The sequence below is a fragment of the Sphingomonas sp. TF3 genome (assembly GCF_003985085.1).
Taxonomy (GTDB): Bacteria; Pseudomonadota; Alphaproteobacteria; order Sphingomonadales; family Sphingomonadaceae; genus Sphingomonas.
The window spans coordinates 114014-171684 of record NZ_RWKS01000010.1; the positions used below are offsets into that span (position 1 = coordinate 114014).

The following is a 57671-nucleotide window of genomic DNA, read 5'->3' on the forward strand; positions in this document are numbered from 1 at the left end:
GCGGCGGTCATCAGAAGAGCCCCGCGCCGTCGGTCACACCGAGCGGCATCGCGACGCGCACCTTGGTGCCCTTCGGCCCGGTCTCGATAGTGATCTCCCCGCCGCCGCGCCGGACCAGCTCGGCCACGATGTGGCGACCCATGCCGGTCCCAGCGGTCGGGGCGTCCGGCCGCATGCCGGGCCCGTCGTCCAGGACCGCGAGCCTGACCTCTTGCGCGTCGCCGCGGAGGACGACGGCGAGCAATCCGGAACGGTGCTCGAGCGCGTGCCGGATGCCGTTGTGGATCAACTCGCTGGCGACCATCATCATTCGGCGACCCGTCTCTCCGTCCACCACCATCTCGACGAGGTCGAGGCTGAGCGTGCTCCAGCCCGCACTCTCCCGTGACGCGCGCAGGCCGTCGCACAGCTCTTCGATGCCGCGCCGCAGGTCGAACGGCGCGGTCGGCACGATAGCGAGCGCGCGGACGACCCCGGCGAAGCCCTCGAGCCGCTCGATCGCCCGATCGACCATCTCCGGGCGGCGGACGCCTCCGCGCCCGGACTTAACGAGCCGCATCGCGGCGATCGCCGCCGACACCTCGTTGGCGACCCGGTGCGAGGATTCGACGAGCAGGAGCCCCTCGTCCGAGAGCGCCGGGACCACCCGGTCCCATCCTGCCTCAACTGCGCGTCGCGATACCATCCAGATCCCTTTCGCTGTGACGAAGTCCAGATATGCAACTTTGACTTATAAGTCAAGTCACGCCATTTGCCGCAGTGATCGGCGGCATCGACAGCCGTCCGCTGCCGCCGGGGATCATCTCAATGAAGTGAAGGTGCCCTCGAAAGGCGAGGGAAAAACGCACCGCGACCACGCGGGCTTGGAGTTCCTTGAAATGCAGCGATACGACTTCGACCAGATCGACCTGTTCCTCTCCGCCGTCCTGCGCCTGATCGATCCGCACCGAGCGCTCCTCGCGGCGGCAAGGCCTTATGTCAGGACCGGCGGCTCGTCGCCCGACATGCTCCAGCCGGTCGCAGGCGGAAAGCGCGCTAACGAGGTGCACGCCGATCTGATCCACCTCGTGTTCGAGGCGGGCCGGGAAGCCGAGGGTCCCGTCAACGTCATGGTCGCCATGGAACGCGACCGGGTAATCGGCATCCGGACCGAATGCCGCTTCTGGCTGAACGAGCGCGGCGAGCCGTTCCTCATCGCCCGGTGCGGCGGCAAGTTCGCGACGATGAGCTTCGATCCGGAGGGCATGGACTCGCAGCCCGGCGTTCCGGTGGGCGACCTTGAGCCTGGATCTAGCGAAAATCCGCATCGACCGCATACCCTCGATCGACCAGCGTCGCGGCGATCACCGCGAACTCGTTGTGGCAATTCTGCCATGCATGGAACCGAGACGAGACAGCGATGTCCCAATATCGAGTAAGCGTGTCCCGGCTGCCCATGTATGGGTACAGCACACGCAACGCTAGGCGGACGTCTGTCGTTGCCATCGCCTCGCTGTTGGGTCGGTACGCCGCGTCCTTCAGCACGCGCAGCGCCAGATTCATCAGGATCGTTTCGGCACGCTTATGGCGAAGCGCGACCTCGTCCTGACTGAACGGCAACGCTTCGACATGCGTGTTCCTGCTCAAGCATCCTGAGCGCCAGCACCACAATCCGGCTCGCACATCTTCCCAGTCGAGGCTCGACCGGTGGAACGAGCAGTGCTTGATCAGCACCTCGCGGTCGATCATCCGCACGTGCCCGCACTTCTTGCACGTAACGCGCACCGCAGCCTCGATCCGCCGCAGATCCGTCAGGGATTTGATGGCGCCGACCATGGCGCGCTTGAAGCACGCCCGCCCCTGATTCGGCCAGAACATTGTGAGAACAAACGGTCCGCTATATGTGTCAGGCGGCACGAGTCGCTCAAGGAAATGATCATGCCTGACCTTTCACGCTACCAGCCACAGTCCGAGCCGTTCGGACGTTGGCTCATCGCTCAGCGGGAACGCGGAGATTGGATCGATGGCCTAGCCGCGGCCGCTCGCGCGGATCGATCCTTCCCGAAAGACGGTGATCCAGAAAAGGTTCGGGCGCATCTTCGCGCGCAGCAGGCGGATGGGGATGTGTTCCAGGCCGTTGATGACGCCGAGCTTGATTGGCTGTCCTACTGATGGCGGCGACGGCCCGTGTCGGCTGTGCTCAGCGAATGACCTTGATGCGCTCACCGAAGAACTGGCGGAGGAGTTGTGGGATAGCCGACGGCATGCCACGCTCGACGACTGGGAGTGGAAGGACGCGAGTCCGATATGGAAGACGACGTTTCGTGACTTGGCAGAGACGGCGATCGTTGCACTAGGCGCGCGGCATCAAGAGCGCCTGTGACTATTCCGAAGCCGAAGGAGTTGCGTGACATGCTCGCGCAGATTCTTGAAGGCGCGGCCGGAGCCACCGCCGCTGACTGGTCGCGCGCTATCGGCGACGTCCATAAGCTGCCGACCTGGCTAACGTGCGGTCGACCTGGACAACGCAATCGACAGGTAACATCTATGTGACCAACCTGCAGCGTCCCGATGGTCAGACCGCGTCCCCGGCCGCCTTGGGCCTGCGCTTGATGAACACTCGGAGGTTGTCGCGCCTCTCCACTTCAAACGCCTGCGACCTTTCGACGAGCGACACGAGTTTCGCGCAACCGTAGGTTCTAGGGTCGAAGTCGGGTTTCAGCGCAAGAAGCCGACTTCCCGCCGCAGCCAAAGGATACCATCCGTCGAAGTCCTCCAGCTGCCCGAGGGCGGCCTCGATCAACGGAACCGCAGCCGACGCAGATTGCTTGGTCGCACTCACCGGCTTCACTGGCGAAGTGTCGGCGGAGCTTCCCTCGGATGGGAGCGCAGCCGGACCGAGGTTCTCGGTATAGATGAACCGCTTGCAGGCCTGGCGGAAGCTCTCGGGGGTCTTTTGCTCGCCGAAGCCATAGACGTCGACACCCTGCTCGCGGATCCGAGCGGCAAGCCGCGTGAAGTCGCTATCCGACGACACTAGGCAGAAGCCGTCGAACCGGCCTGCGTGCAGCAGGTCCATCGCGTCTATGACTAGAGCGATGTCGGAGGCGTTCTTGCCGACGGTGTTGGCAAAGTTCTGATGTGGCATGATGGCGTGGGTCGAGAGCACGTCGGACCAGCTCTTCAACCGGGTCCCGGAGAAATCACCGTAGATCCGACGCACGCTGGCCTCGCCTATGGTCGCAATCTCCTCGAACAGGCCAGCGGCTATGCGTGGAGAGGCGTTGTCCGCGTCGATGAGGACGGCCAGCTTCAGGGGACGTTCGTGTTCTGTTGCCATCGACGGACTATGACCGATGCCGTTCCTTTGTCACCTGCCCGGTGGATCGGAAACGCAAAGCGTAGGCCCGAGCATCGACGTGCTGCCTGAGCTCGCCTTCAGCTGAGTTCCGGCAATGGGTCACGATCTCAATGGCAAAGACGCGACGGCGCAGGACGGTGGCGCGACGCGTGCCGAGGTGTCGGCGCAGATCGCCGCGTTGCCGCCTCACAGGAGGCCACCCATCCACGAACTCGGGAGGCGGTCGCAGGCGGCCGAGCTTTGGTTCCGCGCCATGCGGCCCGACGAGGGTGGACGTAACGGAGCTTCTCGGCGCCCGCGGGGCGGCAAACCGCCGCGGTCCCGCTGATCCTCGAGACCACCGATGGCCGCACGCAGATCATAGCGGCGTCGTCCCCGCTGGCGATGTCCCTCGGTCTCCTGAGCATGATAGCCGGCTCCAAAAACTAGGACAGCGCCCGCGAACCCGCGGCGCATGCATCGTCCGAACGCCGCTTGAGCCGCAAGCACCGCCGCGGCGGAGGCTCGCGCTCCCGGTGCCCCAGGCACCCTTCTCGGATTCCCTGTCGGTGTGACCAACAGGAGACTGGAAAATGAACTCTTCGAATCTCGACTTCTGCTCGCGCGGCATCCGCGCAGCGCACCATCCGCCGCGCCGGTCGGCGATCGACCTTCGGGCCGCCGCAATCTGAGCGTGCACCATGCCGTGCGCGTCGACACGCAATCCACCGGCGCCTCCGAACTCCTACCAGCCGCGACCGCCATCGGCGCGCATAGGCACTGCGGTGTCGTCCGAGGTGCGAAGCAGGGTGAACGGGAAAATCGAATCCGCGAACGGCGCCCAGCGCTTCGCTGCACCAACCAGGGAATCATGAGATGAAGAACGAAACGGAAGAAATGCTCAAGGCGCGACATGCTCTGCAGGAACTGTCGGCGTCGGATCCCGCCGTCAGCAGCAACATGCTTCGATACGTGGCCGCCTACAGGATCATGCTGACCGGACGTCGCCGCGGCGAGCAACGCCAGCACGACCCCAGGATCAGCGGCGGCTTCGTTCTGACGCATGGCGAGGAAGCTCTCTGCGCCGCAGCCGACCGCCTCAACGGCACCGACTCTATCTACATCGCATTCGACGTTGATGATGGTGCAGCACCACCCGTCGCCGCAGGGATCTTCCGTAGGGAAGGAGAGCAGATGATGGTTTACGGCGACTGTCGGCTCTGGTCTCCCGCCGACGACGGCCGTTCGCTGCTCGTTCCGGTCGGCGGCAAGTACGTCGGCTACTTCGCACATCGCCCCGGCAAGCCGCTCAAGTTCGTCGATGCCGCCCTGCCCGGCGACTTCTCGGCGGGCTGCCGCCGTGCCAACGCGCGGATGCAGCGCCTGCTCGCTTCCGACGAACTGCGCGAACGGAACGGCGGGGGCTACCTAAACATCGTCCGCAACGATGGTCCGGGCATCTCCGTGAAGGTGACCCGCGTGGCGGCCTGACGACCAGGGTGGCCGCCTCGGCGGCCACCAACACTCCTGAAGTGGAGGAACGCCTGCGCCGAGGGAGTTCACCGCCCGTCGGGCACCCTGAGGAGCCGTGGTCGGGGGAGGCCGAAACGCCGGATCCGGCGAAATTCACCTTTCCTGCGCGCACGCACGCGCGATTCAACAGAGGTTATAAAGTAGTGGAATTTGCTAGAGGGGAAAATAGATTGAATCGCTCTTACGCCCCAGCGGAGCTTACAAGCTCGAGTCCTAAGATTCTCTTAACGCGATGCCTGCAGGCATCGCTTTTCCCCTCCTCCCTGATCTTCGAATCCATTCATTCTCATCGGGCTCTGTCTTGATACGCCGCGCGCGCGCGCGCGCGACCGCCCTGAGCGGCTTGCGGCTTCAGCAGGTGGCAGACGCCACAGCCGAGATTAGGAGTCTTCATCCGAAGCCGATCAATGCTGGCCTCGTCCGGTTGACCACCATCAGGGGACGCGGATTTAAAGTGATCCGCGTCCCCCTAGATGAGCGCCTGATGGCGCAGCCCGCCCGGCCGGTCGAGGTCGGGCAGGATCAGGTGCGCGTCGGATCGCGGCACCGCGCACGGCGCACGCGGGCCCGCGGCCTCGCAAGTCCGATTTTCCGAAGGCCGCTCTCGCTGCGGCCCACGAGCTGACGAATGATCCGTTGCGGCGCTGACGTGAACATCATGATTCCTTTTCCCCATTCCATGGGCACTCATCCCGTTTTCCGATCACATCGCGATCTCGAGACAGCCGTTGCGGCGGCGATCGGCACCCGTGGGCGGGTTGCCAGAGGTCGGCCCCGCAGGGCCTGACCCACAACTCGGTCGGACGCGGTTCACACCGCGCCGGCCCCCTCAGGAAAGCGCCGGAGATCCGGCTCCGTTAGTCGTCGGCGCCACAACCGCCGCGCGGCTCCACGCGCATGGACCAGAAGAGACAGGTTCGAACATCCCAACTGCGATTCCCGCAGAATGTGGAAAAATCAGAAGGAAGAACAATGCAAAGAAAGATGACAGGTTCGGACATCGTAGCAAGTCTCGCGAAAGGCCGTCCCTGGTGGCAATTGCGGGCAAGCGACGTGCAGCCTTGGGTCCAGTCGCTGCACCATTCGGCTGTCCAGGAGCTAACCAGTCGAACCGAATGGATCGGCGAAGCCTGGGACGGCAAATCGGACATCCAGGTAGGCAGCTCAGCTGTCCTCGGGTCCGAAGTCGCCTCTCTGTTGCGCAAGCTGCGTCGCGGCATCAAGGCGGCTCGGCTGGACGTTGTGGGACAGCCGGATAGCACCAGCATCCGTCAATGTTACGGGGCTACGCGTTCCGCCCTGATGCTCGTCGTCGATATCGACCTCGGAGACGTCGTCCTACCTCTTGGCATCTGGGAATGGCAGCTCAGAGATTCCGAAAGGCCGTCGATCTCCAAGATCGCGGACAACATGCTGTCGATCATCGGACATGCCCTCTCGATGCGCGACCGGCTCATCCAGCGGGAATTTCGCCTGAGGAAGGCGTTGCAAGAGACAGTTGCCAAGATCGGCACAGGGGTTGCTCCGCTCTGGCTGCGGATGAACCCCTTCCCTATCAACGAGAACCCAAAATATCTGATCGCCTCGCCATATTTGATGTGCATCATATCATTAAACGATTGCCTAGAATGGACGCCAACCGGTGACGAACAGATCACCACGGTGAGAGACATCCGCAAGCAATACCGTTGGCTTGCCCGGTATCATCGACCACGGGCCCAAACACTTGATCGACTGGTCGCCACCGGCTCCCAGGGATCAATCGACGAGTTGTCGCTTGCGATCATCGCTGCGCAAGGGCTGAACCCGGGCGATGTGTTTCGCCTGGCACACCAGGAGGCGCTCACCGACCGCCGCGGAAGTGTTCAGTTTCATCGTCCTGATCGACCGCAGGATGCTTCGCACAGAGATCAGTTGTACTACAGGGACGGCAGGCTCAAGATCATCATTGGTTTCGACGGCGGAGTCTACACCTCCGACGTTCTTTCGGTTTGGGGCGACTTTCCAGAAACCGTTGCTCACGCCGCCAGAGGCAAGCGGCTCGACCAGTTCGTTGACCACGCCGCCTTCCGGGAAACAGGGATCGTTGTGAAAGTGGCGGAGACTCGCCAGGGCGCTCTGGATCTAAACCATCGGCTCCGTTCCATCTCGATCGAGGAGGCCGAACGCCGCTGGATGCTGGCCGCAAAATGACCATCGGGTTCGCATTCGTGGCCTGAGCCGTTCCCGAGCCGGGCGGATCAGAACGGATCAGCCCGGCCGGCGTTAACCGAACAACGAAACCCATTGGTATGTCCGCTTGAATACGGTGTCCTGAGCAATCAGAGGGCCGGCTTTGCAAGACATCGATAAGGCACGCGCCGTTCGCGATATCATCCTCGCTGAAGAGGATAGGGTCGAAAGGACCAGCGTTGACATCGATGGCGCGGAATATCCGTGTTGGGAGATTCGGGGCGAGGGCTGGCGCGCGCTCGTCAGCAACCTCTGGGACCTCCACACGGCCGCCTGCCGCGCCCGCGGCGAGAGCCAGAACGAGCGCCAGAACGTGATCGGCCATGAACTGCTCGAAGTCTACCAGGGCGACTCGCTGGTTGTGAACTTCGCGTACGAGATCGGCGGCAGCGATGAGCATCTCTTCGAGTTCGTGGGCGGAGCTTGGGAAAGCGCATTCGACCTGTCCGGCCATTGTTCAACCACTCGGCTGAGCGCAGCCGCCTAAGATCGACGTGCGCCACCGGCGTCGAGCATAGGTTCGACGCGCTGGATGGTTCAGAAGCGCCCCGCAGAGTCTCGAGTGGGAAGGAGTACCTTCTCCGGTTGGAGAAGGCGCCGCTCGCAGACGGCCGTCACTGAACTAGCAAGTACATACAAGGGACGACACCGACCGGTTCGAACGATTCGTTCGGCTGCCGAAACGGCCATTCTTTCCCATTTCCTTTGTTCGGAGACGGACTTCCAGGCTTCTTCGTCGGCGGTTCGAACGAAGGAAATTGGGGCGCCTTTCGACGGTTCGCTTCACAACGTTCCGAGGCAGCCTCTGTCAGGAGCATGTGTTCGCGGTGACGGCTCTGAACAGAATGCCCTGGCCGATATCTGCCGCGGCGGTCACGCCCCGTTTCCGGTCGTTCACAGCATCTCTTCGTATCCCAGCTTAGGCCGTCCGTTCTCGCGATGGCACTGGTGCCGCTGATCTCTAAGCCGATGACGCTGTTTGGGACGAAGCCGTCGTTCGCAAGCCTGATGGCCGAAGTCGGCTTACCGTAGGAACGGACATTCGCGGAGTTGATGGCATCCTACTCCCGAACGAGTAGGTCTGAGCGGTAGCGCTCCGACCGCTGTGGCAGCTAATCGCCCGACGCGGTCAGTTCCGAGACTTTGGTCAAACACGCTCAAGATACTACGTGCGCGAAGTCAACTCGTGCCTGCCGCCGATTATTTATAGCCGCTCGCACCCTATCTTCTGACCTGAGAATAATTCGAACGAGGTTCCACACGGCGCCCCCAATTTCGCAACACTATTTCGATTCGGCGATAGCAACACGAAGGCGGGCCAGAGCGTAAACCGTCTTCAGCGTAGGAGCTTTCACGCCGGTCAGTCTGGTAATCGACAGCAGCGAGCTATGCAGCAGCTCCAGTTCATTCGGCCGGCCACGCTCGAAATCCTGGAGCATCGACATCTTGTGATGCGTGCCGCGCAGCGTGCGATTGAGCCGGTCGCGTGGCGAAACCGTGATCTCGACCCCCAACGCCCGGCCTATCGCGTCGGACTCCTCGAGCATGGCGTGAACGACTTCGCCCGCGCCGTCGCTCGATCCGATCTCTCCCAACCGCGCCATCGTCAGGATCGCGACAGGGTTCCAACACATCGAATTGGCGAACTTCACCCAGACGTCGCCGTGGATGTTGTCGCTGATCGGCGCCTCGATCCCGGCCGCTTCCAGGATCGCGCTGAGCTTTTCGACCCGGTCGCTGCGCTGCCCGGTCAGTTCGCCGAGTGGCATCATCGCCTGTTTGCCGTCGCGTCTGGTCACGCCGGGAGCGTGCGCGTGCACCCCGATCCAATACGGGCAGCCAAGCACCTGTTCGGGCGGCATCACCGCCCGTTGCCGTCCGGTCGGATCGATCCGCGGCAGGCGTTGATCGCGGAAGGGTCCCGTCAAACCGCTCAAGAAATAGTAAGGCAGCGCCGCGATCGGCGGGATGATCGCGGTGTCCGGGCCGATCAGATGGCGGATCTGGTCGAGCACCTCATCGACGTGGTGCATCTTGAGAGTGATGATCACCACGTCCTGCACGCCCAGTTCCGCCGGATCGGCGACGGCGCGGACCGGTACGGTGAATTCCTCCTCGTCGGTGATCACGCGCAGCCCGTTGGCCTGGATCGCCGCGAGCGTGCCGCCGCGCGCGACGACGCTGACCTCGGATTGCGCGCCGCGCACCAGATGCGCGGCGATATAGCTGCCCATCGCGCCACTGCCATAGATGCAAATCTTCATCGGGCTGTTCCTGATTCTCGGACGGAGTCGGCCAGTTCCGCGAGCACCTCATCGAGATGCTCACCGAGCTCCGGCGGCGGAAGACGGATCTCGGGGCGCACGCCGTCGAAGCGGATTGGCGTCCTGAGCAGATGGACGGTCTCGCCAGCGGCATTGGGGATCGTGGCCACCATTGTGTCGCGGACCAGCGGATCGGCGAAGACCTCTGGGAAAGTGCGAACCGGCCCTGCGGACACGCCGCCGGCGTCGATCAGCGGCGTCCAATGCGCGAGCGGATGCGCGGCAAAGGCCGCAGCGATGCGCGCGTCGACTTCCTCGCGGTGCTGAAGCCTGAGCGCGTTGGTTGCGAAGCGCGGGTCGTTAAGCAGCATCTCGTCGCCAAGCATTTCGGCCAGGCTGCGCCAGAACTTGTTGCTGTGGATGAAGACGTACACTTCGCGTCCGTCCGCGGTAGCATAGCTGTTGGCCGGCACCATCTGGCTGTGCGCGTTGCCGCGACGAACTGGCTCGCGGCCTTCGGCGAAGAACGCGCCCTCGCGCGGGATCATCGAGAATACCATCGTCTCGAGCATCGCCACATCGACCCGTTTGCCCAATCCAGTCGTCTTGCGCTCGAGCAAGGCAGCCAGCACGCCGATCGTCGCAAACAGCGGGCTGACATAGTCACCGAGCGGAAAGCCGGTTTTTAGCGGGCCGCTCTCTTCGGTGCCCGTCAACTGCATGATCCCGGAGAGCGCCTGGATCACCGGGTCTACGGCGGGCCGGTCCGCGGCCGGGCTACCGGGGCCGTAACCGCTGACCGAACAATAGACGAGCCCGGGATTGGTCCGCTTCAACGTCTCATAACCAATTCCCAGCCGCTCCATCGTTCCGGCGCGGAAATTTTCTACGACGAGATCGGCGCTGTCGATTAGCAAACGCAGCGTTGCAATGTCCTGCGACGATTTCAGATCGAGCACGATGCTGCGCTTGTTGCGGTTGAAAGCGAGGAAATAATCGGTCGCGTCGCCGACGATGCGGTCACCGAGGTGCCGCGCGGTTTCTCCCTCGGCGGGCTCGATCTTGATCACGTCCGCACCGAGATCGGCAAGCAGCATCGTACTGAGCGGGCCCGCGATCATGTGGGTAAAATCGATGACTTTGATACCGTCTAGCGAAGCCATGTCCGTGAATCCTGTCCTGAAGCGGCCACATAGGCGCACTCGCATGCTGGCCGACCATATGTTTTTCATATTGGCGTTTTAATCCCCGTCGGCGCGACTAGCGGCAAAGGCGCCGCTTGACGCGCCCGAGGAGCGGTGATGAAGATTGCGAGTTACGACGGCGGCCGGATCGGTGCGATCGTCGGCGAAGACATCGTAGATCTCGCCGCGGGCGATTCGGGTGGCGTTTGGCCCCCGACTGCGATGCTGCGCTTCATCGCCAACTTTGATCGCGCCACCGTTGAAGCGCGCATTGCCAGCGGCCCGTGCCGGCCGCTGGCCGAGGTGCGGCTCGACACCCCCGTCGCCTGGCCCAACAAGGTGATCGCCTATCCGGCCAATTATCACGCGCATATCGAGGAGATGAAGGATGGGCTGGTCTCGACCTTCAAGACCGGCGGCCAGGGATTCTTCCTAAAGGCGAATTCCAGCTTGTCCGGCCCGGCAGATCCGATCGTGCTGCCCGCGGTCGTCGGCCGCGAGGTCCACCACGAGTGCGAACTCGCGATCGTCATCGGCAAGGGTGGGCGCGACATCGGCCGCGCTGACGCGCTCGACCATATCTTCGGCTATGCGTGCCTCGTCGACGTGGTAATCCGCGGCCGCGAGGAACGCGTGATGCGCAAGTCGTTCGACAGCTTCTGCCCGGTCGGCCCATGGATCACCACCGCCGACGAGATTGCCGATCCCGCAAACATCGCGCTCGAACTGCACATCAACGGCGCGCTCCGCCAAAGCGCCAACACCCGCGATCTCATCGTCGACATCCCCGAGATGATCGCGATGGCGTCCAGCGTGATGACCCTCTTCCCTGGCGACATCATCGCCACCGGCACGCCCGCGGGCGTGGCGCCGATCACCGATGGCGACGTGCTCGACATCGCCATCGCCGGTGTCGGCGCGATGAGGCTGGCCATTGTGCGGGGTACCGCGGGCGCCCATCCGGTGTGGGACAAACCGGCGAGCTGAACGCCGCGGCAAAATGGAGAGAGAGACATGACCGATCTGACCAAAACACTTGCCGATTTCGCGACGCGCACGCGCTATGAGGACCTGCCCGCGCCGGTGGTGCGCGAATCCAAGCGGCTGCTGCTCGACACGATCGGCTGTGCGATCGGGGCGATCGGCACAGAAAGCGGCGTCATCACCCTCAAATATATCGAAGCGCTTGGCGGGAACCCTCGCGCCACCGTGATCGGCAGCGCGCAGCGCAGTTCGGTGACCTCGGCCGCGTACGCTAATGGCCGGCTCGCCAACGTGCTCGACGCCGACGACACCTTTCCCACCTCGACCCATTTCGGCAATGCCACGGTCTTCTCGGCGCTCGCGCTGACCGAAGACCTTGATCGCAGCGGCGCCGAATTGCTCACCGCGATCGCGGTCGGCTTCGATGTCGGCGCACGGATCGGCAGCTGGATGGGGCCGCCGATGCAGATCGAGAATGGCGAGGTGATCGGCTGGAACGAACTCGGCGGCCCGGCCGCGACTATGACCTGGGCCGCGGTCGGCGCGGCGGCGAGCGCTGCCGGCCTCACCGCGATCCAGGCCAACCACGCCTTCGGTATCGCCGGCGCGAACTCGCCGCAGCCGACTTTGCGAAAATGGGCCGAATCGCCGCGCCAACCGATGTACAAATATGCCGATGCCGGCTGGTGCGCCGAGATCGGCACTTCCGCCGCGATGCTCGCCCGGCTCGGTAGCACTGGTTTCCTCGACGTGCTCGACGGCGAGAACGCCTTCTGGCGCTGGTACGGGTCGCCCGGCCATGACGACGTCGCCTTGCTCGGCAAGCTCGGCGAGGACTGGCAGATCCTTAACACGACTTACAAGCCGTGGCCGTGCTGCCGTTGGATCCACCATCCGCTGACCGCCTTTGCCGGGATCCGCGCCGAGTATGACCTGAAGCCCGACGAGATCGAGCGCATCGTGGTGCGCGCCAATCCGTTCGCGCTGACCCCGATCTTCCGTGACCAGCAGCCCGACGACATGCTCTCGGCCGAGTTCAGCCACGCCCATGCGATGGCGGTGCTGGCGCACGACGTGCCGGCGGGGCCCCGCTGGTATGACGCGGCGACGATGCGCGACCCGGCGATTGCCGCCTTCCGTAGCCGCGTCGAGGTCGCGCCCGAGCCGACTTCGGCCAATATCGGTACGTGGATCACCGGCGGCCAGTGGCGCGGCGTTCCGGGTGGCGTCGATGTCCACGCCCGCGGCCAAGTGTTCAGCGCGACCGCCGACATGTCGCTCGGCGATCCCTGGTCCGAGCCGACGCTCTATTCGGATGCCGCGATCCTCGACAAGTTCCACGCGATGATCGGGCTCGAAATGGCGTCCGCGCAGCATCTGCCCGCGCTGCGCGAGGCCGCCGACCGCTTGGTCGCGGCAGTCGCGGACCTCGAACGACAGTCGAGTGCTGGCGATCTGGCGCGGGCGCTGGCCGATGTATCGGCGCTCGCCAACCGCCACGGATGAATAATATTCTGATACGACGCGCTTCTTCTTGAGAGAGCGCGATCGTATCAGATCATCTGCAAACGGTCTTTCCCTGCAACTCCGATCGCCTCTAGCCCGGTCCTACCATCACCGACGACGTATTCCGGCGCGCCGCCGCACCCGTCGATCGCAGCGTGAGACGAGGGGACGATGACAGAACATACGCCAGTATTGATCGTGGGCGCTGGGCCGATCGGCCTCGCGCTGGCAGGCGATCTCGCCACGCGCGGCACCGCGAGCCTGCTGATCGAGCGCGGCGACGGCGGCATCACACAGCCCAAGATGGACATGGTCGGCGTGCGCACGATGGAATTCGCGCGCCGCTGGGGCATTGCCGACTGGGTGCGCGGCACGCCCTATCCGCGCGACTATCCGCAGGACAATGTCTATCTGGAATCGATGACCGGGTTTGAATTCGGCCGCGAGCCGATCCCGGGCAAGGACCTCGAACCCAAGCCGCCGCAGAGCCCGGAGAAGCGCGAACGCTGCCCGCAGGACATGTTCGATCCGGTCATGCAGCGCTTCGTGCGGCAATATCCGCACACTACCCTGTCCTACGGCACCGAGCTCACTGGCTTCGTCGAGGAAGACGATCGCGTGGTGGCGATACTGCGCGACGTCGAGTCGGGCGACAGCCGAACGGTCACCTGCGACTATCTGGTCGGCACCGATGGCGGCGCGAGTTTCGTGCGCCACCAGGCCGGAATCGAGATGAGCGGCACGCCGGTGCTGACTCACACCGTCAATGTCATCTTCCGCACCGCCGACCTGCCAGCGCTGCATGACAAGGGCCGCGCCTATCGCTTCATCTTCATCGGGCCCGAGGGCACCTGGCTGACGATCGTCGCGATCAACGGGGCCGATCGCTGGCGGATGTCGATCGTCGGCACCGAGGACAAAAAGGAATTTTCCGAGGACGAGATCCGCGCGTTGATCATTCGCGCGGTGGGACGCGAGTTCGACTTCGAGATCGAATCGGTGATGCCGTGGGTGCGCCGTGAGCTGTTGGCCAACAGATACGGAACGAAACGCGTATATATAGCCGGCGATGCCGCGCATCTGATGTCGCCGACCGGCGGATTCGGGATGAACACCGGTATGGGCGACGCGGTCGACCTGTCGTGGAAGCTCGACGGCACGCTGAAGGGCTGGGGCGGCCCGGGGCTGCTCGCCTCCTATGAGATCGAGCGCAAGCCCGTCGCGGCGCACAATATCGCGGAATCCAGCGCCAACCTGAAGCTGATGCTCGCCCCGCGGAGGACGCCGCCGCCAGCCGAGATCTTCACGCCGGGCGCCGAGCATGACGCCGCCCGCGCCGCCTACGGTACCTGGTATAACGATCTGATGAAGCGTGAATGGTACACGATCGGCGTGCACCTGGGCTATACATATGCCGGCTCGCCGGTGGTGGTGTCCGACGGCACCCCCGTGCCGGATCAGCAGACCGCGGTATACGACCAGACCACCATCCCCGGCGCGCGCGCGCCGCATGTGTGGCTAAAGGACGGGCGCTCCACGCTCGACCTGTTCGGTGACGGCTTCGTGCTGGTGCGGCTCGGCAGCGATGCGCCCTCTGGCGCCACGTTGGTCGAGGCGGCGCGGACGGCGGGTGTTCCGCTCAGCGTCGTCACACTCGACGAACCCGAGGCCATCGCCGCGTACCAGCGCAAGCTCGTGCTGGTGCGGCCCGACGGCCATAGCTGCTGGCGCGGTGATGCCGAGCCGGCCAACGCGATGGCGGTGATCGACACGATCCGCGGCGCCGCCTGACCCCAACCGACCGGAGACCTTCCATGGCCACCACGATCGATACTCCCGCCCCCGCCGGCTTCTTCGAGGCGCTGGAGGAGCACGCTTTCTCCCCCGGCTGGGCCAAGCGCGAGCCGCAGATGTGGGGCAAACCCAGGCCGAAATACCGGCCGATGGTGTGGCGCTATGCGGACGCGCTCGCCGCGCTGAGCAAATCGGTGGACTTTGTGTCGACCGAATTCGCCGAGCGGCGCAACCTGATCCTGGTCAATCCGGTGCCGGGCAACATCTACCCGACCTGCCGGCATCTGGTCGCCGCCTACCAGCTGGTCATGCCCGGCGAGACCGCGCGCTCGCACCGCCATTCGCCCAATGCGTTGCGGCTGGTGATGGACGCAAGCCCCGGCATCTACACGTTGGTCGACGGCGTGCGGGTGGACATGGCGCCCGGCGACGTGGTGCTGACGCCGCAATGGATGTGGCACGGCCACGCCAATTACAGCGACCAGCCGGCGTTCTGGATCGACTTCCTCGACGTGCCCTTGGTTCAGAACCTCGAGAACATGTACTTCGAGCATCACGAGGACACGTTGCAGGCGGTGGAGAGCAGCGATCCGGAATCGCCACTGCGCTTTCATGGCGCCGCCCTGGCCGAGAATGTCCGCGCGCAGGGCGATGTCGCCTTCGGACAGGCGCAGATGCCGACCATCGGCCTGCACGCGATCTGCCTCGCTGCAGGCGAGCGGCAGGATCCTGTCGCCCGGATCGACAACAACATCTATGCGGTGACCGCCGGCGAGATCACGGTCGAGGTGGCGCCGCTCGGCACCGTTACGATGACCCGCGGCGACGTGGTCGTCGTGCCGAGCTGGCATCCGTTCAGCCTCGCCGGCGGTGCGGGCGGCGGACAGGTGTTGCGCGTGACCGACGAACCGGTCTTCACCAAGCTCGGCTTTCGCGATGTAGGGCTCGAACGCTAGCCCGCTTTGTCCGGCAGTGCCGCCCGGATCCGGTCGAGCAGCCAGCTCACGGCCGGCCGTGCCCCATATTCCTGATGGTACAGCATCTGGATGTTGAGCGCGGTCGCGGCGTACGGCGGTTCGAACAGCACCAGGTCGAAATTCCGCTCGAACATGCGGGCGATGCTGACCGGCACGAGACACGCGGCATCGGTGCGCGCGACGATCGCCAGCGCCGCGATCGAATCGGGCGCGTGATAGCGCACCTCGCGGCGCAGGCCGGCGTCTCCGAACGCCTCCTCGGTCGCGGCCATGCTGTTCTGGATCACGAGGCGCTCCAACCCCTGCCGCACGTCATAGCTGTCGATGGGATTGACCACCGCGCCGTCGATCAGCAGGTCGACGTGCGGCACCGTGCTCAGCATCTCCAGCGTCGGCTTGCGCCCCGCGGCGGGGTTGCCGACGCGCATTACCCAGACATAGTCGTCGCGCAACAGTTCCTCCGTGATCAGCCGCGGCGGAATCCGACGAAAATTGCCAAGCGCGACGTCGAGCCGGCCGCTGTCGAGATCGTCCACCACGCTGCTGTAGAGCAGCCGAATGTCGAGATTGGCGTGCGGCGCGGAGACGGCGAGGTCCGCCGCAAGCCTCGGAACCAGCATAGTCGAGAGATAGGGCACGCAGGCGATCGCGAACACGCGCTCGCTCAGTTCGGGATCGAAATCCGACGGATTGATCACGTCGGCAAGCTGCGGCAGCAGTACGTGCAACCGCCGCGCCACCTCATGCGCACGCGGCGTCGGCATCATACCGCGGGGGCCCCGGGTGAACAGCTCGTCGTTCATCAGTAGCCGCAGCCGGCGCAGCGAATGGCTGACCGCCGAGGGCGTGATGAACAGCCGCTCGGCCGCGCGCGAGACGCTGCGCTCCTCGTACAGCGCCTCGAGCAGGCGGAACAGGTTGAGATCGAACTTCTGCAAAACACTCATTTCCGTGACTCGACTCCGTGTGAATTTTATTCAGCCAGCCAAGCTCCTATAATCACTCGACGTCAGGTTGGTCGAGCGGTCATGAAGGACCGCGCCATCCGTCGTCAGCGTCGGATGGTCCCAATTAACAGGGCGCAACGCGGGCTATTCCGCGCCAGCGTACCGGCCTGGAGAGGCGTCGCGGCACCCATCGTGGCGGGCAGCTCCTCGCGCCCACAGTGACGAGGTGACTGACATGACCCAATCCGTAGCGATCGTGACCGGCTCGAACGGCAAGACTGGCCAGGCAATCCTCAAGAAGCTCGCCGCTGCGGGCTATCTGCCCGTCGGCCTCGACGTCGCCGCCGAAGGGCTGGGCGGCTTTGCCTATCAGCGCTGCGATGTCACCGATTACGACCAGATCGTCGCCGCGGTCGCCGCGATCGATGCAGCCCACGGCACGATCCGGCTGCTGGTCAACAATGCCGGAGTGTGGTCCGGCAAGACCTTTTTCGAGATCGGGCCCAAGGACTACGACCTCACCTATGGCGTCAACACCCGCGGTCCGTTTTTCCTGACCCAGGAAGTCGCCAAGCGGCTGATCGCGGCGGACAAGACCGGCGTGATCGTCAACCTCGCCTCGATCGTGGCGGGCGCTGGCAGCGGCGTGACCGATTACGGCGGGTCGAAGGCGGCGATCGTCAACTTCACCAAGAGCGTCGCCAAGCCGCTCGGTCCCAAGGGCATCCGCGTCGTCGGCGTGTCGCCGGGCACGATCAACACCGCGATGGGCGAGGCCGTGCCGCCCGAGATCCGCAACAAGCTGATCGCATCGAGCGCGCTGCAGCGCGCCGCCGAGCCGGAGGAGATCGCTGCCGCCATCCTTTGGCTGGCCAGCGACGACGCAGGCTATGTCACCGGCGCCACGCTCGACGTCAACGGCGGACTTTGAGGAGGATATCATGGCCACTGCATCCTTCGACGCACCCCAGTACCCGATGGCCCGCGCCAGCGGTTGCCCGTTCGATCCGCCCCCGGCCTTCACCACCTTCCGCGAAGCGGGCGGCCCGCAGAAAGTGACGCTGTTCAACGGCAAGCCGTGCTGGCTGTTCACCAGCTTCGCCGATGTCCGTGCGGTGCTGGGCGACAACCGCTTCAGCACCATGCCGAGCACGCCGGGTTTCCCGATGCTGTCGGCGGCGCGCGACGCGGTGCTGCAGGAGGCGCCGACCTTCATCCGTATGGACCCACCCGAGCATGGCAAGCTGCGGCGTATGTTCACCAAGGAGTTCATGGTCAAGCGCATCGACGCGATGCGCCCGCGCATCCAGGCGCTGATCGAGAGCCTGTACGACGCGATGGAGACCAAAGGGTCTCCGGTCGAGATGGTCAACGACTTCGCGTTGCCGCTAACCTCGACAGTGATTTCCGAATTCCTCGGCGTCCCCGCCGAGGACCGCGAGTTCTTCCAGGAGCAGAGCCGCCTCAAGGTGCTGATGGACGTCGATCCGGAAATCCCGCGCGTCGCCTCGGCCAAGCTGATCGGTTATTTCGATGGCTTGCTGAAGGCCAAGGAGCGCGACCCGCACGCCAATGACGATCTACTCAGCCGGCTCGTCCTCGATCAGGTCGAGCCGGGCCATTTGAGCCACGACGATGCCGTGCGCCATGCCGATCTGCTGGTAATGGCAGGGCATGAGACGACCGCGAACCAGATCGCGCTCGGCACGCTCAATTTCCTTCAGAATCCGGACCAGAAGGCGCTGCTGCTCGGCAATCCCGATCTGCTGCGCGGCGCGGTCGACGAGATGCTGCGCTACAACAGCATCGTCCAGTTCAACGGCGCGCGGATCGCGCTGGAGGACGTCGAAGTGAACGGACATTTGGTGCGCAAGGGCGAAGGCGTGTTTGCCCTGATCAACGCCGCCAACCGCGACCCGGCGGCGTTTGCCCGCCCGGACGTTTTCGACATCGAGCGGGCGCCCGACAATCATCTGGCATTCAGTTACGGCGTCCACCAGTGCCTCGGCCAGCCGCTCGCGCGGGCTGAACTGCAGAGCGTGTTCGGGTCGCTGTTTCAGCGTTTCCCGACGCTGCGCCTCGCGGTGCCGCTGGAGGCGCTCGAGTTCAAGGGCGGCCACTTCGTTTATGGCGTCGAGACGCTCCCCCTCGCCTGGTGACCTCCCCCATTTCACGAAAGGAACCGCGATGCTGCGCGTTCGGATAAATCAGGATCTCTGCGTCGGCGCCGGCCTATGCGTCGTCTCCAGCGGCGCGGTGTTCGACCAGCGCGACGAGGACGGCGTGGTCGTGCTGTTGCAGGAATTTCCGCCCGAGGGGCTCCATGACGCCGTGCGCGGTGCGGCGCGCAAATGTCCGTCGCTGGCGATCACCGTCGAGGACGTCGCGGACGCGACGTCCGCAGCATGAGCGGCGTCGTCGTGCTGGGTGCGGGCCAGGCGGGCCTGCAACTCGCCTCCTCGCTGCGCGAGCTCGGCTATGACGACGATGTCACGCTGGTTGGCGACGAGCCGTTCGCGCCCTATCAGCGTCCGCCACTCTCCAAGGCCTATCTCGCCGGCAGCGTGCCCGAGGCGATGCTGTTCATGCAGGAACCCGCCTATTTCGAGCAGCATCGCATCGCCTTCCGAGCGAGCAACGCGGCTGTGGCGGTGGATCGCGCGCTGCATCAGGTCGATCTCGCTTCGGGCGCCTTCCTGACCTACGACCACCTCGTCTTCGCCACCGGCACGCGCAACCGTGTGCTGCCCTGCGTCGAGGGCGAAATGGCGGGCGTATTGTCGCTGCGCACACTGGACGATGCGCGCAATCTTTCCGCCGCGATCGTCACTGCCGAGCGGATCGTCGTGATCGGCGCCGGTTTTCTCGGCCTCGAAGCGGCGACCGTCGCCACCACCGCCGGCCGCCAGGTCCGCGTGATCGAGGCCGGCCCCCGTGCGCTCGGCCGCGTCGTTAGCCAGGCGGTGTCTGCCGTGGTGCGCCGCGAGCATGAGGCGCGTGGCGTGCGCTTCGACTTTTCGGAAGCGGTGGTTGCGATCCACGGAAGCGACGGCGCGGTATCGGCGGTCGAGCTGCAATCGGGCGAGCGAATCCCCGCCGACCTGGTGCTCGTCTCGGTCGGCGTGGTGCCCAACAGCGAACTCGCCGCCGCCGCCGGCCTTGCCGTCCACAACGGCATCGTCGTCGACCATCATCTGCAAACGGAGGATCCCATGATCTCTGCCATTGGCGATTGCGCCGCTTTTCCATTCGCCAGCGAGGACGGCCGCACGGTCCGCCTCGAATCGGTCCAGAATGCGGTCGATCAGGCACGCTGCGTCGCCGAACGTATCACCGGCAAACCCGCCGCTTACGATCAGGTGCCGCTGTTCTGGAGCGACCAGGCCGGGCTGCGGCTGCAGATCGCCGGGCTCACCCGCGGCGACGAAACCGCAGTGATGCGCGGCGATCCGGACGGCACCGCCTTTTCCGTCTTCTGCTATCGCGACGACCGGCTGGTCGCCGTGGAGTCGGTCAGCCGTCTGCCAGACCATATGCAGGCGCGCAAGCTGCTGCGCGCCGGGATCAGCCCGACCCGGGAACAGGCCGCCGATCCCGGCTTCGAGCTGAAGTCGCTGCTGGCGCTGGCGGTAGCGGCATGACCGCCCGTCTGCAGGATCGCATCGTGATCGTCACCGGCGCCGCGCAGGGCATGGGCCGGGCGATCGCCGAACAGGCCGCGCGCGAAGGCGCCGCCTGGGTTACCATCGCCGACATCAAGCGCGACGAAGGCGAGGCCGCCGCCGAGGCGGTGCGCGCGCTGGGCGCCAAGGCGCGCTTCCTCCACACCGACCTGCGCGACCCGAAGGCGATCCACGCGATGGTCGACGCCACCGCCGAGGCGGCCGGCGGGATCGACGTGCTGGTCAACAATGCCGGCATCACCGACGATGCGGTGGCGCACGGCGTTGTCACGATCGAGACGCTGACCGAGGAGATCTGGGATACGGTGATGGCCGTCAACCTTAAGGCCACCTGGCTGGCGATGAAACACGCCACGCCGCACCTGCGGCGTTCGACGCGCTTTCCGGCGATCGTCAATGCGGCGTCGGTCGCCAGCACGGTCGCCTATCCGGGGCTGCCGACCTATGCGCCGAGCAAGGCCGGCGTGGTGCTGCTGACGCAGGCCGCGGCGGTCGACCTCGCCCCCGACGGGATTCGCGTCAATGCTTATGCCCCCGGCGCGATCGACACGCCGATGCTGGCGCACAGCCTCGACGCGTTCGACGATCGCGAAGCGGCGGCGAGCCGTTTGTGGGGGCCGCATCTGATCAAGCGGCTCGGACGACCCGAGGAAGTCGGCAAACTGGTGTGCTTCCTCGCCTCCGAAGAGGCGTCCTTCTCAACCGGCGCCGTGTTCCGGATCGACGGTGGGACGCTCTCCTGGCGCGGCGTCCACTGACCGCATCAGTCGTCGTGGACGACGATCGCCAGGGTCGGGCACAGCCGGGCCGCGGCGATCGCTTTGTCGCGCTTGTCGGCGGGCGCGTCGTCGCGCACCAGATAGACGATGCCGTCGTCCTCGTTCTGCTGGAACAGGTCGGGCGCGGCGACGACGCACTGGCCGACGCCGATGCACTTGTCCGGAAAAATCTCGATCCTCATGGGGCGTCCTCTCGCTCGACAGGCCGTGAACCGGCCTCTGTTCGGGTCATGGGGGCTTGTTCAACGTGAAGCAAGTGACGGAAATACTACGTCGGATTGAATGTGGCTCACATATCCCCCCCGCGGCGCATACCAACGAAAATCATATTGGGAGCATCTCCCACCCCCGCCTAGGCGGGACTCAATAACAGGATTCGTCGACGGCGACTCCCATCGGAAGAGGCATACCATGAGCTTTCACGACCGCATCGGCGCCCCCGCACTCGATTTCCTCAAGCGCCAGCACGGCCTGCTGATCGACGGAAAGTCGGTCGCGGGCAGCGGCAAGCGCACCGAGATCATCGATCCCGGCAACGGCGACGTGATCGCCACCGCCGCCGGGGGCACCGCCGCCGACGTCCATCTCGCGGTCGCCGCTGCCCGGCGCGCGTTCGAAGGCGACTGGGCCAAGGTCAAGCCGATCCAGCGCGCGCGGATGATGTTCAGATATGCCGATCTGGTAGAGGCAAATGGCGACGAGCTGGCGCAGCTCGAATGCATCAATACCGGCAAGCCGCTCGCTTTCTGCCGCAACGTCGACATCCCCAACGTCGCCGAAATGCTACGCTATATGGCGGGCTGGGCAACCAAGATCGCGGGACAGTCGCCCAATCTCTCGCTGCCGGGCGACTGGGTCGCCTATACCCTGCGCGAGCCGGTCGGCGTCGTCGGCCAGATCCTACCGTGGAATTTTCCGCTCAACTTGTTCTCGTGGAAGGTCGCGCCGGCGCTCGCGAGCGGCTGCACGATCGTCTTGAAACCCGCCGAGCAAACCCCGCTGACCGCATTGCGCATGGCCGAGCTGGCCCTCGAGGCGGGAATTCCGGCGGGCGTGCTCAACGTGGTCACCGGCTATGGCGACCCGGTCGGCGCAGCGATCTCGCAGCATCCCGACATCGACAAGATTTCCTTCACCGGATCGACCGCGACCGGCAAACGGATCGTTCAAGCCGCGACCGGCAATCTCAAGCGGGTGACGCTCGAACTCGGCGGCAAGTCGCCGGTAATCGTGTTCCCCGATGCCGATCTCGACGCGGCCGCACTGGGTGTGAGCCGCGCGATCTTCTTCCACGCGGGACAAGTCTGCGCCGCCGGATCGCGGCTGTTCGCGCACGAGAAGATCCACGACGAATTGGTCGAAAAGGTCGCCACGATCGCGCGCGGCATGAAGGTCGGCTACGGCTTCGACGAAGGCATGGACCTCGGCCCCGTCATCTCGCAGCAGCAGCTCGACCGGGTGACGGGGTACATCGCCGCCGGGATCAACGAGGGCGCGACCGTCCATGTCGGCGGCAGCCGGATCGGCGAGCAGGGCTATTATGTCCAGCCGACGATTCTGACCGGCACCAAGCCCGGCATGTCGGTGGTCGACGAGGAGATCTTCGGGCCAGTCCTGTCGACCCAGACCTTCCGCGACGAAGACGTCGACGCGATCGCCGCGCGCGCCAACGCCACCCAATACGGCCTGTCGGCGAGCGTGTGGACCAACGACCTGCGCATCGCCCACAAGATGGCACGCCGGATCAAATCGGGCGCGGTTGGGGTCAACGTCCACTCGGCGGGTGATCCGACCCTGCCCTATGGCGGTTACAAGCAGTCCGGCTGGGGCCGCGAGCGCGGCTTCGAGGCGATCGAAGCCTATACCGAGGTCAAGGCGATCACTCTCAACCTCAACTGATCCAACCATGGCGCGACCGGAATGCCGGCGCGCGAGAGGACTTGCGCATGGCCGACCGTATCGAACGTCCCTGGTATCGCTGGTATGTGCTGGCGGTGCTCGTCCTGGTCTATTCGTTCAGCTATGTCGACCGGCAGATCGTCACCGTGCTCGCGCCGTATCTCAAGGCCGACCTGCACATCAGCGATGCGCAGCTCGGACTGCTTTACGGCACCACATTCGCCTTGTTCTACGGCGTCTTCGGCATCCCGCTCGCTCGGCTGGCGGACGGGTGGAGCCGCGTGCGGACGCTCGCGCTCGGCCTGTCCTTCTGGTCGTTAATGACGAGCTTCTCGGGCGCGGCGAATAGCTTCGCGGCTCTTGGCACCGCACGAATCGGAGTCGGCGTAGGTGAAGCGAGTTCGACGCCGGCGGCGATATCGCTGCTCGGCGATTATTTTGAGCGCGAGAGGCGCGGCACGGTGCTCGGCCTCTATTCGGTCGGCGTCTATGTCGGAGCGGGCGTCTCGCTGATGATTGGAGGATCGGTGGTCGGTTTCTGGCAGCACCAGTATCCGCATTCCGAGACCGCGCCGTTCGGGCTTGCCGGCTGGCAGGCGGCCTTTATGGCGGTCGGCATCCCGGGCTTGCTGCTCGCGCTACTGATCCTGCTGACGATCCGCGAACCTGTTCGCGGCCGGCTAGAAAAGGTGACCCAGGCCGACGATCCCGCTCCGTTCAAAAGTGCGCTGCGTGAGCTCTCGGCGATGATTCCGCCGTTCAATCTCATCCGCATGGCGCGCGAGGGCCAGCCGCGGCGCGAACTGGTCAAGAACGCCAGTTGGATCGTCACCGCGATCGTCTTCTGCACCGTCGTCACGCTCGCCACCAATTCGGTATTGTCGCCCGCCCGCCGCGCCGTGCTCGGCCAAGTCGCGGGCGTGCCGGTCACGAGCAATCTGGTGCAGTGGATGGCGATGGGGATCGCGTTCTACGCGGTGGCGAGCTGGTTCCAGTCGGTGCGGCTGCGTGATCCGCTCGCCTCGCGGCTGATGACCGGTTCGAAGACGTTCCGCGCCCTCACGCTGGCTGGCGCATTCCTGGCGTTCGCGATGAACTCGACCACCGGCTTCGTATTTCTCTATGCGACCCGCTATCTCGGTTTCACCGCCGGCGACGGCTTGCATTTGGGTGTGGTCGCGGCGATCTCGGGTGGACTCGGCATCACCGCCAGCGGCTATCTGTCCGATCTGGCCTATCGCCTGGCACCGACGGGGCGGCTCACGTTCGTGTGCATTACCGCCTCCCTGTTCACCCTCGCCAGCATCGTCGAGTTCACTACTACCAGCACCAGCCTGTTTTATGTGTGTTATGCGATCGCCACCTTCTTCGTGCCGATGTGGTTCGCGCCGAACCAGGCCACGACGCAGGATCTTGTCGTGCCGCGGCTTCGTGGCACCGCATTCGCAATGTACTCGCTGGGCGCGAACATCATTGGCCTGGGCCTCGGGCCCTATACGGTCGGGCTAATCAGCGACGCGACCGGCGATCTGCGATTGGCGATCCTGTGCGCGCTGGCGACCTTGCCACTGACCGTGGCGACGCTGATCTATGCGGCACGCAATCTCGGCGCCGACGAACGTGCGGCAAGAGTCCTCCTCGACGCCTGACGGCGATATGAAAACCATATTATCTCCTTTGCCACGCAAGGTCCAAGCCGGCTCCGAGCCCGACCATACGAGCCGGGTAATGGGAGACGGACATGACCTATAGGACCGCCAGGAGACTGGCATTGCTGTGCTCGGCGATCGCGCCTGCGACGGCGCTTGCGCAGACCGCCCCGCCGGCGGCCCCGCCCGCCGTTTCGATCTCCGATGCCACCAGCGCCGACATCGTCGTCACCGCGCAGCGTCGCGAGCAGCGCCTCCAGGACGTGCCAATCTCGGTCACCGTCGCCAGCGGCGAGAGCATCCAGAAGAGCGGCACCACTGATCTGGTGTCGCTCGCGCAGCGTGTGCCCGGCGTGAAGCTCAGCACCGATCCGCAATCGAACCATATCAACATCCGCGGCGTCGGGTCGGGGCTCAACGCCGGGTTCGAACAATCGGTCGGCACCTTCGTCGATGGGGTTTACCGCGCGCGCTCGCGCACCATCCAGGCGGGCTTGTTCGACGTCGAGCGGGTCGAGGTCCTCAACGGCCCGCAGACCACCTTCTTCGGCAACAACACGATCGCAGGCGCGATCAACATCACTTCGCGCAAGCCGTCGCGCGAATTCGGCTATGACGCGCAAGCACTATATTCGCCGTCCGACGGCGAATATTCCGGCCTCGCCGCCATCACCGGCCCGTTGAGTGATACCTTGTCGGCCCGCGCCGCGGTGCAGGTCTCGGGGATGAACGGCTATATCTACAATGATAATCTGAAGCTGGACGAGCCGCATCTGCGCGACGTCGTCGGCCGGGTGTCGTTCCGGTGGAAACCGACCGACACCTTCCAGTCCGACCTGCGCGTCGATTATGCACACAATCGTGATCGCGGGTCGTATAGCGCCGAAGTCACCGGCTGCCCGCCCCCGGCCGGCTATCCCGCCGCACGCGGCCCCTGCGCGGTCTATCTCTCGCAGCATGGCGGCGCGATCGACAATACGCTCGATTTCCGATCGCTGGCCGGGCCGTCCAATTTCCGGCTCGATATGGTCGAGGCGGAATGGACCAACCGCTACGATTTCGGTGCGGTGGCGTTGAACTCGATCACGAGCTTCAACCACGAGAAATCGAGCACCTTCCTCAACGCGACGCCACTGCCCGCGTTCGGAGTGGCGGGCTATTATTACAATCCGTTCTCCCAGGCTGAAAAGTACGACAGCTTCGCGCAGGAGTTGCGGCTGGAATCGCAGGGCGGCGGTTGGCTGCAATATGTCGCAGGCCTCTATTATTCGCACGGCAAATTGACCAGCCAAAGCGTGTCGTCACTCTATGGATCGCCGAGCGTGGGAGCCGCCGGCGCGCCGGTGACGAGTGCGGCGACGCCGATCGAGACCAACCGCAACCTTTTCCAGACCGACCAAACCCGCTCGGCTTTCGCGCAGGTCACCGCTAAGGTGTCGAGCGCGTTGAGAATCAACGCTGGGCTGCGCTATACCAGCGTCAAGAAGGATGCGAGCCGCAGCTTCATCGTCGGCGTTGGCGGGCCGGTCGCTAGCCTCGCCGACTTCGTGCCGCTCGACGCGGCGACTCAGGCCAAGCTGGTGCCGCTGGTCGCCGGCAATCAGGCCCCTTTCGCGGACCCGCACACCACCTACAGCAAACTGATGCCGTCGGTGAGCTTGCAATATGATCTCGTGCACACGCTGACCGCCTACGCCTCCTTCACCAAGGGCTTCAAGGCAGGAGGCTACAGCGACTCCAACGGCCCGGCGCAGTTCGATTCCGAGAACGTCAATTCCTACGAGGTCGGCCTCAAGGGCTCGGCCCTCGATCACAAGCTGTTCTTCACGTTCGACGGCTTTTTCGAAGACTTCAAGGGCCTGCAACAGGCGTTGACGACGGTTGGCCCGACCGGCGCCAATGTGACCACGGTCGGCAATGCTGCATCGTCCGTCTCTAAGGGTATCGAGTTCAGCGCGACGCTCAAGCCTTCGCGCTATGTCTCGATCAACCTGGCGGCGGCGTATATCGATTCCTACTTTAAGGATTATCGCACCGCCGGCTGCACATCGCTGCAGGTGGCGACGCTAGGATCATCGTGCGTCCAGGACCTGTCCGGTCGCGCGACGCCGTTCGCGCCGAAATTCTCGATCTCGGGCGGGCCGAGCTTCGTCGTGCCGGTGGGCGGTCGTTATCAGGTCCGGCTCGACCCAACTTTGTTCTACTCGACGTCCTACTTCCTCACGCCGACCGACGACCCGATCATCGCCCAGAAGAAATATGCCCAGGTCGACGCGCGGATCGGATTCGGTCCAGCCGACAAGAGCTGGGAAGTGGCTGTGATCGGCAAGAATCTGAACGACGCCAAGGTCATCGCCAGCGGGTCGGTGCTCGGCACCGCACCGGGCCTCGCTTATGCCGTGCTGCAGCGGGCGCGCTCGGTGGCGGTCTCGTTCACGCTGCACCGCTGAGCGCCGGGCCGGGCGCCCGGCGCCTGGCCCGCTACAGGGTGCGGGACATGAGCAATGTGGGATACTGCTCGAGCATAATCCCCGCACTGCGCCGCGCCGCATCGATGAACATCTCGACCAGCGGCGTCGTCGTATCCTTGCGCAGTGCCACCGCGAAGGTGATGCCGCTAGTCTCCTCGGCAAGCGAACGGTAGGCGACGCCGTTGGTTTGCATCGTCTGCATGATTGCCGGCACGATCGACACGCCCATGCCGGCCGCGACCAGGCACACCGACGTATGCATGTCCGACACTTCATGCGCGATATTGGGTTCGAGGTCGTGCGCGTCGAACACGTCGAGCACCCGATCGCTATAGCCACGGCCGGTGCCGCGCGCGACCGCGATTAGCGGCAGCGCCGCGATCTCCCGGATGCTGATCGACTCGCCGAAATCGTTGGCCTGGGTGGACGGGACCGCCACCACCAGCCGCTCGCGATACAGTGTTTCGGTGCGCAGGTCGCGCTGGTGGATCGGCCCGCGCAGCAGCCCGACCTCGATCGTACCCTCGTTGAGGCCGACGATCTGCTGCGCGATCGTCATTTCACGCAGGCTGATCTCGACATTGGGGCACAGCGTGTTGAAGTGCCGCAACAGCCCGGGAAGAAACGAATAGATCGCCGAATAGACCGCCCCGACAACGATGTTCGCCCCAGCCCCGCGCTCGACCAGCCGCACGGCGTCTTCGGCGGCGGCGGCGGCATTGATCACGCGGTGCGCATGATCGACCAGGATCTCGCCCGCGGCGGTCAGTAGTACGCGGCGTTTCTCGCGCGTAAACAGCGCGGTACCGAGTTCCTGCTCGAGCGCCAGGATCTGCTGGCTGAGCGGCGGCTGTGCGATGCCTACCTTTTCGGCGGCGCGGGTAAAATTCAGTTCCTGCGCGACCGCAAGGAAATAGCGCAATTGGCGGATGTTCATGGCCGGAGGGTACCGGGTTTCGGGTCGGTTGGCGAGGCTCAGGCGGGGATGAGCACCCGCCCCTCCATCAGCCGCCGCGCCGTGCGATAGACGGTGACGGCGCGGGCGACCCCGTCGCAGACGTCGGCATCGACCGGCAACACGCCGCTCGCATGGGCGATCTGCAGCACCTCGCCCGCGGCCACGCCTACGATCGCCGCGACCAGCGTTCCCGGCAACCGCGCCGCCACCGCCAGGCACATCGCGCCGGTCAGCGGCGTCGCCCTGTGCGGCTGGCCGGCCGAAATCATCCGTACCCGGATATCGGCGCCCTCGCCCTCCACCGCCGACACCAGCGCGACCAGCGGCAGATTGGGCACTTTCACGCGTGCCTCTTCCAGCGTGTTGACGATCCCCATCGCCACCGCGGCGGCCTGGCGCAGCGCGTCGAAGCGCGCGAGCCGATCCGGATGGGCGCCTAACGCCGCCGGCGTTTCATCACCTGCAAGCCCGAACGCTTCGGCGCGGACGAATACGACCGGATTGGCGGCATCGACCAGCGACACCTCGACAAGCCCCACGTCCGGAACGTCGAGCGTATCGACCGGACGGCCGGTCGGCAGCAGCCTGCCGGTAGCCGCACCGCCGGGTTCGAGAAAATCGAGCCGGATCGACGCGCCGGTGCCAGCCACGCCCTGGATCGCAAGGTTGCCGCGTACCGCCGCCTTGCCGCCGGCCAACGGGAAATGGGCGTGGATGATCTTGCCCGAGGTGACGTGATGGATACGGATCAACGCTTCATCGCCGCTGAGCGCCACCAGTCCCTCGTCTACCGCGAACGGGCCGACCGCGGCGGAGATGTTCCCGCAATTGCCGCGATAGCTGACGGTGGTGCCCTGCACCGAGACCTGTCCGAACAGATAGTCGACATCGGCGTGCGGATGCGCCGAAGGCGCGAGCACTGCGACCTTGGATAGCGATGAGATGCCACCGCCGAGCCCGTCGAGCTGGCGCTCGCGCGGGTCGGGGCTGCCGAGCGCGGCGGCGAAGATCGCATCCCAACCCGGTCGATCCTCGATCGTGCCCGGCAGGTCACGCGCATGAAACATCAAGGCGCGGCTGGTGCCGCCGCGCATATAAACGGCGGGAATCGCGATCTGCGGCGCGTCGCTCACAGCAGCTCGCCATTGTCCTGGCCGAGCGCCGGCGCCGGCCCGCGCGGCGGCAGGCGATGGCCGTCGACCGTCATCGGGTAACGCGGCGCGCGCACCGTGCCGAGCGGGGTCTCCATCTCGCTATAGATCGCATTGTGCACGACCTGCGCGTCGATCATGCCTGCGTCGGGACCGTTGACCGGCGCGACCGGCACCCCCGCCGCGCCGAACAGCGGCAGCCATTCGGCGGTCGTCTTCTGGCGCAGCGGCTCGGCGATGATCTCGAAGAAGCGGTAAGTGCGCTGGCGGCTGTCGGCGATGGCGCGCAACTCGTCCTTCTCGCCGACCTTGTCGACCACCTGCAGCGTCGCACTCAACTGCTTGCCGGTCACCGGCGACAGCACCATGTGGCCATCCTTTGTCGCGACCACGACCTGCGGCGGCGCATTCCATTCGCGCGTGTCCTCGACGAAGGTGCGGTGCTGCAGCATGTCCGGGAAATTATAATAGCTCATGATGTCGAGCATCGAGCTTTGCAGATGCACGCCCTTGCCGGTGCGGCCCCGCGCGACGAGTCCGGCGAGCGCCATCTGGCAGGCGAAGGCAGCGCCGATCTTGTCGGCGAGGAAATGGTTGGTCGCGCGAGGCACGCCATCGACCGCCTCGAACGCGAGCAGGCCGGTGCGCCCCTGCAGCAGCGCGTCGTAGACGGGCTCGCTGGAGAGCGGGCCGTCCGGGCCATAGCCGGTGATCGACAGCCGGATCAGCCGCGGGTTGATCGCCGCGATCACGTCCTGCCCAAGTCCCAGCTTGGCGGTGACTTGCGGCTTGCTGTTCTCGATGAAGATGTCAGCATCGGCGAGCAGGCGCTTCAATTGCTCCAGCCCCTTCAACGTCTTCAGGTCGATCGTCACCGCGCGCTTGCCGGTATTGCCGTTGAGCCAATAGATGCTGGTGCCCTCGCGCATCGGGCCGACATTGCGATAGGGATCCCCGGTCGGCATCTCGACTTTGATCACGTCGGCGCCCATGTCGCTCAGCATCTTCGCGCTGAACGGCCCGGCCAGATACGTGGTCATGTCGATCACCTTCACGCCAGCGAGCGGGCGGACGAAGGTCTCGGGGCCGGATGTCGTCATGGAAGGGTCTCCTGTGGGGTCTGGGATCGCAGCGCGATCAGCGACAATAGGGCGTCAATGGTGGGGGTCGGCAGGTCCGCCAGATGCCGGGCCGCCGCGATCGAGCGGGCGAGCGCGTCGATCTCCAGTGGGCTGCCATGCTCCAGGTCCTGCAGCATCGACATCTTGTGCCCGCGCGCGGAAAGCGTGACGGCGATCCGCTTTTCGGCGGCGACAGGGACCGCGATGCCCAGCCGTGCCGCGACCGCATCGGCTTCCTCCATCATCCGACGGACGGTGCCGATCGCCTGCGCGTCGTCGCCGATCGCGCCGTTGGTGGCGCCGGTCAGCACCGCGACCGGGTTCCAGCACAGGCTGTTGACGAACTTGATCCAGATATCGCCGCGAATAGCATGGCGCACCGGCGTGGGAATGCCGGCGTCCGACAGCAGTCTGGCGAGCGTCGTCGCCCGGCCGGAAATCGTACCGTCGAGCTCGCCGACCATGCAGGTCGCGCGCGCGCCGTCCTGCCGGATGATCCCCGGCCCTTCGGCATGCGCGCCGATCCAATAGACGATGCCGAGCACCTGCGCGGGAGGCATCGTCCGAAGCTGCGTTCCGGTCGGGTCGACCAGCGGCAGCGGCGTCTCGCCAAGGCCGTGGAGGAAGGCGGCGGGCAGCCCGGTGGTCGGCGGTAGGATCGCGGTATGATCGCCGATCAGCGGCCCGAGCCGCGGCAGCGCAGCGTCGAGCTGGTGCGCCTTCAGCGTCAACAGCACGAAGTCCTGCGGTCCGAGCGTTTCGGGGGCGTCCGTTGCCGCCACCCGCGCTGTGAAGTCCTCCTGAGACGTCATCACCCGAACGCCATCGGCGCGGATCGCCGCGAGCGTCGCGCCGCGCGCGACGACGCTTACCTCGCACCGCCCCCCGCGCGCCAGATGCGCGGCGATATGACCGCCGATCGCGCCCGCGCCGAATATGCAGACCTTTGTCATCGTCTCTCCTGACGCCGCTATAGGCTGCTCTGCGCGCTCAAGGCGACGTGCGCGCGGCTTCCAGACGACAAAGGTCTAAAGCCAGAAGTTGTTGGTCTGACCGGGGAGAGCAAAACAGTTTCATCCAATCCCCTTTCGATATTGGCTTGGGGGTCGCGAGGGGCCTAGGCCGGATGCACAAGAGCAGCGCGGGCAAGCGCGACGCGAGAGGAATGAAGCTTGAATCTGGGCGAAGAAAAGGAAATGTTCCGCGACACGGTCCGCCGGCTGACGGCGGACAAGTTCGCGCCGGCGGTTGCCGACCTCGAGCGCACCGACCGCTTTCCCGGCGAACTCGTCGAAATCATGGGCGACATGGGGCTGCTGCAGATGTGGGTGCCCGAGGAATACGGCGGCCCCGGTGGCGACCTCACCACGATCTGCATCGCAAAGGAAGAGATTGCGCGCGGCAGTTCGCTCGCCATCTCCACTTTGTGCGCGAACAATTCGGTCGGCATGTCCCTGCCCCTGCTTCATTTTGGCACCGACGCGCAGAAGGCGCGTTATTTCCCGGAAATGGCCAAGGGTCGCACGATCGCCGCAGTCGCGATGACCGAGCCGCAAGCCGGCTCCGACGTTGCCAGCATGCGCACCTCCGCGCGCAGGGACGGTGACAGCTACGTGATCAACGGTCAGAAGAACTGGATCACCTGGGGCGCTGACGCGAACTACACGCTCGTATTCGCTCGTACGAACGACCTCAAAGGCCATGACGGGATCAGCGCCTTCCTAGTCGATACGAAGACCCCCGGCTATATCGTCGGCCGCAAGGAAGAAAAGCTCGGCCGTCACGGCGCGCCAACCTGCGGCCTGTTCTTCGAGGACATGCGTGTCGAAGCCGACTGCATGATCAGCGAGGAGGGCAAAGGCTTCAAGGCGTGCATGCGGATCATGGACCTAAATCGCCCGACCGTTGCCGCCTCCGCGCTCGGCATGGCGCAGGCGGCGCTCGATCTCTCGGTCGATTACGCCCGCGGACGCATCCAGTTCGGCCGGCCGATCGCCGATCTGCAGGCGATCCAGTTTAAACTCGCCAAGATGGCGATGCATGTCGAGGCGTCTCGGGCATTGCTCTATACCAGCGTCGCCGAGATCGACAGCGGCGACTGGAGCCGCCTCCCCTATCTGGCATCGACCTGCAAATGCTTTATCTCCGACGTGGCTATGGACGCGGCGCTGGAGGCGGTGCAGATTCTCGGCTCCTACGGCTATTCGAAGGAATATCCCGCCGAGCGGCTGATGCGCGATGCCAAGCTCAACCAGATTCTCGAAGGCACCAATGAGATCCACCATCTGATCGTCGCGCGCCGCCTGCTGGCGGCGGCCGCGGCCTGAACGAGGACACCATCATGGCAGACACCGAAACGACCGGCAGCGTAGATTATCTGGCGAAGGACGGGCGCGCCTACATCACGCTCAACCAGCCCGCCAAGAAGAACGCGATGACCGACGCGATGTGGGACCAACTGATGCTGGCCTACGGCCAAGCCGAGGCCGACGACGACGTCCGCGTCATCGTGCTGACTGGCGCGGGTACCGACTTCTGCACCGGCCACGACATGTCGGAGGTCGGCAATCAATATGGCGAGACTACGCTCGACGCCAAGGGCCGTCCACGCCGCCCGAGCCAGCGCGCGCGGCTGCAGTACGATACCAAATATGTCGCGCGCTTCGAACGGATCTTTACCTGCCTGACGCCCAGCTTGGCGCTGGTGCGCGGCTATTGTCTCGGCGGCGGCCTGTATCTGGCGGAAGCGTGCGACCTGGTGATCGCCTCGGAGACCGCGAAGATGGGGCATCCCGAGCAGAAGCTCGGCCTGTCGGGCGCGGCGTATTTCGACGCCTGGGAGATGATGACGCTCGGCATCCGCAAGGCGCGCGAGCTGCTGCTAATGGCCGAGATCTGGGATGCAGAAAAGGCGCATTCGGCCGGCCTGATCAACAAGCTGGTGCCCGATGACGAGCTGCTCGCGCGCGGCGAGGAATGGGCGGAGCGCATCGTCCGCCTGCCGCGCGACGGCATCGTCATCGGCAAGAGCGCGACCCTGGTCGCGATGAACTCGCTCGGCATCAACAAGCAGTTCTCCTACGGCCCGGTCTATCATGCGCTCGCCTCGAACATGCGGTGGGAGGCCGACGAGGTGAACTTCTTCAAGCAGAAGCGCGACAAGGGCGTCAGCGCCGCCAACAAGGAGCGCGAGGCGCGCTACGACGTCAAGGCGGACGGCGAGACGGCAGGCGACAAATGAGTGCGCTCCAAGGACTGCGGGTGCTCGACTTCACCCAGATGATGACCGGGCCGATGGCAACCATGCTGCTCGCCGACGCGGGCGCCGACGTCGTCAAGGTCGAACAGCCGACCGGCGATCCGTTCCGCAAATCGGGCGAGACCGGCATCGCCGGCGACGGCGCCTTCTTCCTCGGCGTCAACCGCAACAAGCGCGGCGTGGTGATCGACCTCAAGACCCCCGAGGGCCAGGCCGCCGCGCGCCGGATGGCGACCGAGGCCGACGTGTTCGTCGAGAATTTCCGCCCCGGCTTCACCGACAAGATGGGTATCGGCTATGACGATCTCGTCAAGCTCAACCCGCGGCTGATCTATTGCTCGATCACCGGCTTCGGCCAGACCGGACCGAACGCCAACCGCCCCGCGCTCGACCAGGTAATGCAGGCCTATTCGGGTCTGATGCAGGTCACCGGCACGCGTGACTCGGGACCGCTCAAGATCGGCTTTCCGTTCAGCGATCTGGTCACCGCGCTATTCGCGACGATCGGCATCCTCACCGCGCTGCAATCGCGCGAGCGCACCGGCCAGGGCCAGCGCGTCGACCTGTCGATGCTCGACGCCTCGCTGTTCGCGCACGTCCCGCGCGACGTCTATTTCTCGCTGACCGGCAAGACGCCTGGCCGCTGGGGCAACGAGCATTGGGATATCGTCCCCAACAACGTTTACCGCTGCGCCGACGGCGAAGACATGATGATCATCACGATCAACGACAAGTTCTGGAAGATCCTGTGTGACGCGATGGGCGATCCCGACTTCGCGACCGACGAACGCTACGCGACCAAGGCCGCAAGGCTCGCCAATCGCGACAGCCTCGACGCCCGGCTCGGCGCCCTGTTTGCGACGCGCCCGATCGCCGAATGGGAAGCGGTGCTGCGCGACGGCGGCGCGATCTACGGCCCGGTACGGACTTGGCCCGAGGTATTCGCCGATCCCTATACCCAGGCCGAGATGCTCACCACGCTTACCCATCCCTCGGGCGAGACGTTCGAGGTGATCAACAACCCTCTGCGCTTCTCGCAGACCCCGACCGAGATCCGCACCGCTCCCCCCACTTTGGGCCAGCATAACGACCAGCTGTCGATGGACAGTATCTGGTCGCCGCTCGCCGCCAACTAACGGACATCCTCATGAACGCGCTGCTTCCCCCCACCGCCCCCATCAGCCGTGCGGCGCGCCTGCAGGCGATGATCGCCGGCACCGGCATCGTCCGCATGCCCGGCGCGCATAACGCCCAGGCCGCTCTCCAGGCGCAGGCCGCCGGGTTCGAGGCGCTGTACCTGTCGGGCGCAGCGATGAGCGCCTCGATGGGGCTGCCCGATCTCGGCATCATCTCGGTCGACGACGTTTGCTTCTTCGTGCGGCAGATCGTCCGCGCGACCGACCTGCCGGTGCTGGTCGATGGCGACACCGGCTATGGCGAAGTGCTTAATGTCATGCAGACGGTGCGCGCGTTCGAGGAGGCGGGCGCCGCCGCGATTCAGCTCGAGGACCAGATTCTGCCTAAGAAATGCGGGCATCTCAACGACAAGCGCCTCGCCACCCCCGACGACATGGCGCGCAAGGTCGCTGCCGCCGCCAAGGCGCGGCGGGAGATGCTGATCGTCGCGCGCACCGATGCCGCCGCCAGCGAAGGCGTCGAGGGCGCGATCAAGCGCGCCAACCTCTATGTCGAGGCGGGCGCCGACGTGATCTTCTCCGAGGCGCTGACCACGCCCGAGATGTTCCGCCAGTTCACCGACGAGGTGAAGGCGCCGCTGCTTGCCAACATGACCGAATTCGGTCGCACGCCTTCGCTCACCGCCGACGAGCTGGAGGCGATGGGCTATAGCATCGTGATCTGGCCTGTCTCGTCGCTGCGCGTGGCGAACAAGGCGCAGGAGGACCTTTATGCCGCCATCAAGCGTGACGGCAGCGCGACCACAATGATCGGCCGGATGCAGACCCGTGAGGAACTGTACCGGACGATCTCGTACAACGCCTATGAAGCGCTCGACGCCAGCATCGTGCAGAGCATCGCGCCCAAGGAGGCCTTCGCGTGACAGCGCGCTTCGCCGGCCGGGTGGCGATCGTCACCGGCGGCGGAGCGGGTATCGGCGAGGCGATCGTGCGGCGACTGGTCGCGGAGGGTGCGCGCGTCGCCTTCTGTGATATCGACGGGGCGGCGGGTGCGCGGCTCGCCAGGGACCTCGGTGACGCCGTGACCTTCCGCGAGCTCGACGTTGCTGACGGTGACGGTCTCACCGCATTTATCGAGCATGCGGCCGCACAGCGACTCGACATCCTGTGCAACAACGCCGGCATCACCGAGCCCGGCTCGACGCGGGACATCGACCTCGCGACCTGGCGGCGGGTGATGGCGGTGGACGTCGAGGCGGTTTTCCTCGGCTGCCGCGCGGCGATCCCGCATCTGCGCCGCTCGGATCGCGCCGCGATCGTCAACACCGCCTCGCTCGCCGGGTTGGGCGGCTATGCCGGGATGGCCGCCTACAGCACTGCCAAGGGCGCGATCGTCAATTATACTCGCTCGCTGGCGATCGACTGCGCCGCGGATGGGATTCGGGTGAACGCCATATGCCCCGGCCTGGTGCGGACGCCGATGACGAGCGTGCATCGCAGCGACCCTGCGCGCGAAGCGCGGATGATGTCGACCATCCCGCTCGGGCGTGTGGCGGAGCCGCACGAAGTGGCATCGGTGGTCGCCTTCCTTGCCTCGGACGACGCTTCCTATGTCACTGGCTGCGCACTGCCCGTCGACGGCGGCACGTTCGCGGCGGTACGACCCGGCCTGTCGGGCGCCGGCGCGGCGCTCTGAAGCGTGACGCGGCGCAGCGGCTGACGTATCGCCGGCTCTCACCCTACGAGGAAAACCCGATGGCGACGACCGACATGCTGGCGGGCATCCGCATCCTCGACCTGACGACGGTGATGCTCGGGCCTTATTGCACCGAGACGCTCGCCAACATGGGCGCCGACGTGATCAAGCTCGAGCCCGAGCTAGGGGACGAGATTCGCCGGGTCGGCAAGCCCGCGATGAACCGCCGCATGGGTCCGGTCCACCTGACCATGAATCGCGGCAAGCGCTCGGTGGTCTGGGACCTCAAGACCGCCGAGGGCCGGCGCGACGTGATGGACCTGATCACCAGCAGCGACGTGCTGATCCACAATCTGCGGCAGGATGCGGTCGAGCGCGCCGGGCTGGACTATGAGAGCGTACGCAAGGTGCGGCCCGACATCGTCTATGTCCATTGCACCGGCTTCGGCTCGGACGGTCCGTATGCCGGCCGCCCCGCCTATGACGACATCATCCAGGCGGTTTCTGGGGCGACCAGCCTGATCCCGCGCGTAACCGGCGACGAGACGCCGCGCTTCCTGCCACTGGCGATCGCCGACAAGGTGAGCGGACTGCACGCGGTCTATGCCGTATTGGGCGCGCTGCTCTACCGCGAGCGCTCGGGCGCGGGCCAGGCGGTGGAGGTGCCGATGCTCGAATCCTTCACCCATTTCCTGCTGCAAGAGCATATGTACGCGCACACCTTCGTACCGCCCAACGGCCCGGCGGGCTATCCGCGCCAGCTCGATCCGGACCGCCAGCCGATGGCGACGTCGGACGGCCATATCGTCGTCGCGCCGTATACCGACACCCGCTGGCTGCGGCTGTTCGACGTGGTCGGACACCGCGAAGCGCTGGCCGTCCCCGAACTGGAAACCCCGATCCTGCGGCTCAAGAACGTCGCGATCATGCAGCGCGCGCTCGCCGCGATCGTCGCCGGGCGACCGAGCGACCATTGGCTCGGCCTGTTCACCGAGCACGACATCCCGTGCTGCCGCGTCAACGGGCTCGAGCAGGTGTTCGAAGATCCGCATCTCGTCGCCACCGGCTTTTTCGAGCGGCTGACCCACCCGACCGAAGGCGATTATATCGGCCTCAAGCCCCCGGTGCGCTTCGGCGCCGGCCGGCCGATCGCGGTGCCGCACGCCCCGCTGATCGGCGAGCACACCGACAGCGTGCGCGACAGTCTCAGGCGGCCTTGAACCGCACCGGCAGCGAATGCAGCCCGCCGATGAAGTTGGTCTCGGTATGCTCGGGTTCCCCCGCCAGCTCGATCGACGCGACCCGCGGCATAAGCTCCTCGAACAGAACGCGCATGTCGAGCTTGGCGAGATGCTGGCCGAGGCACATGTGCGGACCGTTGCCGAACGACAGATGCTGGTTGGGCGAACGTCGGATATCGAACGCGTCGCCATCGGCATAGACGTCGGCATCGCGATTGGCCGAAGGGTAGCTCAGGAAGAGCCGGTCGCCCGCGTGAATTTTCTGCCCGCTGACCACCACGTCCTCGTTGGCGGTGCGCATGAAATGCTTGATCGGCACCGACCAGCGGATCGCCTCGTCGACGAAGCCCTCGGTTAGCGACGGATCGGCCTTCAACGCCGCGAACTGCGCGGGCGCCTTCAGCATGCCGAGCATCCCGCCCGCCGTGGACGACGTCGTCGTGTCGTGCCCGGCAGTAGCGATCGCGACATAATAATCGAGTTCGTAATCCTCGCGGATATCCTCGCCCTCGATCTTGGTGTTGGCGATCAGCGAGATCAGATCGTCGCGCGGCTCGCGCCGCCTGGCCTTGCTCAGCTCGCGGAAATAGGCGTGGAATTCCTCGAGCGTATCGCGCCAGTGCCGCGCCGCGGCGTCCATAGTCGGCGCTGCGCCATCGGGACTCGGAGGCGGCGCGCCGAACAGCCGCTGGGTGAGCGACAGCGTATGGGCTTCGTCCTCCTGCGGCACGCCCAGCATCGAGGAAATTACCCGTAGCGGATAGTGCATCGCGAAATCGCGGACGAAATCGAATTCGCCCTCGTGCGCCAGCATCTCAGTGACCGAGGCGCGCGCGATCTCACGGATGCTCTCCTCGAGTTTGCGGATCCGGCCGGGCATGAACGAAGTGGCGGTCAGGCTGCGATACACCGCGTGTTCGGGCCGATCCATGAAAGCCAGCGAGTTCATCGAGCGCAGTTTGCCGCCGTTGGCCTGGCGCAGATAGGCGTCGCCCGCCTGGGTGTTGAGCACCAGATTGTTGTCGCCGTTGATGAAGACCTTGGCATTGCGCGAAATCGCCATGACGTCGGCATATCGAGTCACCAGCCAGAACCGATCATAGCCGGGGACACTTGCCTTGCCGAGCGGCACGTTGTCGCGCAGCCAGGCCAGCGCCGGATAGATGACAGTGTCGTCGACATAGGATTTCGGAGCGACCACTGTCGCCGCGACGTCTGCAGGGACGATGGCGTCCTGAACGTCGTTGCCCGGAGTTTCGGCGGTATCAAGCATTCCTCATCCCTTCGTGATGCGCCGATTCGCGCCGCGACACGCAGTGCGCGCCTGGTACCGGTTAGGGTCAGAACGTGCCGGGTGGAAAGACGATTTCACTATGGCTGGCGCGCTACCAGCGCACCGGCAGCCGCCGCAGCCCGTGGACGAGCTGCTCGTCCTTGAACTCCAGTGCCGCGAACGGCACCGCCAGTTCCAGCGCCGGGAAGCGCCGGAACAGCGTCTCGAACACGCATGCCAGCTCCATCCGCGCCAGCGACTGACCGACGCATTGGTGCACCCCGAACGAGAAGGCCATGTGCGCGCTTGCGTCGCGCGTCACATCGAAGCGCTCGGGGTCGGGAAAGGCCGCCGGATCGTGATTGGCCGCGGTGAGCAGGGCGTAGACCCCGTCCCCGGCACGGATGGTATGGCCCGCAATCTCGACGTCAGCGGTCGCCACCCGCGCCGAGTTATACTGCACGATCGTGTTGAAGCGCAGCATCTCCTCGACCCCGGCGGCGAGCGCCTCCGGGCTGGCCAGCATCGCCGCGCGCTGCGCGGGATTGTGCAGCAGCACAACGGTGCTGAGCGCGATCTGGTTGGTGGTGGTCTCGTGCCCGGCCAGATACAGCAGATTGGCGATGTTGACCGCGTCACGCCGGGACAGGTGGCCGGGACGGATCTGGTCGATCACCAGCCGGCTCAAGAGGTCCTCGCCATGGCCGGGATCGCGGATCTTGTCGTCGAGCACCGCGCCGATGATCTCGACCATCTTGCGCGTGGCCTCGGCCGGCACCGCCGGGTCGACCGTCAGGTCGTTCTTCTGCGCGCCGAGGATTTCCATGTCGTGATGATGCCGCGCCGGCACCCCGAGCATCATCGAGATCACGATCGACGGGAGCGGCCCGGCGAGATCGCGAACCAGATCGCCCGGTTGGTTCCTCGCCGCCATCGCGTCAAGCAGACGATCGGCCACCGCCTGCACTTGCGGGCGCAGCGCATTCATTCGCTTGACCGTAAATTCCTTGGTCACCATCCGCCGGAAAAACGTGTGGTCCGGCGGATCCAAGGTGATGAAGCTCTGGTAGGAATCGAGAGCCGAGGCGCGTGCCGGCGACAGCATCGGATAGCCCGGGGTCGAGGGCACCGCGCTGAAATCGGGATTGGCCAGGATTTCGCGGACATCGGCCCAGCGGGTGAAGATCCAGGCATTGGCGCCGTTCCAGAGGTCGACCCGCCGGACCGGCTCACGCTCGCGCAGCAGCGCATATTCGGGGGGTGGCGACAACGGCCCGGCCGAGCGCGCGAAGGGGAAGGGACAGCGCGACTCGGCGGCCCGCGAGTTCTCGAGCATATCCCACTCCATGGTCGTTGTCGTTTTCGTTGGCCTCGAACCTAGGCCGGCGGCCGTCACCCTGTCCAAGTGCATGGGCGTCTGGCGCGCTACGAATCGGATATGCCTATTCCAGCGCGGTCAGCACCGCGCCCTGCGCGCGATAGCGCCGCATCTCGTGCCAGCTCAGCAGCAGGGTGGCGACGATCACCATCGCGGCGCCGACCAGAGTCGACACGGTCGGCAGCTCGTTAAACAGCAGCCAGCCGAGCAGCGCCACCATCAGCAGCCTCGAATAGTCTACCGGGGTGATCGCGGCTGCTTCGCCGATCGACAGACCCTTGAGATAAGTCGCCTGCGTCGCCACCCCCATCGCCCCCATCGCGAGCAGTAGCAGCAGGTCGACCGGGGTCGGCCAGCGCCACACTGGCAGCGCCGGGACGAGCGAAAATCCCAGTCCGACCGTCGCGCTCCATGCAAGGATCGTACGCATCTTGTGGTTGCCGCTGAGCGCCTTCATGCAGATGATCACGCCCGCCGCGGTCAGTGCCGCCGCCAGCGCCACCATCTCCCCGGTGCCGAAGGCGAAACCCCGACCCGGGCTCAGCATGACCAGCACGCCCCCGAAGCCGACGCATGCGACGCCGGCGCGCACCGCATCGAGCCGTTCGCGCAAGAAAATCCGCGCAAGCGGCACCAGCCACAGCGTCTTGGTGAACGACAGCGCATTGGCCTTGGCGAAGGGCATGAGCTGGTAGGAGCGCAGGCTGAGCACCAGCGACGCGGTGCTCATCGCCACCATCGCGATCATCAGCCACGGCCGGCTCGTCTTCATCGACGCCCATCCGCCGCGCAGAATCACCGGCGCCAGCACGATCACGCTGGCGATCTGGCGATAGGTCGATTCGACCGCGGGCGGATAGCCCTCGCCCAGATATTTCACTAACGTGATCATGGTGGTGAAGGTGACGGCCGAAAGCAGGATCCAGCCGCCGCCGATCAGGTTCGGCGAAATACGCCGCCGGGCGACGCTCATGCCGGCCGGCCGGCGCTCCAGCGATCAGGCCCCATAAATGGAATTGAGCAACGCCGTATCGTAATATTCCTCGAAGGTTTTGATCCGGCCGTCGTCGAAGGAGAAGATCTGGATGTAGCGGCCCTGATATTTGAGCGGCTTGCCGCCCCACACCGCGCTGGTGGTGACGTCGATGTCGCTCGTCGCCTTGGTCACGATTACATCAGGATCCTCGCCGACCATGATCTCCTCGACCGTCCAGTCGAATTTTCCGGTCATGCCATCATGGATTGGATCCCAGAAGGCGCGGATCGCGTCCCAGCCATCGTGCACCGCCGCGCTGCAGGTGGCGACGTCGGCGGTGACGAAGGGCGTGATCACTTTCGGGCCGTCTTCCACCCACAGGCTGTAGAAATGCGGTTTGTCGACGAGATAGGATCCAAAGAAGGCGCGGATCACCTCGATGTTGCGGCGCGCCCGCTCGCTTCTGGTCGTGATCGGCGCGGTAACGGTGACGCGCTGTGCGGGTCGCAGGGTGGCACTGTCGGTCATGTCGGTCACTCCGCCGGATTTTGCATGATGATGGTCTTGGGCTCGAGATAGGCGCGCAGCCCGTTCGGGCCGCCCTCGCGGCCGATGCCGGATTGCTTGAAGCCGCCAAAGCCGATCGACATGTCGCTGCGCCAGCTATTGTGGCCGACTGTTCCCGAGCGCAACTGCCGCGCAACCGCATAGGCGCGGTCGGAATCCCGGGTGAACACCGAATTGTTGAGCCCAAACACCGTGTCGTTGGCGAGCCGCACCGCATGATCCTCGTCATCCGCCGGAATCACCGCCAGAACCGGCCCGAAAATTTCTTCGCGTGCGATCATGTCGTCATTGTCAACATGTGCGAAGATCGTCGGCTCGAAAAAGAAACCTCGGTTGAGGCGCGCCGGCCGCCGCCCGCCGGTGACCAATTGGTTGCCATCGCGCACCGCCTGACCGACCATCTCCTCGACCTTGTCGCGCTGCCGCCCCATCGCGAGCGGGCCCATTCCGGTCGCCGCGTCGAACGGATCGCCGATCGCGATCTTCTCGAAATTGGCCTTGAGCGCCTCGACCAGATCGTCATGGCGGTTCCTTGTGACGATCACCCGGGTCAGCGCCGAGCAGATCTGCCCGGTCATCGCGGTCGCCGAACCGGCCAGCGATTGCGCTGCGGTGGCGACGTCGTAGTCGTCGAGGATGATGGCCGCGGACTTGCCGCCCAGTTCGAGCGTGCAGCGCGCGACGCGCTCGCCGCAGATCGAGGCAATGCGCTTGCCGACGGCGCTCGATCCGGTGAAGCCAATCTTGTCGACGTCCGGATGCCGCACCAGCCGCTCCGACGCGGCGCGGTCGGCGGTGAGCACGTTGAGCACGCCCGCCGGTAAGCCGATCGCCTCGGCAATCTCGGCGAGTATATAACCGGTGCCGGGCGCTTCCGGCGGCAGCTTCAGCACGATCGTGCAGCCGGCGAGCAGTGCGGGCGCGACCTTGTAGGCGGTAATGTTGACCGGCGCGTTCCACGGCACGATCGCGCCGACCACGCCGACCGCCTCATAGGCGATCAGCGCATAATCGCCGCCGCCCGGCGGGTGGTCGAAACGCTCCTCGAAAGCGAAGGTGTCGGCGAGCCCCGCATAACAGCGATAGACGCCGCCGATCGTGCTGGCGAATGCGTCCGCGATCGAATGGAGGATGCCCATCTCGTTGGGCCATATCTCGGCGATGTCGGCGGCGCGGGCGTCCAGCCCGTCGGCCAGGCCGCGCAGATAGCCGGCGCGCTGAGCATGGGTCAGGCGCGGCCACGGACCGTCGTCGAACGCCTTGCGTGCCGCCGCTACCGCCCGGTCGATATCCGCGACATCGGCTTCCGCGACGGTGAGGAACACCTCCTCGGTCGCGGGCGCCAGCACCGTGATCTGCCGACCGCTCTGCGGTGCGACCCAAGCGCCGTCGATGAACAATTTGTCGAGATGCCTGAGAATCTGGCGGGTCGCATGATCGGCCATGGAAAAACTCCTTGTAGTTACGCCGCCTTGACGACGAAGGGCGAGGTAAGAAGCGTTGTGCAATTTTCGATGTCGACAAAGTTGAACTCGTCGGGCCGAACGTCGGTTATATACTTTGGCTCGGCAAAGGCGGCGGCCAGCGCCGCCTCATTCGCGAAGGTGAGCGCCGCGACCCCGTCATAGTCTCCACTCGCGCCGAACAAAGCGGCGACTGCCGTGCCGCCGACGACGAGATGATGTTGGACGTAGCTGAGGATGTGCCGGGTGAAATCGGTGCAAGCGAGCAAGGTCGGCGCATGAACGTCGCTCCAATAGGCCGTGAACGCCTCCTGCGTCATGCCCGGCTTGCGTTTGATGCAGACGATGATGGTGATAACGGCCATAACTCTTAAAAGCGCGCGGCGAGCGTTACGCCATAGGTCGCTGGCGGTTCGATGTTGCCATAGATCGGATAGCCCCACAGAGGGATGCCGAGGATCTTGTTGCCCGCGACCAGCTTGTTGGTCACGTTCTTGCCCCATACCGTGAGCGATAGGTCGTCGGTAACGGCGAGCTTGGCGGAGGCGTTGATCTTGGTGACCGCCTTCTGGCTGATGACGTCGTCCTTGAACTCGCTGAAATAGATCCGCGATTGATAGGCGGCGTCGGCCCCGAGCGTGAGCTGAAAGGTGCCAGGCAGGTGAACGACATATTGGGCGCCGAGCGTAGCCGAATATTTCGGCGATCCCGGCAGCGGGTTGCCATTGAGATTTATCGCTGCCGCCGTCGGTGTCAGCGGATTGACCGACATGAAGCTGGAGAATTTGGAGTCGAGATAGGTGAAATTGGCGTCGATCGTAAACTGCCGGGTGATCCGCGCGTTCGCGGAAATCTCGCCGCCCGATATTTTGGCAGCTGCTGCATTGGTGGTCAACGTCGCCAGGCCAAGGATCTTGTTCACCTGGAGATCGGAATAATCGTAGTGGAACGCCGCGATAGTGACGTCGAGCTTGTTGTCGAGCAGCCGGCTCTTTATGCCGGCCTCATACGCCCAAATCTTCTCGGGATTGATCGCCGGATTAACCTGTCCGACATTGTACGTGCCGCTCTTGAAACCGTTGGTCGCTGATGCATAGACAAGGATTTTTGACGTCAGGTCGTATTCCACCCCGAACTTCGGCGTAAAAGCACTCCAGCGATGCGCATCGTCGATCGGGGTGACTGTGCCGAATGAGAAGGCCCCGACCGAGGTACGCCGCTCGGTGCTGTAGCGACCCGCAACAGTGGCGCGCAGGTGGGGCGTGATCGAATATGTTCCCTGCAGGTAGCCGGCGAGGGAGTCAATTCCGAGTGTGCCCTGCTGCTGGTACAATAGTCCTGCGAACTGAATAAACGGCACTTGAGTGAGATTGCTGACCTTCTCATGATAATAGGACACGCCGGCCGTGATCTGCAGCGCAGAAAGATCGTAGTTCAAAATCAGTTCCTGACTGATCTGATGGCTCCGCTCGGTATAGTCGGTGATGCCGAGACCGGCGCTCGTCAGATCCGAACTTGCTATGTTGCGCCGGTAGAACTGACGCCATCCCGTGATCGAATTCAGGCTCAGGCGGTCGGTCAGGTAGAACTTGGCATTCAGGGTGAGCGCATAGCCTTCGCGGCGGTTCGCAGGAGACTGGACGCCGGTTGAAATGTCTTGCGAATTTTTGATTGTGTTGCCGCCGAAGTCGCTTACGCCTTGCAGCACGAACCCCGGATATGCGCCGAAACTCGCCGCATAATTATTGTCGTCAAGCTCATGGCCATACTGGCCGACGAGCTTGATATCGACGTCCTTGTTGGGATTGTACTGGACGGTCAGGCGCGCCGCCTGCGAGTTGGCATCGTTGATCTGATGATTAGCGCCATAATCATAGCCGTAGCCATCGCGCTTCACCACCTTGAACGCAAGGCGCGCGCGCAGGTCGCCGCTGCCGTCGAGCGGTAGATTGACCGCGCCTTCCGCTTGCACCAGCTTGTAATTGCCGACGCTCAAATCGAGATAACCACCGGCTTCGCGTGTCGGGTCATTGGTGATCAGATTGACCGCGCCACCCGTCGCATTGCGACCGTAGAGCGCGCCCTGCGGCCCGCGCAACACTTCGAGCCGAGAAATGTCGTAGAAAGACGACAACTGCTCGGTCGGGCGGCCTACATAAACGCCATCTACGTAGAAGGCGATGCTCGAATCTGCCCCCGAGGCGAACGACGACAGGCCGATGCCGCGAATGAAGATGCGGTTGACGCCCTGTTGCTGGCCGCTGCGTACGCCAGGCGCGACGAAGGTCAAATCGGCGAGGCCGGTGACCTGCTTGCGCTCGATTAGCGCCGAATCTAGCGCGGTGAGCGACAAAGGCGTCTTGAGTGCGAGCTGCTCGCGGCGCTGCGCGGTAACGATGATATCACCCATGACAGTACCGCTGTCGGCAGCTGACGTCGCGGGCGAAGTCGGGGCCGTCTGGCTCGGCGCCGGGACCGCCGCCGGGGTTTTCGGTGTCTGCACGGAAGGCGCGCCCGACTGGGCCATAGCAGCGCCGGCCCAGGCGAGTTGGGCTACTAGCGTGGTTGTCGCGAGCAGCCGGGCGCGCGTTGCCGGCTTTGCAATCGTGGTCTTCATGATATCTTCCCCTTCAGGATATGTTTCTTTTTTAGTTGCTTGGTGGTTTTGGCGGAATGCCGTCATGGCTTGCGCGGTTCGGTTCGAGAGAGCGCCTTGGACTTGGCGGCGACGTAAGCGCGCACCGCTTCGACATCGGCGGGTGAAAGCACCTTCTTGAAGCTCGCCATGCCACGGTCGGACAGAATCCCATCGACAAGGATGGCCCGCCAGGTCGCGCGGTCTGCCAACGCGCCCGAACGCCGCAAGTCTGGCAGAACGCCGCCCGAATTGGCGCCCGGTCCGTGGCACCAGCCACAGGTCGTCTCGTACACGCGTTCACCGCGCAAGAACTGCTCAGACGTGAAGTTCTCCGCTGGAATTACCGGCGGCGCGAGCGGTGGGGGAGCGTATTCCGGCAACGTCGCGCTGCCGCCGAGCCTGAAGGCGAGCACGCGACCGTTGGGCTTGGCGCGCTTTTCGTCGCCGAACGGCGACGTCAGGCCATACCCTCCGCCGGCACCCGACACGACCGCAACATATTGTACGCCGCCAACCGAATAGCTGATCGGGCTGCCCGCCACTTGGGTCTGCGCCTGAAAGTCCCACAAGCGACGACCGGTGGTGGCATCGAACGCGTCGAACTGACCTTGCGGGTTGCCCTCGAACACCAGGTCGCCCGCGGTTGCCAGCACCCCCGCATTGGCGGGTCCAGGCTGTGCGGTGCGCCACACCTCGCGCTGCGCGACTGGATCCCAGGCGATCAGCGCACCTTTCAGCGAGGCGCGGATTGCCTTAAGCGATGCGGCGTCCGTCGGCAGCGCATTCTTGTCCGAATAGCTGCCCAAGTTGAAAGTGCCCTTGCGGTAGCGATATTGCGCGTCCTGCTGGTAGAAGAACGGTACGTCCTGTACGGGAATGTACATCAGTCGGGTCTTCGGGCTGAACGCCATCGGGTACCAGTTGTGCGCACCGTACGCCGAGGGCGACATCAGGAATGGCGCGGTCTGATAGCGTGCGCCATCCACCTCGATCGGCCGGCCGGTCTTTGCATCAACTCCGGTTGCCCAGTTCAACTTGGCAAACGGCTTGGCCGAAATCAGTTTGCCGTTCGTTCGGTCGAGGACATAGAAGAAGCCGCTTTTCGGGGCCTGCATCAACACTTTACGCGGTTTGCCATCGATGGTCAGGTCCGCGAGCACAATCGGCTGCGTCGCGGTAAAGTCCCAGCTTTCACCGGGTGTTTCCTGGTAATGCCATTTGTATGCACCCGTCTCCGGGTTCAGTGCGACAATCGACGACAAAAAGAGATTGTCGCCCTTCCCGCCCGAGCGCAGCTGGTGGTTCCACGGCGATCCGTTGCCCACGCCAATATACAGCTGGTCCAGTTCGGGATCGTAGACGATCGCGTCCCACACGGTGCCGCCGCCGCCGGTCTTTTTCCATTCGCCGTCCGACCAGGTCGGGACGGCTGCGCGCTTGAGCACGGCATCCGAAGCTGCAGCATCGGCTTTGCCCGCTGCGTTGGGGACCGTGTAGAAGCGCCATTTCTGGGCGCCGGTCTGCGCGTTGTAGGCGGTGACATAGCCGCGGACGCCGAGCTCGGCGCCGGCATTTCCGATCACGACCGCGCCCTTCACGATCCGCGGCGCACCGGTGATCGTGTATGCGCTATCGGCAGGGACCGTTGCGACCGCCCACTGTACCGCGCCGGTCTTTGCGTCGAGCGCGATCAGCCGGCCATCGAAGGTGCCGACGAACACCTTGCCGTCGTAGAAGGCGGCTCCGCGATTAACGACGTCGCAACAGCCCCGGACGGCACTCGCGCCCGGCACCTTAGGATCGTATTGCCACAGCTGCTTCCCGGTCGCGGCATCAATCGCCACGACCTTAGACCAAGCAGTCGTAATGAACATCTTGCCGTCGATGACCAGCGGCGTGGTCTCCTGGCCACGGTTGGTGTCGAGCTCGAGCGACCAAGCCAGACCCAGCTTGCCGATCGTCTTCGTGTTGATGGCATCAATCGCGCTGTAGCGCTGCTCGGCATAGGTGCCGCCATGCGTCAGCCAGTTCTGCGGCTCCGATGCGGCGTTCACCAGCCGCGCGGTCGTGACAGAAGCCGAACTGTTCGGCGCCACGGCGGTTTCTTGTGCGGTTGATCCGCACGCTGCCAGCAAGACAAATGTCGGAAGCACGGCGACGACGAAGTTCATTCGACCATGCCCACGCATATTTATATTTTGCCCGCGCCCGATCAAATCACTCTCCTGTCGAGCGGGCTTCGTTCGGCTCCTTCTCTAACACCGCTATGACGACCCGAAGGCCCTTACTGAAATATGGCTTTGGACTGGTTCGATACGGTTTGCGTTGCTTCGATATACCTAGAGAAGGATCGCCATCACCGGACACAGTTGGGCTCGGAATACCACGCTCCCAAGGTAAGGTGAACGCTAGCTAGTCGCTCGCCCGCCGTGCCAGACCGGCCTTGAACGCCCCGGCCAGCTCTCCCTCGGCACACCGACGGCAGCTAAACGACGCCAATTGGGCTCTTGCCAATCGTCCGCTTCGACCGGTGCAAGCGGCAGCTTCCGGCAGGATCGGACGTTGACGAAGCGGAGTTGAACGACCGGGTCTGGTCGACACCCGCCGATGGCCTCGCCGTCGCGAGGACCCAAACCCGCCCTTCACGGCGAGATTGCCGCCGCTGGAAAGCGGATATCGATTCATGTGACAAGTGCTCGCCTTTCTGTTGGACAGCGCGATCATTGTGAAGTCCGAGGTGTAGGACGAAGCCGTCATTGCCACACACCCGCGAATGGCGCACCTAGGCCTCGCAATCTGCCTCGTCTTTAACTAACGGATTAAACTTCAAGGCTTAGCAGGCAAGCTCCAGCGGTCGTGGGGACGACTCGCAGGCGAAGGACCACCAGGGGGACGTATTGGACAAGCTGCTCGACCAAGTTTTGTATCTTCTAGGACTGGTCTACTTCTACCGCTGGGTGGTCCCTTTCGTGGTCCTCCCAATTATGCTGGCGATTGCGGGACTCCTGCATTGGCGAGCCGAGCGTGTGACGCGTCCATTCATCGCGGCCGCGCGGCGGCGGGCAAGCGGCTTGGCCGCCGCGCTCGGACCCGATCAGGAACCGGCAGCCGAGCGAGAGGCGTTCTCGCGCTCCTTCATCGAGGTCTCGCAGACCATGTGCGCCGAAGCCCCAGGCGCAGAATCCTTGGTCCAAGCATGGCGCGAATTCCAGGAGTCCATCGTCGACGAAGACCAGTCGCCGATCCGAAACACGAGCCGCCCCACCACGTTCTTCATCCGCGTCATACCCCGTCAGACGACCCTCACCTTCGCGTCCAACATCTTCGTGGGCGTCGGGCTGGTCCTTACCTTCCTCGGCCTCATCGTCGCACTCAACACAGCCGCACGCGGCATGTCCGGCGGCGGCGTGGCGGACGCCCAGCTCGCGCTGACGGGCCTCCTGACGGTCGCCGGCGCCAAGTTCTTCTCATCCGTGGCCGGACTGGTCGCCTCGATATGGCTGCGGACCGCGGAGCACAGCCTGAGCCGTCGCGCGACCGCGCCGGTGGAGCGCATCTGCGATCTGCTTGAACGCGGCCTCCTGTACATCCCGCCACAGCGGCTCGCGGTCGAGCAGCTCGCGGTGCTGCGGGAACAGCGCGATCAGCTGAAGTTCTTCAACACTGACGTTGCGCTACAGCTGACCGATCGCATCGGCGAGCAGTTCCGTGCTGCGATGGCACCGGTCACACAGTCGCTCGGGGACCTAAACTCCAACATGACGTCCGTCACGCAGGGGATAGGAGCGGGCGCGCGGGAGGCGATCGAGAAGGTCAGCGGCGAGCAGCTGCGCGGACTCAGCGACACGCTGGCCTCGCTCCGTGAACGGCTGGACGATATCGGTACCAAGGTCGGCTCATCCGGCAGCGACGCGGCCGAGCAGATCAAGGCCGCCGGATCCGAGTTCTCCTCCGCCGCCCGCGACATCCGCGACGCGTTCGACAAGCTCGTCGGCAACGTCGACGGCCTTGGACAGCGCCTGACGACGCAAGGAGAGGAAGCCTCGCGCGCGCAGGACGAGGCCATGGCGCGCATCCGCGAGGGACTGGAGGGTGCGCAAGTTCGAACGACCGAGATGATGGAGAAGGCGGTCGAGGCTCTGCAGGCAGCGGGACGGCAGGCGGCCGAGGAGATGCAGCGAGACCTGGGGAACGCACTCGCCAGCGGAGTCGCCCGGAACCAGGAAACTTTCCGCGTGGCCATGGAAGAATCGGGCGAGGCGCTCCGAGAGACTTCGTCCGGTCTGGCGCGCGCGATCGCCGGCGCTGCCGACGGCATCGAACGTGCGGGCACCAACTTCGCGCGGAGCTCGGACAACGCCTCGAAAACTGCCGGCGCGATGGGTGACCTCGTTACGAACGCCGAGCGGGTTTCATCCTCGCTTCGGCAGGCGACCGAGGGACTCTCGGGCGCCGCAGCCCCGGTGCTCCAGGCATCGCGCGCCGTCGGCGACGCGGCCAACCGGGTCGCGAGCGCCGTCGAGGCGAGTGGCGCTGCGGAGGCGCAGGCACTGCGCGAAATGCGTGAACTCGCTAACGGGGTGACGCAAACGCACGCCGCGGCGGAGGGCGCGTGGCGCGACTACAGGGCCCGCTTCGAGGGCGTCGATCGAGCGATGGCCGAGACCGCAGACCGGCTCGCCGCCACACTCGGGGAGTCCCTGACGGAGTTCCGCCGCTTCGCGCAGGACACCGATCGGGAAATGGCTGCAGCAGTCGGCAAGCTAGCAACTACGGTCAGCCAGATCGAGGAGTATGCCGAGGCGCTTGACGAGTTTGTGGAGCAGGGCCGCGGTCCTCGACTGGAGCCCGCTGAGTGATCTTGGACGAGGCAATCGAGCACACCGTCGAGGAAGAGAACTACTTCATCTCCATGACGGACATGATGGTCGGGCTGGTCTTCATCTTCATCGTCCTGCTGATGTACTTCGCCCTCCAGTTCCGCGACGTGACCGAGCAGCTATCCGGCGCCGATCGGACGCGAACCGAGATCCTGCGGAAGCTCGAGCGCACCTTGAAGGAGAAGGGCGTGCAGGTAACCATCGACACGCAGAACGGCGTCCTTAGGCTCCCCGATGCGATCCTGTTCGACAGCGGACGCGCCGAACTGAAGCCGGCCGGCGAGGTCGCGATCGGCCACCTCGCGGAGGCGCTGTCGGACGTCCTGCCCTGCTACACCGAGCTACCCTCCACGCAGGGTCGCCCGGCACGCTGCCCGCAGACCCCGCACCGCATCGAGTCGCTCTATGTCGAAGGACACACTGACGACGTACCATTGAACGGGCGGACCCAGTTCGCGGACAACTGGGACCTGTCGGTCGTCCGCGCGACCAACACCTATCGCGCCCTCGCACGGAATTCACCTGACCTCGCGTCGCGCTGCGCGCGCAAGCCCCAGGGCTGCGAACCCGTGCTGAGCGTGAGCGGATACGGCCCTCAGCGCCCCGTCCACGGCGGCGGCGGATCGCTGGAGGAGCAGCGCCAACGCGACCGCCGGATCGACCTGAGGATCCTCATGGTCACGCCCGACGCCGGTGAGACCACCCGCGCCATCGGCAACAGGTTGGCGATGAAGTGACATCTCTCGCCACCCTCCTGGCCGATCCGACGGCACTTATCCGTCGCGTGTCCGTGAAGGCGCCGGAGCCGGCCGCCATCCGTCGGGAGGCGGCGAAGATAGAGGGCGCTGCCACCACCGTGCGAAATCCGGAGATGACGGCGGTCCTGCAGGCACGCGTCGCCGCGCTCGTCAACGCGGGCGACGTCGAGGCCGTGACAAGGCGCGACCTACGCGACAGCTGTCGCACCTTCCTACACGCCCCCTACCCTCCGGGCGAGGACGACTTTATCGGACGAGCGATCGTCGATCGCGTCCGCAGGACAGGGCGGCGGCCAGCCTTCTTCGCGCTTCTCGACGCCTATCTCGACGGTTTCAAGACAGGCGACGCGACCGTGAAGGCGCTGGCGACGACTTTGAGGTCGTGCTCCGATGGATGGGCATGGCGACCAGGAGACCCCTGGCGGGACCGGCTCCTCGCGTTCGACCTGCTCGACCCCGACCTCGCTCCGGCGCGGATCGCACATGCGGTGCTCGCTTCCGCGCGGGGTCCGAGGCCCGTATTGCAGGCCGCGGGGCTTGATCTCGGTGCACGCCCCAGGGGCGGCATGTCCGAGGCAGCCTTCGTGGAGGCGTGCCGCCTCACTTGCCGCCTGCAGGGCGAAGCGGCGAAGGTCGCGCAGACGATGCTGCTGCGCTGGGCCCAGCAGCAGCCCGGCACGACCTCGTTCCCCCGTGCGTGGCCGGAACTGGTCAGCGCGTGCCTCCTTCCTTGGCGGAAGAGCGATCCCGACGCCGCGCACAAGGCGTTCCTGATCGACGAACTGGAGCTGCTCGGCGGCGGCGACCCGCGCACGGCCGGAGGGGGCCGCTGGCCAGCGGTCGAGAAGACGGCGCCGGACGCATACTCGGTCCTCCTGCGCTGGCTGACGCGCGCCTCGGTCATGCAGTTCCTTGAGATCGTCGACCGCTCTCTGCGGGAACCCGACGCCCGCAGGATGTGGTCGTACCGCCGCGCCTTCTGGACGTCCTACCTGCTGGCCGATCAGGGACCCGCGATCGAGCAGGCCTGGGTCGCCTTCGGGTCCGACGGCGCGAAGCTGGCGCGGGCCGCAGCGCGCGAGTCCAAGGACAAGAGCCTATCCGTTTTCGGGATCCAAAACGAGAAGTCCAGCCAGCACGCCGCGCTGATCGTGAGGATCGGTGACCTGCTGATCGTCGACTGGAGCCACTCGGGCAAATACAACGTCTGGCGCAAGGGCGAAGGCGGCCCCGAGCTCTTCAGGCCGAGCTACGCGGCCGGGAGTCTGGACTCCGCGCCGCTGCGCGACAGCCACAGCGCGCCCTCGCACTACAACTGGCAGAAGAGTCTCGCCTACATCATCGAGGGGCGCCGCTTTATGAACGAGAAGCCAGCTTGGAGACCGAGAGGTGTTTAAGCGCAAGGCGAAGACGCCGCCGACCAGCTTCGTCAGTCGGGCGGACGGTCAGCGCATGGTCATAGAGCTGCACGAGGCCGGCCGCCCCTTGCCCGTGGATCGCTGGACGGCCGCGCTCCCAGCGAGCGTGCCGGCGATGGCGGCACTCGCCGCGGCCGCCGAGGACGTCGGCGGGGACGACGGCGCGGAAGGGGCTCGCTTCGACGAGAGCTCGCTGACGCTGGAGGCACCGCTCGTCGCCCGGATCGACTCCCAAACCGCGTCGGCGCTCGGGCTCCCGGCTCCCACCCGTCTCGCGCTTGACATCCGCCCGCACGGCCGCATCGACGAGGATGGCTTCAGGATCACGACGCGCTGGGTCCAGCCCGGCGGGTTCCCGGCGAAGGCGAGAGTGGACGGGGCGCTAATCAGCAGCGAGGTGGGTGTCCGACGCGTTCCCGAACCACTCTGGTCGCTCCATGTTGCAGCGCTCGCCCTCTGCGCTCCCTTGGAACGGACAGAGCGCTTCAAGGCATTGGCGCATCTGCAGCAACTCTGGCCGGAGGACGCGGCAGGCGCGGTGGAGAGCGACAGCTACCTGAAGGACCTGCGCATCCACTACGCGGCCGGTCTGTCGCTCAAGATCGGCACACTCACACCCGACCGAACGGAGTTCGATCCAGTGCTCTTCAGCCCAGGGGCGATCGAGGACGCGCCTGAGGGCGGTCTGGACGAGGCGGCGGACGGCGTGCTGTCTCCCGCGGCCCAGAGGCTGTTCGCCACGGACCGCTTCCGCCGCGAGGCACACGCGCGACCCGTCTACGTATTGCGCGCCGGCGAATACGTCTTCATCGATCCGTCGCTGCGTCCCGCGCTGGATGTCGTGCGGCGGCTGCAGGACGCTCCCGAGGAGGAGCGTCGTCGCTTCGTGCTCAATCCGCGCGCAGTGTTCCGGGAGCGCCTCGGGGAGGATCTGGCGGAGGAGATCGGACTCGAGCGCCTGTTCGTCGAGACCGATCAGTTCTCAGCCCGCGTCTCGGGCGTCGATGTCTGGCGAGCCCCGGTGCTGCCGTGGCTGACTCCCGCAGGCGGCGGCGGCTGGCTGCCCGAGCGCTTCGGCCTAAGGATCGGCGACACATACCACACCATCGAGGCGAAGGACGTAGAAGCTCTCGTCGGGCGCGTCGAGGAGGGCAAGGCGGCCGGCCTCCAGGCAGTGAGGATCGACGACCTGGCCCGGCCGGTTGACGGCGGCAGTTCAGCGGAGGCGACCATGCTCCCGCTCGGCGAGCGGACGGACACGGCGCTCGAAGCGCTACGGCCGTTCGCTGGCGCCATCCCCCAGATTGATGGCCCTGCGTCAGAAGAAGGCGGCATCCCCCCGCCGACCTACCCCGGAAAGCTATTCCTGGTCGTCCGGGACAATTTCGAGGACGTAGATTACACGGCACCCTGGAACGACGCACCGCCCCCGCCCCCCAGCCGGACGGAGGCACCCGCGACGCTCCGGTCGCAGCTGAAGCCCCATCAGCAGATCGGGCTGGACTGGCTCGTCTCGGCGGCACGCGCCGGCCTGCCGGGGGTGCTGCTGGCGGATGACATGGGTCTCGGCAAGACGCTTCAGGCCATCGCGTTCATGGCCTGGCGGCGCGCCGAGGCCGCAGCTGGCAGGATCGAACCGGCGCCGTGCCTGATCGTGGCGCCGGCGGGACTGCTCGGAACCTGGCGAAAGGAGATCGGGCTGCATCTGCGGGAGCCTGCGCTTGGGCCCCTCGTCCCTGCTTTCGGTGGATCGCTCCGCGAGCTGCGCGAGGAGGACGCGTTCTCCGGCCGCGACATCGAGACCGGTCGCGCCGCGCTGAGCGCGGAGGCGTGGCGGGACGCCGGTGTCGTGCTCACCACCTACGAGACGATGCGGGACTACCATTTCAGTTTCGCCAGGACGCGGTGGGGCGCCATCGTCTTCGACGAGGTGCAGCGCCTCAAGAACCCCGCCAGTCAGGTGTCCCGCGCCTCCCTATCCCTGAATGCCGACTTCACGATCGGGATGACCGGCACCCCGGTCGAGAACCGGCTCCAAGACCTGTGGTCGATCATGAACGCCGTCGCGCCCGGCGTACTGGGTTCCAGCCGCGAGTTCGAACGGCGCCACGCAGGCGGTGACCGGGAGGCGCTGACGGCGCTGAAGGATCGGCTGTGCGAGCCCCAGAACGGTCTTCCTCCTCTGCTACTGCGCCGGATGAAGTCCGACATCCTGGCCGGACTGCCGCGCAAGCACGTGCATCCGTTCCGCGTCGAGATGCCTCAGCTCCAGGCCGACGCGTACCGGGACGTCGTAGTCCGCGCGGCGGCGGCGGCGGCCGCCGACAACCTGGGCAAGAGCGGGATGCTGACGGCGCTGTCCGAGATGCGGGGCATCTCGCTCCATCCACTGGATCCGCGGAGTGCGTCTGACGACCTCGACGGCTACGCCGCCCACTCGGCGCGCCTGATCCACTCGCTCAATGTCCTCGACGGAGTAGCGCGCAAGGGCGAGAAGGCGCTGGTCTTCGTCGAGGACCTCGCCATGCAGGAACGGCTGGCGGTCCTCATCCAATCGCGGTTCAAGCTGAAGCGGCTGCCCTCGCGGATCAACGGGCAGGTCCCCGGGCCGCGTCGCCAGCAGATCGTCGACGAGTTCCAGTCGCGAGGAGAGGGGTTCGACGTCCTCATCCTCTCCCCCCGGGCGGGCGGCGTCGGGCTTACGATCACCGCGGCAAACCACGTCATCCATCTGTCCCGCTGGTGGAACCCCGCCGTGGAGGATCAGGCGACCGACCGGGTGTTCCGCATCGGTCAGGAGCGTGAGGTGCACGTGCACCTCCCCCTCGCCGTCCATCCCGATCCCAACATCGGACCTTCCAGCTTCGACCTGCGGCTCGACGCACTGATCGACCGCAAGCGCGCGCTGACAAGCGAGCTGTTCCTGCCGCCGGAGGCCTCCGACGCGGACGTGAACGAACTGTTTCGCGAGGTTTCGCTGGCGGAGGACCTCCCGGAGGATGGCCTGCCGGCGCAGGATCCGTCCCTGCCCCCGCCTCCGTCCCCCGAGACAGAGGCGATCCGGCCGGACCCGGTCGTGCCCGAAGTGGTCCCGACGACGCCGACCAGCGCCGAACCGGTCGCGCCTGCGCCGCGACCCGTCCTCTCGATCGCGGCACCGCTTCGCGAGCCCCAGATGCGGATGTGGCGGCTCGAGGCCGGAGACCGGCGGCCGCTCGATGAGCTGATCGCGATCTTCAGCGGGAAGTCCGTCGCCAGCGTCATCATCCGCGACCCATACTGCCTGGGCACGAGCAGGGCGCGATCCGCGCAGGTGCGCTTCATCAAGGCCCTTGCCGACGGCGCACGGGCGGTCGAGAGCGCCTCGCTCGAATACGCGCCCGAGATCGATGGCGACCTCGACGAGTCCGGCAGCCGCCGTGACGTAGGTTCGCTGATGGCGCGGGAGTTCCCAGGAGAGGGCGGACCGCGCCTGAACCTCGTTCGCAGGCGTCGCAGGGGGGCGTCGGACGACTTCCACGACCGTTTCGTCGATATCGACGTCCGCGGAGCAGGCGGCGCGGTGGATCGACATTCGATCTCCATCGGCCGCGGCGTGGAGGCACTGTTCGACGCGTCCCGCCAGTGCACCGTCACCTACGTCCCGCCGACGCGGGCCCTGCCGTGATAGACTGGACATCAACGACGGTGCGCCTCGTCCTCATGGGAACCCGGGCCGGTGGCCAAGCCGGTAAAGATAGGGCGGGACAATGAAGGAAGACGTCACGCATCCAGCGATCGGCTGGTTCACGCTTTCCGAGGCAGACCGCGCGGCGGCGTCGCGGCACCTGGCGAAGCTCGCTTCGGACGGCACGCGCGACGAACTCGGCTTCGCACCGATCCACTTCGCGTTCGCTGACCGCTTCTTCCCAGGCACTTCCGTCCAGCACGCCCAGCTGCGCTACGTCCTCTTCGTCGCGTGGGCCTACCAGGAGCTTCTCGAGGCCGATCCGGGAGCTCGCTTCAGCGAGAAAGATCTGCGCGAGATCGAGCGGCGCTACTCGCGCCGTCTCATCGACACGGCTCCCCATTTGCAGAACTCCGGGATCTCCGGGTGGATGAAGTACGAGGCCGGGACTCTCCCCGCCGTGCGCGCGAGCACCATCTACTGGACCGCACTCCGCTCCTGGGGGCTCGTCCGGTCGCCGATCACCGGCGAGCCGCCATCGGAGGCGGAACTGCGAAACGCTTGGCCGCGGCTCGTCACGCGGGCGGAGACGGATGGCGGGAAGGTGGCGGCGATCGACATCTTCGAGGGAATCCCGAAACGCCCCGCCGACTGGACCCGCAGGACCGGACCACTTGACTTCGACCTGAGGCCAGCCGAGGCTAGGTTCCTGCAGGCCCGCTGGCGAACGACCGGCCATGGCGGATCGCAGCCGCTCATGAGCAAGCTGGCTGATGCGGGCATCCATACCGGACGACTTTGGTCCCGGGAGGTCCGGCGCGTCGCCAGCGAGCATGAACGCATCTCCCTCGACGTCGCCCGACGCGCCGC

Annotated in this window: 48 protein-coding genes (2 of these 48 running past the window's edge); 27 read left to right on the forward strand and 21 right to left on the reverse strand. The window is 65.4% G+C overall.

Translation table 11 applies throughout. The features are described 5' to 3' along the window. The 4 genes from EJC47_RS11075 to EJC47_RS11090 form a co-directional block, all read right to left on the reverse strand. Positions 1-11: the 5' portion of a TM0106 family RecB-like putative nuclease gene (locus EJC47_RS11075; RefSeq protein ID WP_126847626.1), read on the reverse strand. Its footprint begins 1477 nt before the window's first position; 11 of the gene's 1488 nt are visible here — the first part of the coding sequence; the start codon lies at positions 9-11; its stop codon lies beyond the left edge, outside the window. Next, complete coding sequence (locus tag EJC47_RS11080; RefSeq protein WP_185867644.1) at positions 11-646, reverse strand: ATP-binding protein; 636 nt, start codon at positions 644-646, stop codon at positions 11-13. The genes EJC47_RS11075 and EJC47_RS11080 overlap by 1 nt, the downstream gene beginning before the upstream one ends. A gap of 91 nt (positions 647-737) precedes the next feature. Next, complete coding sequence (locus EJC47_RS11085; RefSeq protein WP_126847630.1) at positions 738-1316, reverse strand: hypothetical protein; 579 nt, start codon at positions 1314-1316, stop codon at positions 738-740. Further along, a complete protein-coding gene (locus EJC47_RS11090; RefSeq protein ID WP_126847632.1) occupies positions 1291-1815 on the reverse strand; it encodes a hypothetical protein in 525 nt (174 codons plus the stop codon). Before EJC47_RS11090 ends, EJC47_RS11085 begins: the two co-directional genes overlap by 26 nt. Positions 1816-1917: 102 nt before the next feature. Here EJC47_RS11090 and EJC47_RS11095 point away from each other — a divergent pair, with 102 nt between their 5' ends. Then, positions 1918-2151, forward strand: coding sequence for a hypothetical protein (locus EJC47_RS11095; RefSeq protein ID WP_126847634.1), 234 nt, complete (start codon positions 1918-1920; stop codon positions 2149-2151). A 403-nt stretch (positions 2152-2554) separates the two neighbouring features. Here the strand turns inward: EJC47_RS11095 and EJC47_RS11100 are convergent, their stop codons facing one another. Further along, the gene (locus EJC47_RS11100; protein WP_126847636.1) at positions 2555-3319 is read right to left on the reverse strand and encodes an NYN domain-containing protein; all 765 of its coding nucleotides are present in this window, start codon (positions 3317-3319) and stop codon (positions 2555-2557) included. A gap of 876 nt (positions 3320-4195) precedes the next feature. Here EJC47_RS11100 and EJC47_RS11105 point away from each other — a divergent pair. From EJC47_RS11105 to EJC47_RS11115, 3 genes are all read left to right on the forward strand, one after another. After that, on the forward strand, positions 4196-4810 hold the full coding sequence (locus tag EJC47_RS11105; protein ID WP_126847639.1) for a hypothetical protein: 615 nt from the start codon (positions 4196-4198) through the stop codon (positions 4808-4810). 1014 nt (positions 4811-5824) lie between these two features. Further along, positions 5825-7045, forward strand: a complete 1221-nt coding sequence (locus EJC47_RS11110; protein WP_126847641.1) for a hypothetical protein — start codon at positions 5825-5827, stop codon at positions 7043-7045. Between the two features lie 142 nt (positions 7046-7187). Next, positions 7188-7571, forward strand: a complete 384-nt coding sequence (locus EJC47_RS11115; protein WP_126847643.1) for a hypothetical protein — start codon at positions 7188-7190, stop codon at positions 7569-7571. 796 nt (positions 7572-8367) lie between these two features. On the opposite strand, the gene EJC47_RS11120 is transcribed toward EJC47_RS11115, so the two are convergent. Both EJC47_RS11120 and EJC47_RS11125 read right to left on the reverse strand, forming a co-directional pair. Further along, positions 8368-9348 (reverse strand): ketopantoate reductase family protein, encoded by a 981-nt coding sequence (locus tag EJC47_RS11120; protein ID WP_126847645.1) that lies wholly within the window; start codon positions 9346-9348, stop codon positions 8368-8370. After that, positions 9345-10511: a CaiB/BaiF CoA transferase family protein gene (locus EJC47_RS11125; protein ID WP_126847646.1), complete on the reverse strand. Its 1167-nt coding sequence runs from the start codon at positions 10509-10511 to the stop codon at positions 9345-9347. Before EJC47_RS11125 ends, EJC47_RS11120 begins: the two co-directional genes overlap by 4 nt. A 243-nt stretch (positions 10512-10754) precedes the next feature. On the opposite strand from EJC47_RS11125, the gene EJC47_RS11130 reads away from it, so the two are divergent. The 4 genes from EJC47_RS11130 (at position 10755) to EJC47_RS11145 (ending at position 15772) form a co-directional block, all read left to right on the forward strand. After that, positions 10755-11519, forward strand: coding sequence for a fumarylacetoacetate hydrolase family protein (locus tag EJC47_RS11130; RefSeq protein WP_221885171.1), 765 nt, complete (start codon positions 10755-10757; stop codon positions 11517-11519). 27 nt (positions 11520-11546) lie between these two features. Next, positions 11547-13022: an MmgE/PrpD family protein gene (locus tag EJC47_RS11135; protein ID WP_126847650.1), complete on the forward strand. Its 1476-nt coding sequence runs from the start codon at positions 11547-11549 to the stop codon at positions 13020-13022. A gap of 171 nt (positions 13023-13193) precedes the next feature. Beyond that, positions 13194-14813 (forward strand): FAD-dependent oxidoreductase, encoded by a 1620-nt coding sequence (locus EJC47_RS11140; RefSeq protein WP_126847653.1) that lies wholly within the window; start codon positions 13194-13196, stop codon positions 14811-14813. Positions 14814-14836: 23 nt separating this feature from the next. Next, positions 14837-15772 carry a cupin domain-containing protein gene (locus tag EJC47_RS11145; RefSeq protein WP_126847655.1) on the forward strand — a complete coding sequence of 312 codons (936 nt, stop codon included), beginning with the start codon at positions 14837-14839 and terminating at the stop codon, positions 15770-15772. On the opposite strand, the gene EJC47_RS11150 is transcribed toward EJC47_RS11145, so the two are convergent. Next, complete coding sequence (locus EJC47_RS11150) at positions 15769-16740, reverse strand: LysR family transcriptional regulator (protein WP_126847657.1); 972 nt, start codon at positions 16738-16740, stop codon at positions 15769-15771. The genes EJC47_RS11145 and EJC47_RS11150 overlap by 4 nt on opposite strands. Before the next feature lie 235 nt (positions 16741-16975). Between EJC47_RS11150 and EJC47_RS11155 the strand changes: the two genes are divergently transcribed. From EJC47_RS11155 to EJC47_RS11175, 5 genes are read left to right on the forward strand one after another with little or no spacing between them, the layout of a single operon-like run. Continuing rightward, positions 16976-17671, forward strand: coding sequence for an SDR family NAD(P)-dependent oxidoreductase (locus tag EJC47_RS11155; RefSeq protein ID WP_126847659.1), 696 nt, complete (start codon positions 16976-16978; stop codon positions 17669-17671). A 10-nt stretch (positions 17672-17681) separates the two neighbouring features. Further along, complete coding sequence (locus EJC47_RS11160) at positions 17682-18899, forward strand: cytochrome P450 (RefSeq protein ID WP_221885172.1); 1218 nt, start codon at positions 17682-17684, stop codon at positions 18897-18899. Positions 18900-18927: 28 nt separating this feature from the next. Then, on the forward strand, positions 18928-19149 hold the full coding sequence (locus EJC47_RS11165; RefSeq protein WP_126847661.1) for a ferredoxin: 222 nt from the start codon (positions 18928-18930) through the stop codon (positions 19147-19149). Continuing rightward, positions 19146-20381 (forward strand): NAD(P)/FAD-dependent oxidoreductase, encoded by a 1236-nt coding sequence (locus EJC47_RS11170; RefSeq protein ID WP_126847663.1) that lies wholly within the window; start codon positions 19146-19148, stop codon positions 20379-20381. The genes EJC47_RS11165 and EJC47_RS11170 overlap by 4 nt, the downstream gene beginning before the upstream one ends. Beyond that, the gene (locus tag EJC47_RS11175; protein ID WP_126847666.1) at positions 20378-21181 is read left to right on the forward strand and encodes an SDR family NAD(P)-dependent oxidoreductase; all 804 of its coding nucleotides are present in this window, start codon (positions 20378-20380) and stop codon (positions 21179-21181) included. Before EJC47_RS11170 ends, EJC47_RS11175 begins: the two co-directional genes overlap by 4 nt. A gap of 5 nt (positions 21182-21186) precedes the next feature. On the opposite strand, the gene EJC47_RS11180 is transcribed toward EJC47_RS11175, so the two are convergent. Further along, on the reverse strand, positions 21187-21384 hold the full coding sequence (locus EJC47_RS11180) for a ferredoxin (protein ID WP_126847668.1): 198 nt from the start codon (positions 21382-21384) through the stop codon (positions 21187-21189). A gap of 229 nt (positions 21385-21613) precedes the next feature. On the opposite strand from EJC47_RS11180, the gene EJC47_RS11185 reads away from it, so the two are divergent. From EJC47_RS11185 to EJC47_RS11195, 3 genes are all read left to right on the forward strand, one after another. Continuing rightward, a complete protein-coding gene (locus EJC47_RS11185) occupies positions 21614-23101 on the forward strand; it encodes an aldehyde dehydrogenase family protein (protein WP_126847670.1) in 1488 nt (495 codons plus the stop codon). A 47-nt stretch (positions 23102-23148) separates the two neighbouring features. Then, entirely contained in the window at positions 23149-24750 is a 1602-nt protein-coding gene (locus EJC47_RS11190; protein ID WP_126847673.1) for an MFS transporter, read from the forward strand. 92 nt (positions 24751-24842) lie between these two features. Next, positions 24843-27200, forward strand: coding sequence for a TonB-dependent receptor (locus EJC47_RS11195; RefSeq protein WP_126847675.1), 2358 nt, complete (start codon positions 24843-24845; stop codon positions 27198-27200). Positions 27201-27231: 31 nt separating this feature from the next. On the opposite strand, the gene EJC47_RS11200 is transcribed toward EJC47_RS11195, so the two are convergent. From EJC47_RS11200 to EJC47_RS11215, 4 genes are read right to left on the reverse strand one after another with little or no spacing between them, the layout of a single operon-like run. After that, the gene (locus tag EJC47_RS11200) at positions 27232-28158 is read right to left on the reverse strand and encodes a LysR family transcriptional regulator (protein ID WP_126847677.1); all 927 of its coding nucleotides are present in this window, start codon (positions 28156-28158) and stop codon (positions 27232-27234) included. Positions 28159-28196: 38 nt separating this feature from the next. Continuing rightward, positions 28197-29312, reverse strand: coding sequence for a 2-methylaconitate cis-trans isomerase PrpF family protein (locus tag EJC47_RS11205; protein ID WP_221885173.1), 1116 nt, complete (start codon positions 29310-29312; stop codon positions 28197-28199). Then, the gene (locus EJC47_RS11210; RefSeq protein ID WP_126847679.1) at positions 29309-30430 is read right to left on the reverse strand and encodes a CaiB/BaiF CoA transferase family protein; all 1122 of its coding nucleotides are present in this window, start codon (positions 30428-30430) and stop codon (positions 29309-29311) included. The genes EJC47_RS11205 and EJC47_RS11210 overlap by 4 nt, the downstream gene beginning before the upstream one ends. Further along, positions 30427-31404 (reverse strand): ketopantoate reductase family protein, encoded by a 978-nt coding sequence (locus tag EJC47_RS11215; protein ID WP_126847682.1) that lies wholly within the window; start codon positions 31402-31404, stop codon positions 30427-30429. The genes EJC47_RS11210 and EJC47_RS11215 overlap by 4 nt, the downstream gene beginning before the upstream one ends. Before the next feature lie 219 nt (positions 31405-31623). Here EJC47_RS11215 and EJC47_RS11220 point away from each other — a divergent pair, with 219 nt between their 5' ends. Genes EJC47_RS11220 through EJC47_RS11245 form a run of 6 tightly spaced genes read left to right on the forward strand, consistent with a single transcriptional unit; the run spans position 31624 to position 37762 of the window. Continuing rightward, positions 31624-32778, forward strand: a complete 1155-nt coding sequence (locus EJC47_RS11220; protein WP_126847684.1) for an acyl-CoA dehydrogenase family protein — start codon at positions 31624-31626, stop codon at positions 32776-32778. A 14-nt stretch (positions 32779-32792) separates the two neighbouring features. Beyond that, positions 32793-33692 carry an enoyl-CoA hydratase/isomerase family protein gene (locus EJC47_RS11225; protein WP_126847686.1) on the forward strand — a complete coding sequence of 300 codons (900 nt, stop codon included), beginning with the start codon at positions 32793-32795 and terminating at the stop codon, positions 33690-33692. Next, positions 33689-34846: a CaiB/BaiF CoA transferase family protein gene (locus EJC47_RS11230; RefSeq protein WP_126847688.1), complete on the forward strand. Its 1158-nt coding sequence runs from the start codon at positions 33689-33691 to the stop codon at positions 34844-34846. Before EJC47_RS11225 ends, EJC47_RS11230 begins: the two co-directional genes overlap by 4 nt. Positions 34847-34857: 11 nt before the next feature. Beyond that, complete coding sequence (gene prpB, locus EJC47_RS11235) at positions 34858-35769, forward strand: methylisocitrate lyase (protein ID WP_126847690.1); 912 nt, start codon at positions 34858-34860, stop codon at positions 35767-35769. Beyond that, positions 35766-36542, forward strand: a complete 777-nt coding sequence (locus EJC47_RS11240) for an SDR family NAD(P)-dependent oxidoreductase (RefSeq protein WP_126847692.1) — start codon at positions 35766-35768, stop codon at positions 36540-36542. The genes prpB and EJC47_RS11240 overlap by 4 nt, the downstream gene beginning before the upstream one ends. 59 nt (positions 36543-36601) lie before the next feature. Then, positions 36602-37762, forward strand: a complete 1161-nt coding sequence (locus EJC47_RS11245; protein WP_126847694.1) for a CaiB/BaiF CoA transferase family protein — start codon at positions 36602-36604, stop codon at positions 37760-37762. Here the strand turns inward: EJC47_RS11245 and EJC47_RS11250 are convergent. The 8 genes from EJC47_RS11250 to EJC47_RS21365 all read right to left on the reverse strand — a co-directional run bounded on the left by EJC47_RS11250 (position 37749) and on the right by EJC47_RS21365 (position 48267). Beyond that, positions 37749-39056 carry a cytochrome P450 gene (locus tag EJC47_RS11250; protein ID WP_126847696.1) on the reverse strand — a complete coding sequence of 436 codons (1308 nt, stop codon included), beginning with the start codon at positions 39054-39056 and terminating at the stop codon, positions 37749-37751. The genes EJC47_RS11245 and EJC47_RS11250 overlap by 14 nt on opposite strands. Positions 39057-39168: 112 nt before the next feature. Further along, entirely contained in the window at positions 39169-40392 is a 1224-nt protein-coding gene (locus tag EJC47_RS11255; protein WP_126847698.1) for a cytochrome P450, read from the reverse strand. 106 nt (positions 40393-40498) lie between these two features. Continuing rightward, the gene (locus EJC47_RS11260) at positions 40499-41407 is read right to left on the reverse strand and encodes a DMT family transporter (RefSeq protein WP_126847700.1); all 909 of its coding nucleotides are present in this window, start codon (positions 41405-41407) and stop codon (positions 40499-40501) included. 24 nt (positions 41408-41431) lie between these two features. After that, positions 41432-41938 (reverse strand): nuclear transport factor 2 family protein, encoded by a 507-nt coding sequence (locus tag EJC47_RS11265; protein WP_126847702.1) that lies wholly within the window; start codon positions 41936-41938, stop codon positions 41432-41434. A gap of 5 nt (positions 41939-41943) precedes the next feature. Beyond that, complete coding sequence (locus tag EJC47_RS11270) at positions 41944-43422, reverse strand: aldehyde dehydrogenase (protein ID WP_126847704.1); 1479 nt, start codon at positions 43420-43422, stop codon at positions 41944-41946. Positions 43423-43439: 17 nt separating this feature from the next. Continuing rightward, a complete protein-coding gene (locus EJC47_RS11275) occupies positions 43440-43805 on the reverse strand; it encodes an EthD domain-containing protein (RefSeq protein ID WP_185867645.1) in 366 nt (121 codons plus the stop codon). A 5-nt stretch (positions 43806-43810) separates the two neighbouring features. Beyond that, entirely contained in the window at positions 43811-46123 is a 2313-nt protein-coding gene (locus EJC47_RS11280; RefSeq protein ID WP_126847708.1) for a TonB-dependent receptor domain-containing protein, read from the reverse strand. Further along, positions 46120-48267: a PQQ-dependent dehydrogenase, methanol/ethanol family gene (locus EJC47_RS21365; RefSeq protein WP_441004743.1), complete on the reverse strand. Its 2148-nt coding sequence runs from the start codon at positions 48265-48267 to the stop codon at positions 46120-46122. Before EJC47_RS21365 ends, EJC47_RS11280 begins: the two co-directional genes overlap by 4 nt. Before the next feature lie 708 nt (positions 48268-48975). On the opposite strand from EJC47_RS21365, the gene zorA reads away from it, so the two are divergent. The 5 genes from zorA to EJC47_RS11310 all read left to right on the forward strand — a co-directional run. Beyond that, complete coding sequence (gene zorA, locus EJC47_RS11290) at positions 48976-50937, forward strand: anti-phage ZorAB system protein ZorA (RefSeq protein WP_126847712.1); 1962 nt, start codon at positions 48976-48978, stop codon at positions 50935-50937. A 2-nt stretch (positions 50938-50939) separates the two neighbouring features. After that, positions 50940-51695, forward strand: a complete 756-nt coding sequence (locus EJC47_RS11295; protein WP_260591545.1) for an OmpA/MotB family protein — start codon at positions 50940-50942, stop codon at positions 51693-51695. Next, positions 51692-53113: an EH signature domain-containing protein gene (locus EJC47_RS11300; protein ID WP_126847714.1), complete on the forward strand. Its 1422-nt coding sequence runs from the start codon at positions 51692-51694 to the stop codon at positions 53111-53113. The genes EJC47_RS11295 and EJC47_RS11300 overlap by 4 nt, the downstream gene beginning before the upstream one ends. Beyond that, complete coding sequence (locus EJC47_RS11305; RefSeq protein ID WP_126847716.1) at positions 53106-56801, forward strand: DEAD/DEAH box helicase; 3696 nt, start codon at positions 53106-53108, stop codon at positions 56799-56801. Before EJC47_RS11300 ends, EJC47_RS11305 begins: the two co-directional genes overlap by 8 nt. An 82-nt stretch (positions 56802-56883) precedes the next feature. Continuing rightward, positions 56884-57671, forward strand: the 5' portion of a protein-coding gene (locus EJC47_RS11310) for a DUF6361 family protein (RefSeq protein WP_126847718.1). It continues 409 nt past the right edge of the window; 788 of the gene's 1197 nt are visible here — the first part of the coding sequence; the start codon lies at positions 56884-56886; the stop codon falls past the right edge of the window.

Coding starts and splice junctions, on each gene's coding strand:
- EJC47_RS11085 (WP_126847630.1), bottom strand. CDS start 1,316: ATGCGGTCGATGCGGATTTTCGCTAGATCCAGGCTCAAGGTCGCCCAC.
- EJC47_RS11090 (WP_126847632.1), bottom strand. CDS start 1,815: ATGGTCGGCGCCATCAAATCCCTGACGGATCTGCGGCGGATCGAGGCT.
- EJC47_RS11095 (WP_126847634.1), top strand. CDS start 1,918: ATGCCTGACCTTTCACGCTACCAGCCACAGTCCGAGCCGTTCGGACGT.
- EJC47_RS11100 (WP_126847636.1), bottom strand. CDS start 3,319: ATGGCAACAGAACACGAACGTCCCCTGAAGCTGGCCGTCCTCATCGAC.
- EJC47_RS11105 (WP_126847639.1), top strand. CDS start 4,196: ATGAAGAACGAAACGGAAGAAATGCTCAAGGCGCGACATGCTCTGCAG.
- EJC47_RS11110 (WP_126847641.1), top strand. CDS start 5,825: ATGCAAAGAAAGATGACAGGTTCGGACATCGTAGCAAGTCTCGCGAAA.
- EJC47_RS11120 (WP_126847645.1), bottom strand. CDS start 9,348: ATGAAGATTTGCATCTATGGCAGTGGCGCGATGGGCAGCTATATCGCC.
- EJC47_RS11125 (WP_126847646.1), bottom strand. CDS start 10,511: ATGGCTTCGCTAGACGGTATCAAAGTCATCGATTTTACCCACATGATC.
- EJC47_RS11130 (WP_221885171.1), top strand. CDS start 10,755: ATGCTGCGCTTCATCGCCAACTTTGATCGCGCCACCGTTGAAGCGCGC.
- EJC47_RS11135 (WP_126847650.1), top strand. CDS start 11,547: ATGACCGATCTGACCAAAACACTTGCCGATTTCGCGACGCGCACGCGC.
- EJC47_RS11140 (WP_126847653.1), top strand. CDS start 13,194: ATGACAGAACATACGCCAGTATTGATCGTGGGCGCTGGGCCGATCGGC.
- EJC47_RS11145 (WP_126847655.1), top strand. CDS start 14,837: ATGGCCACCACGATCGATACTCCCGCCCCCGCCGGCTTCTTCGAGGCG.
- EJC47_RS11150 (WP_126847657.1), bottom strand. CDS start 16,740: ATGAGTGTTTTGCAGAAGTTCGATCTCAACCTGTTCCGCCTGCTCGAG.
- EJC47_RS11155 (WP_126847659.1), top strand. CDS start 16,976: ATGACCCAATCCGTAGCGATCGTGACCGGCTCGAACGGCAAGACTGGC.
- EJC47_RS11160 (WP_221885172.1), top strand. CDS start 17,682: ATGGCCACTGCATCCTTCGACGCACCCCAGTACCCGATGGCCCGCGCC.
- EJC47_RS11165 (WP_126847661.1), top strand. CDS start 18,928: ATGCTGCGCGTTCGGATAAATCAGGATCTCTGCGTCGGCGCCGGCCTA.
- EJC47_RS11170 (WP_126847663.1), top strand. CDS start 19,146: ATGAGCGGCGTCGTCGTGCTGGGTGCGGGCCAGGCGGGCCTGCAACTC.
- EJC47_RS11175 (WP_126847666.1), top strand. CDS start 20,378: ATGACCGCCCGTCTGCAGGATCGCATCGTGATCGTCACCGGCGCCGCG.
- EJC47_RS11180 (WP_126847668.1), bottom strand. CDS start 21,384: ATGAGGATCGAGATTTTTCCGGACAAGTGCATCGGCGTCGGCCAGTGC.
- EJC47_RS11185 (WP_126847670.1), top strand. CDS start 21,614: ATGAGCTTTCACGACCGCATCGGCGCCCCCGCACTCGATTTCCTCAAG.
- EJC47_RS11190 (WP_126847673.1), top strand. CDS start 23,149: ATGGCCGACCGTATCGAACGTCCCTGGTATCGCTGGTATGTGCTGGCG.
- EJC47_RS11195 (WP_126847675.1), top strand. CDS start 24,843: ATGACCTATAGGACCGCCAGGAGACTGGCATTGCTGTGCTCGGCGATC.
- EJC47_RS11200 (WP_126847677.1), bottom strand. CDS start 28,158: ATGAACATCCGCCAATTGCGCTATTTCCTTGCGGTCGCGCAGGAACTG.
- EJC47_RS11210 (WP_126847679.1), bottom strand. CDS start 30,430: ATGACGACATCCGGCCCCGAGACCTTCGTCCGCCCGCTCGCTGGCGTG.
- EJC47_RS11215 (WP_126847682.1), bottom strand. CDS start 31,404: ATGACAAAGGTCTGCATATTCGGCGCGGGCGCGATCGGCGGTCATATC.
- EJC47_RS11225 (WP_126847686.1), top strand. CDS start 32,793: ATGGCAGACACCGAAACGACCGGCAGCGTAGATTATCTGGCGAAGGAC.
- EJC47_RS11230 (WP_126847688.1), top strand. CDS start 33,689: ATGAGTGCGCTCCAAGGACTGCGGGTGCTCGACTTCACCCAGATGATG.
- prpB (WP_126847690.1), top strand. CDS start 34,858: ATGAACGCGCTGCTTCCCCCCACCGCCCCCATCAGCCGTGCGGCGCGC.
- EJC47_RS11245 (WP_126847694.1), top strand. CDS start 36,602: ATGGCGACGACCGACATGCTGGCGGGCATCCGCATCCTCGACCTGACG.
- EJC47_RS11250 (WP_126847696.1), bottom strand. CDS start 39,056: ATGCTTGATACCGCCGAAACTCCGGGCAACGACGTTCAGGACGCCATC.
- EJC47_RS11255 (WP_126847698.1), bottom strand. CDS start 40,392: ATGCTCGAGAACTCGCGGGCCGCCGAGTCGCGCTGTCCCTTCCCCTTC.
- EJC47_RS11260 (WP_126847700.1), bottom strand. CDS start 41,407: ATGAGCGTCGCCCGGCGGCGTATTTCGCCGAACCTGATCGGCGGCGGC.
- EJC47_RS11265 (WP_126847702.1), bottom strand. CDS start 41,938: ATGACCGACAGTGCCACCCTGCGACCCGCACAGCGCGTCACCGTTACC.
- EJC47_RS11270 (WP_126847704.1), bottom strand. CDS start 43,422: ATGGCCGATCATGCGACCCGCCAGATTCTCAGGCATCTCGACAAATTG.
- EJC47_RS11275 (WP_185867645.1), bottom strand. CDS start 43,805: ATGGCCGTTATCACCATCATCGTCTGCATCAAACGCAAGCCGGGCATG.
- EJC47_RS11280 (WP_126847708.1), bottom strand. CDS start 46,123: ATGACGGCATTCCGCCAAAACCACCAAGCAACTAAAAAAGAAACATAT.
- EJC47_RS21365 (WP_441004743.1), bottom strand. CDS start 48,267: ATGCGTGGGCATGGTCGAATGAACTTCGTCGTCGCCGTGCTTCCGACA.